The 57,671-nt window shown below is 35.6% G+C and carries 54 protein-coding genes, 1 tRNA gene and 1 pseudogene (1 of these 56 running past the window's edge); 22 read left to right on the forward strand and 34 right to left on the reverse strand.

What is annotated here, in order from left to right; translation table 11 throughout:
- From FUA24_RS03220 to FUA24_RS03230, 3 genes are all read right to left on the reverse strand, one after another.
- Nucleotides 1-1,604: LamG-like jellyroll fold domain-containing protein (locus tag FUA24_RS03220; protein ID WP_148540028.1), on the reverse strand; the 1,604-nt coding region annotated here is incomplete at its 3' end.
- A 158-nt stretch (nucleotides 1,605-1,762) separates the two neighbouring features.
- Nucleotides 1,763-2,821, reverse strand: a complete 1,059-nt coding sequence (locus FUA24_RS03225; protein WP_148540029.1) for a helix-turn-helix domain-containing protein — start codon at nucleotides 2,819-2,821, stop codon at nucleotides 1,763-1,765.
- An 81-nt stretch (nucleotides 2,822-2,902) separates the two neighbouring features.
- Nucleotides 2,903-3,325, reverse strand: a complete 423-nt coding sequence (locus tag FUA24_RS03230; RefSeq protein ID WP_148540030.1) for a secondary thiamine-phosphate synthase enzyme YjbQ — start codon at nucleotides 3,323-3,325, stop codon at nucleotides 2,903-2,905.
- A gap of 108 nt (nucleotides 3,326-3,433) precedes the next feature.
- On the opposite strand from FUA24_RS03230, the gene FUA24_RS03235 reads away from it, so the two are divergent.
- Nucleotides 3,434-3,886, forward strand: coding sequence for a hypothetical protein (locus FUA24_RS03235; protein ID WP_148540031.1), 453 nt, complete (start codon nucleotides 3,434-3,436; stop codon nucleotides 3,884-3,886).
- Between the two features lie 9 nt (nucleotides 3,887-3,895).
- On the opposite strand, the gene FUA24_RS03240 is transcribed toward FUA24_RS03235, so the two are convergent.
- The 6 genes from FUA24_RS03240 to tgt all read right to left on the reverse strand — a co-directional run bounded on the left by FUA24_RS03240 (nucleotide 3,896) and on the right by tgt (nucleotide 11,180).
- Nucleotides 3,896-5,083 (reverse strand): asparagine synthetase B, encoded by a 1,188-nt coding sequence (locus FUA24_RS03240; protein ID WP_148540124.1) that lies wholly within the window; start codon nucleotides 5,081-5,083, stop codon nucleotides 3,896-3,898.
- A gap of 216 nt (nucleotides 5,084-5,299) precedes the next feature.
- Nucleotides 5,300-6,841, reverse strand: coding sequence for a replicative DNA helicase (dnaB, locus tag FUA24_RS03245; protein ID WP_148540032.1), 1,542 nt, complete (start codon nucleotides 6,839-6,841; stop codon nucleotides 5,300-5,302).
- A 168-nt stretch (nucleotides 6,842-7,009) separates the two neighbouring features.
- The gene (locus FUA24_RS03250; RefSeq protein WP_148540033.1) at nucleotides 7,010-7,963 is read right to left on the reverse strand and encodes an acetyl-CoA carboxylase carboxyltransferase subunit alpha; all 954 of its coding nucleotides are present in this window, start codon (nucleotides 7,961-7,963) and stop codon (nucleotides 7,010-7,012) included.
- 61 nt (nucleotides 7,964-8,024) lie between these two features.
- The gene (locus tag FUA24_RS03255) at nucleotides 8,025-8,927 is read right to left on the reverse strand and encodes a DMT family transporter (protein ID WP_148540034.1); all 903 of its coding nucleotides are present in this window, start codon (nucleotides 8,925-8,927) and stop codon (nucleotides 8,025-8,027) included.
- Nucleotides 8,914-9,990: an LptF/LptG family permease gene (locus tag FUA24_RS03260; protein WP_148540035.1), complete on the reverse strand. Its 1,077-nt coding sequence runs from the start codon at nucleotides 9,988-9,990 to the stop codon at nucleotides 8,914-8,916. The genes FUA24_RS03255 and FUA24_RS03260 overlap by 14 nt, the downstream gene beginning before the upstream one ends.
- A 59-nt stretch (nucleotides 9,991-10,049) precedes the next feature.
- Nucleotides 10,050-11,180, reverse strand: a complete 1,131-nt coding sequence (gene tgt / locus FUA24_RS03265) for a tRNA guanosine(34) transglycosylase Tgt (RefSeq protein ID WP_148540036.1) — start codon at nucleotides 11,178-11,180, stop codon at nucleotides 10,050-10,052.
- Nucleotides 11,181-11,478: 298 nt separating this feature from the next.
- Between tgt and FUA24_RS03270 the strand changes: the two genes are divergently transcribed.
- Nucleotides 11,479-12,072 carry an outer membrane beta-barrel protein gene (locus tag FUA24_RS03270; protein WP_148540037.1) on the forward strand — a complete coding sequence of 198 codons (594 nt, stop codon included), beginning with the start codon at nucleotides 11,479-11,481 and terminating at the stop codon, nucleotides 12,070-12,072.
- A gap of 76 nt (nucleotides 12,073-12,148) precedes the next feature.
- Here the strand turns inward: FUA24_RS03270 and FUA24_RS03275 are convergent, their stop codons facing one another.
- The gene (locus FUA24_RS03275) at nucleotides 12,149-13,123 is read right to left on the reverse strand and encodes an FKBP-type peptidyl-prolyl cis-trans isomerase (protein WP_148540038.1); all 975 of its coding nucleotides are present in this window, start codon (nucleotides 13,121-13,123) and stop codon (nucleotides 12,149-12,151) included.
- A gap of 161 nt (nucleotides 13,124-13,284) precedes the next feature.
- On the opposite strand from FUA24_RS03275, the gene FUA24_RS03280 reads away from it, so the two are divergent.
- On the forward strand, nucleotides 13,285-13,656 hold the full coding sequence (locus FUA24_RS03280; protein WP_148540039.1) for an RNA-binding S4 domain-containing protein: 372 nt from the start codon (nucleotides 13,285-13,287) through the stop codon (nucleotides 13,654-13,656).
- A gap of 30 nt (nucleotides 13,657-13,686) precedes the next feature.
- Entirely contained in the window at nucleotides 13,687-14,190 is a 504-nt protein-coding gene (locus FUA24_RS03285) for a phosphoribosyltransferase family protein (RefSeq protein WP_148540040.1), read from the forward strand.
- On the opposite strand, the gene FUA24_RS03290 is transcribed toward FUA24_RS03285, so the two are convergent.
- Nucleotides 14,182-14,700: a shikimate kinase gene (locus FUA24_RS03290; RefSeq protein ID WP_148540041.1), complete on the reverse strand. Its 519-nt coding sequence runs from the start codon at nucleotides 14,698-14,700 to the stop codon at nucleotides 14,182-14,184. The two genes, FUA24_RS03285 and FUA24_RS03290, sit on opposite strands and share 9 nt — an antisense overlap.
- A gap of 143 nt (nucleotides 14,701-14,843) precedes the next feature.
- Between FUA24_RS03290 and FUA24_RS03295 the strand changes: the two genes are divergently transcribed.
- Both FUA24_RS03295 and FUA24_RS03300 read left to right on the forward strand, forming a co-directional pair.
- Nucleotides 14,844-14,916: transfer RNA gene (locus FUA24_RS03295), tRNA-Lys, on the forward strand.
- Between the two features lie 230 nt (nucleotides 14,917-15,146).
- Nucleotides 15,147-16,367, forward strand: a complete 1,221-nt coding sequence (locus tag FUA24_RS03300) for a site-specific integrase (RefSeq protein ID WP_148540042.1) — start codon at nucleotides 15,147-15,149, stop codon at nucleotides 16,365-16,367.
- Between the two features lie 36 nt (nucleotides 16,368-16,403).
- On the opposite strand, the gene FUA24_RS03305 is transcribed toward FUA24_RS03300, so the two are convergent.
- The 12 genes from FUA24_RS03305 to FUA24_RS03365 all read right to left on the reverse strand — a co-directional run bounded on the left by FUA24_RS03305 (nucleotide 16,404) and on the right by FUA24_RS03365 (nucleotide 28,621).
- Nucleotides 16,404-17,195 carry a DUF4138 domain-containing protein gene (locus tag FUA24_RS03305; RefSeq protein WP_148540043.1) on the reverse strand — a complete coding sequence of 264 codons (792 nt, stop codon included), beginning with the start codon at nucleotides 17,193-17,195 and terminating at the stop codon, nucleotides 16,404-16,406.
- Between the two features lie 18 nt (nucleotides 17,196-17,213).
- The gene (gene traM / locus FUA24_RS03310) at nucleotides 17,214-18,164 is read right to left on the reverse strand and encodes a conjugative transposon protein TraM (RefSeq protein ID WP_148540044.1); all 951 of its coding nucleotides are present in this window, start codon (nucleotides 18,162-18,164) and stop codon (nucleotides 17,214-17,216) included.
- Between the two features lie 12 nt (nucleotides 18,165-18,176).
- Nucleotides 18,177-18,797: a conjugal transfer protein TraK gene (locus FUA24_RS03315; protein ID WP_148540045.1), complete on the reverse strand. Its 621-nt coding sequence runs from the start codon at nucleotides 18,795-18,797 to the stop codon at nucleotides 18,177-18,179.
- A gap of 42 nt (nucleotides 18,798-18,839) precedes the next feature.
- Complete coding sequence (locus FUA24_RS03320) at nucleotides 18,840-19,658, reverse strand: hypothetical protein (protein ID WP_148540046.1); 819 nt, start codon at nucleotides 19,656-19,658, stop codon at nucleotides 18,840-18,842.
- Between the two features lie 24 nt (nucleotides 19,659-19,682).
- Nucleotides 19,683-20,270 carry a conjugal transfer protein gene (locus FUA24_RS03325; protein WP_148540047.1) on the reverse strand — a complete coding sequence of 196 codons (588 nt, stop codon included), beginning with the start codon at nucleotides 20,268-20,270 and terminating at the stop codon, nucleotides 19,683-19,685.
- 44 nt (nucleotides 20,271-20,314) lie between these two features.
- A complete protein-coding gene (locus tag FUA24_RS03330) occupies nucleotides 20,315-22,711 on the reverse strand; it encodes a TraG family conjugative transposon ATPase (protein ID WP_148540048.1) in 2,397 nt (798 codons plus the stop codon).
- A 309-nt stretch (nucleotides 22,712-23,020) separates the two neighbouring features.
- Nucleotides 23,021-23,308, reverse strand: a complete 288-nt coding sequence (locus FUA24_RS03340) for a hypothetical protein (RefSeq protein WP_148540050.1) — start codon at nucleotides 23,306-23,308, stop codon at nucleotides 23,021-23,023.
- Nucleotides 23,309-23,588: 280 nt separating this feature from the next.
- On the reverse strand, nucleotides 23,589-24,251 hold the full coding sequence (locus FUA24_RS03345; RefSeq protein WP_148540051.1) for an ATPase: 663 nt from the start codon (nucleotides 24,249-24,251) through the stop codon (nucleotides 23,589-23,591).
- Nucleotides 24,248-24,625 (reverse strand): hypothetical protein, encoded by a 378-nt coding sequence (locus FUA24_RS03350; RefSeq protein WP_317131925.1) that lies wholly within the window; start codon nucleotides 24,623-24,625, stop codon nucleotides 24,248-24,250. Before FUA24_RS03350 ends, FUA24_RS03345 begins: the two co-directional genes overlap by 4 nt.
- Before the next feature lie 169 nt (nucleotides 24,626-24,794).
- Entirely contained in the window at nucleotides 24,795-25,073 is a 279-nt protein-coding gene (locus tag FUA24_RS03355; RefSeq protein WP_148540053.1) for a helix-turn-helix domain-containing protein, read from the reverse strand.
- Between the two features lie 272 nt (nucleotides 25,074-25,345).
- On the reverse strand, nucleotides 25,346-26,071 hold the full coding sequence (locus FUA24_RS03360; protein WP_246146936.1) for an RteC domain-containing protein: 726 nt from the start codon (nucleotides 26,069-26,071) through the stop codon (nucleotides 25,346-25,348).
- Between the two features lie 153 nt (nucleotides 26,072-26,224).
- Nucleotides 26,225-28,621, reverse strand: coding sequence for an aminotransferase class I/II-fold pyridoxal phosphate-dependent enzyme (locus FUA24_RS03365; RefSeq protein WP_148540055.1), 2,397 nt, complete (start codon nucleotides 28,619-28,621; stop codon nucleotides 26,225-26,227).
- Between the two features lie 199 nt (nucleotides 28,622-28,820).
- Here FUA24_RS03365 and FUA24_RS03370 point away from each other — a divergent pair, with 199 nt between their 5' ends.
- From FUA24_RS03370 to FUA24_RS03385, 4 genes are all read left to right on the forward strand, one after another.
- Complete coding sequence (locus tag FUA24_RS03370) at nucleotides 28,821-29,195, forward strand: DUF7793 family protein (RefSeq protein WP_148540056.1); 375 nt, start codon at nucleotides 28,821-28,823, stop codon at nucleotides 29,193-29,195.
- Nucleotides 29,196-29,248: 53 nt separating this feature from the next.
- A complete protein-coding gene (locus FUA24_RS03375; protein ID WP_148540057.1) occupies nucleotides 29,249-30,205 on the forward strand; it encodes a helix-turn-helix domain-containing protein in 957 nt (318 codons plus the stop codon).
- A gap of 101 nt (nucleotides 30,206-30,306) precedes the next feature.
- Nucleotides 30,307-30,741, forward strand: coding sequence for a MauE/DoxX family redox-associated membrane protein (locus FUA24_RS03380; protein WP_148540058.1), 435 nt, complete (start codon nucleotides 30,307-30,309; stop codon nucleotides 30,739-30,741).
- 62 nt (nucleotides 30,742-30,803) lie between these two features.
- A complete protein-coding gene (locus tag FUA24_RS03385; protein ID WP_148540059.1) occupies nucleotides 30,804-31,052 on the forward strand; it encodes a DUF6520 family protein in 249 nt (82 codons plus the stop codon).
- 64 nt (nucleotides 31,053-31,116) lie between these two features.
- Here FUA24_RS03385 and FUA24_RS03390 read toward each other — a convergent pair whose 3' ends face one another.
- From FUA24_RS03390 to FUA24_RS26030, 4 genes are all read right to left on the reverse strand, one after another.
- Complete coding sequence (locus FUA24_RS03390; protein WP_148540060.1) at nucleotides 31,117-32,412, reverse strand: TlpA family protein disulfide reductase; 1,296 nt, start codon at nucleotides 32,410-32,412, stop codon at nucleotides 31,117-31,119.
- A gap of 17 nt (nucleotides 32,413-32,429) precedes the next feature.
- Nucleotides 32,430-33,818, reverse strand: a complete 1,389-nt coding sequence (locus FUA24_RS03395) for a RagB/SusD family nutrient uptake outer membrane protein (RefSeq protein WP_246146937.1) — start codon at nucleotides 33,816-33,818, stop codon at nucleotides 32,430-32,432.
- A gap of 16 nt (nucleotides 33,819-33,834) precedes the next feature.
- On the reverse strand, nucleotides 33,835-36,849 hold the full coding sequence (locus FUA24_RS03400; RefSeq protein ID WP_148540061.1) for a SusC/RagA family TonB-linked outer membrane protein: 3,015 nt from the start codon (nucleotides 36,847-36,849) through the stop codon (nucleotides 33,835-33,837).
- 337 nt (nucleotides 36,850-37,186) lie between these two features.
- Nucleotides 37,187-37,318, reverse strand: coding sequence for a hypothetical protein (locus FUA24_RS26030; RefSeq protein ID WP_262713600.1), 132 nt, complete (start codon nucleotides 37,316-37,318; stop codon nucleotides 37,187-37,189).
- Nucleotides 37,319-37,722: 404 nt separating this feature from the next.
- On the opposite strand from FUA24_RS26030, the gene FUA24_RS03405 reads away from it, so the two are divergent.
- On the forward strand, nucleotides 37,723-37,959 hold the full coding sequence (locus FUA24_RS03405; RefSeq protein WP_148540062.1) for a hypothetical protein: 237 nt from the start codon (nucleotides 37,723-37,725) through the stop codon (nucleotides 37,957-37,959).
- Between the two features lie 81 nt (nucleotides 37,960-38,040).
- Here FUA24_RS03405 and FUA24_RS24940 read toward each other — a convergent pair whose 3' ends face one another.
- Complete coding sequence (locus tag FUA24_RS24940) at nucleotides 38,041-38,187, reverse strand: hypothetical protein (RefSeq protein ID WP_187388143.1); 147 nt, start codon at nucleotides 38,185-38,187, stop codon at nucleotides 38,041-38,043.
- 231 nt (nucleotides 38,188-38,418) lie between these two features.
- On the opposite strand from FUA24_RS24940, the gene FUA24_RS03410 reads away from it, so the two are divergent.
- From FUA24_RS03410 to FUA24_RS03450, 9 genes are all read left to right on the forward strand, one after another.
- A complete protein-coding gene (locus FUA24_RS03410; RefSeq protein ID WP_148540063.1) occupies nucleotides 38,419-39,192 on the forward strand; it encodes a restriction endonuclease in 774 nt (257 codons plus the stop codon).
- 157 nt (nucleotides 39,193-39,349) lie between these two features.
- The gene (locus FUA24_RS03415) at nucleotides 39,350-40,438 is read left to right on the forward strand and encodes a PIN domain-containing protein (RefSeq protein WP_148540064.1); all 1,089 of its coding nucleotides are present in this window, start codon (nucleotides 39,350-39,352) and stop codon (nucleotides 40,436-40,438) included.
- 301 nt (nucleotides 40,439-40,739) lie between these two features.
- On the forward strand, nucleotides 40,740-41,066 hold the full coding sequence (locus tag FUA24_RS03420) for a helix-turn-helix domain-containing protein (protein WP_187388144.1): 327 nt from the start codon (nucleotides 40,740-40,742) through the stop codon (nucleotides 41,064-41,066).
- The gene (locus tag FUA24_RS03425) at nucleotides 41,067-44,162 is read left to right on the forward strand and encodes an Eco57I restriction-modification methylase domain-containing protein (RefSeq protein ID WP_148540066.1); all 3,096 of its coding nucleotides are present in this window, start codon (nucleotides 41,067-41,069) and stop codon (nucleotides 44,160-44,162) included.
- On the forward strand, nucleotides 44,159-46,051 hold the full coding sequence (locus FUA24_RS03430; RefSeq protein ID WP_222861308.1) for an Eco57I restriction-modification methylase domain-containing protein: 1,893 nt from the start codon (nucleotides 44,159-44,161) through the stop codon (nucleotides 46,049-46,051). The genes FUA24_RS03425 and FUA24_RS03430 overlap by 4 nt, the downstream gene beginning before the upstream one ends.
- A gap of 507 nt (nucleotides 46,052-46,558) precedes the next feature.
- Entirely contained in the window at nucleotides 46,559-48,025 is a 1,467-nt protein-coding gene (locus FUA24_RS03435) for a caspase family protein (RefSeq protein WP_148540067.1), read from the forward strand.
- 221 nt (nucleotides 48,026-48,246) lie between these two features.
- Nucleotides 48,247-48,645: an MPN domain-containing protein gene (locus FUA24_RS03440; RefSeq protein ID WP_148540068.1), complete on the forward strand. Its 399-nt coding sequence runs from the start codon at nucleotides 48,247-48,249 to the stop codon at nucleotides 48,643-48,645.
- The gene (locus FUA24_RS03445; protein ID WP_148540069.1) at nucleotides 48,642-49,157 is read left to right on the forward strand and encodes a hypothetical protein; all 516 of its coding nucleotides are present in this window, start codon (nucleotides 48,642-48,644) and stop codon (nucleotides 49,155-49,157) included. The genes FUA24_RS03440 and FUA24_RS03445 overlap by 4 nt, the downstream gene beginning before the upstream one ends.
- Nucleotides 49,158-49,266: 109 nt before the next feature.
- Nucleotides 49,267-49,755, forward strand: a complete 489-nt coding sequence (locus tag FUA24_RS03450; protein WP_148540070.1) for an AAA family ATPase — start codon at nucleotides 49,267-49,269, stop codon at nucleotides 49,753-49,755.
- Between the two features lie 105 nt (nucleotides 49,756-49,860).
- Here FUA24_RS03450 and FUA24_RS03455 read toward each other — a convergent pair.
- A pseudogene (locus tag FUA24_RS03455) lies at nucleotides 49,861-51,374 on the reverse strand (aminotransferase class V-fold PLP-dependent enzyme).
- 511 nt (nucleotides 51,375-51,885) lie between these two features.
- On the opposite strand from FUA24_RS03455, the gene FUA24_RS03460 reads away from it, so the two are divergent.
- The gene (locus FUA24_RS03460) at nucleotides 51,886-52,488 is read left to right on the forward strand and encodes a DUF6088 family protein (protein ID WP_148540071.1); all 603 of its coding nucleotides are present in this window, start codon (nucleotides 51,886-51,888) and stop codon (nucleotides 52,486-52,488) included.
- A 3-nt stretch (nucleotides 52,489-52,491) separates the two neighbouring features.
- Entirely contained in the window at nucleotides 52,492-53,490 is a 999-nt protein-coding gene (locus FUA24_RS03465; RefSeq protein ID WP_148540072.1) for a nucleotidyl transferase AbiEii/AbiGii toxin family protein, read from the forward strand.
- Nucleotides 53,491-53,492: 2 nt separating this feature from the next.
- Here FUA24_RS03465 and FUA24_RS03470 read toward each other — a convergent pair whose 3' ends face one another.
- From FUA24_RS03470 to FUA24_RS03490, 5 genes are all read right to left on the reverse strand, one after another.
- Nucleotides 53,493-53,741, reverse strand: a complete 249-nt coding sequence (locus FUA24_RS03470; protein ID WP_222861309.1) for a hypothetical protein — start codon at nucleotides 53,739-53,741, stop codon at nucleotides 53,493-53,495.
- Nucleotides 53,742-53,868: 127 nt separating this feature from the next.
- Nucleotides 53,869-55,452 (reverse strand): type IV secretory system conjugative DNA transfer family protein, encoded by a 1,584-nt coding sequence (locus tag FUA24_RS03475; RefSeq protein ID WP_148540074.1) that lies wholly within the window; start codon nucleotides 55,450-55,452, stop codon nucleotides 53,869-53,871.
- A gap of 10 nt (nucleotides 55,453-55,462) precedes the next feature.
- On the reverse strand, nucleotides 55,463-56,482 hold the full coding sequence (gene mobB / locus FUA24_RS03480; RefSeq protein ID WP_148540075.1) for a MobB family relaxase: 1,020 nt from the start codon (nucleotides 56,480-56,482) through the stop codon (nucleotides 55,463-55,465).
- A 3-nt stretch (nucleotides 56,483-56,485) separates the two neighbouring features.
- Nucleotides 56,486-57,121, reverse strand: coding sequence for a BfmA/BtgA family mobilization protein (locus tag FUA24_RS03485; RefSeq protein ID WP_222861310.1), 636 nt, complete (start codon nucleotides 57,119-57,121; stop codon nucleotides 56,486-56,488).
- Nucleotides 57,122-57,512: 391 nt separating this feature from the next.
- Nucleotides 57,513-57,671 carry the 3' portion of a hypothetical protein gene (locus FUA24_RS03490; RefSeq protein WP_148540077.1) on the reverse strand. The gene runs 39 nt beyond the window's last position, so the window shows 159 of its 198 coding nt (coding positions 40-198); the start codon falls outside the window, past its right edge; its stop codon occupies nucleotides 57,513-57,515.

The raw sequence follows: 57,671 nt of genomic DNA on the forward strand, positions 1-57,671 counted from the left end.
ACTGTTACCGTATATGTTCCTGAGGCTACTCCTGAGATACCAGCTGTAGTTGCGCCATTACTCCATACATAGGTATATGGAGCAGCTCCTCCTGAAGCTGTTACCGTTGCTCCTCCATCTGATAGACCGTTACAACTTACGTTTGTTTGAGAACTTATTGATGCGGCTAAACTAGCACATTGATTACTTACCCAATTTGAGGTATTACCTGTTAGAGTAAAATTTGTTAAAGTTCCATTATATGAGTTTTGTGCGAGATCATTTAATGTTACTTCACTTATATTATTGCCTCCAGGAATACCTTGATTAAAGTTATAATATGCCAAAAGCCCAGATTCACTTCCTAAAAGTCCAGTATTTTTACTGGTATTTATTTCGCTTTGCGTTCTAGCTACTGTCCAAATACGAACCTCGTCAATATCTCCGTCAAAATTCTCATTTATATTATTTCTACCCATAGTTACTGGGTTATTATTGGCTATTAAACCCGCCCCAATTACACCTGTAGTAGTATCTTTTAATGTACCATCTATATATATTCGCATTTCCGAACCATCCCAAACTCCTGCTACATGAGTCCAAGTACCTACCTGAGCTGCTTCAAAATCAACCTGTTTAAGTCCAGACCCGTCGTTTATTATAAAACTATACCTTTCTAAATCACGTCTTAAAACAAACTGCATGTTATTATTACCAGTGGCATAGTTTCCAACAACAACACCTAATCCACTAGTGGTTTCTGGTCTTACAAACGCTTCAACTGTAAACGTATTAATACCTTCAAGTAAGCTATTCATATTATTTCCTAAATTGACTTGATCATTAATTCCATCGAAGTTTAATGCATTAGTAATGTTTGGGACTGGAGAGCCTTCTAACCAATTTGAAGTTGTCCCCGTTAGAGCAAAATTGCCTAATGTACCATCATAATTATTAGAAGTAATATCATTCAATGTAGTCTCCGTACTGTTGTTGCCGCCAGCATTTCCTTGATTAAAGTTATAATATGCTAATAAGCCTGCTTCATTACCTAAAAGCTCAGAATCTTTATTGCTGTTAATTTCGCTTTGGGTTCTTGCAACTGTCCAAATACGGATTTCATCTATATCTCCATCAAAATTCTCATTTATATTATTTCTCCCTATGAGAATTGGATTTGTGTTATTAGGAAAGCCAGAGCCTGCTACTCCAATTGTTGTATCTTGTAAAACACCATCAATATAAATTCTTATTTCTGAACCATCTAATACCCCAGCTATATGAGTCCATTGGTTGACTTGAGCTGCTTCAAAATCTACCTGTATAAGTCCAGTTCCATCATCAATTAAAAAATTATATCTATTCAAATCTCTTCGCAAAAGAAATTGCATACCGCCACTTCCTGTATTGTAATTACCAACTATTACACCTAAACCTGAAATTGTTTCTGGTCTTACTACCGCCTCAATTGTAAATTCTGTAACACCAGAAAGAGCTGAATTCATACTGTTACCAATATTTACTTGATCATTTACTCCATCAAAATTTAAGTGTGAGCCTTCTTGTGAGAATCCTATGGAGGTTACCATCAAGAAAAAGTTAAAAATTAGTAGTGTTTTCTTCATAAAATTTGGTTTAAAATTATGAAGCGAAACTATTTAACCATCTAATTACAATAATATCCCGAAAAGAAAATAATAGCCCAATAAGACATTTTAAGACAAAAAAATTCTTTTAAAAGCCCTTAATAACAGATTAAATGTAAAAAAACTAATGTTTAAGCTTATTTTACATGTGAAGGAAGTACATTATGCCTCTTTTGAAATGCTTTAGTAAACTTACTTACATTTTCATAACCAAATTTCTGAGCCACATCTTTAATAAATAACTCATTGGTTTCAATATAACCATAAGCGGAATCCATTTGCTTATTTTGAAAGTACTTAAAGAGAGATATGCCATACATTTTTTTGAAATCTGCTTTAAGCTTAGTAGGCGAAATTTTAAATTTTTCCGAAATATGGTCTATTCCCGGAAACTTTCCATATAAACTTCCCATTAAAAAATGTTCTACCTTTTCTATGATAATGTGATCTTTAAGTTTTAAGTTATTAAACTTTAAGCCCTCGATATACCCTACTTTATTAAAAAAGGTATCTAAAATATTATATGTGAGTTTTTTTAAAACGAAAAAATCTGGTTTATGAGAATTGCTAAAAGTAAAATCGAAGTTTTGTATTATTTCCCCAAAGAAGTTGTCATTATACTTTAGGTTTATAAATTTTTTATTAGAATTGGTAAACAAATCGAGAGTTTCGGGTAATACATTTGGTGCATTAAGAATATTTTTATCTGCCCATTCCTCATTAAAGTAAATAATGTACATTCTCTCTTCTGAGCCTTTAAAATGACAATGTAAAAAGTCCCCTTTAGGCTGAATGAATGATAATGATTGATTTTCCACTTTGTATGAATTAGACTCAAAAAAATCCGAGTCATATTCGTTTTCTACAAAATTAAACGTTAAACAATAGTAATTAGATGGTAAAAACTCATCATATATAGGCCTATATGATACATTATTCTTGTAATACATCTTAGGATTAAGTATCCATAAACCTTCTTCTAATTCTGCAAAGAAGCAATTTCCGTTAACAAAAGGAGTGTCTAGATAAAGCATTTGCTTTTCCCTATCTACCTTCATAAAAGGCATTCTTTCAGAACTCCGAATTATTAGCTCTGGTGAATTAGATAAATATGATAAATTAAAGAATCCTTCCTTATAAACAAAAAAGTATTGTTTTGAAGTATTAAACCAATTAGTTAATCTTTTTAATAGCATTATTCCGACTTAGAGTTGACGAAAATAGGAAAATCCAACAATTTAATATTCTTTTTTGTACGCTTTATTGTTAACAATACATTAGACCCCAAAAGCCGTAACAACTAAATTTCTCTCTCCTCCGTAGTCTCGGTGTTCGCATAAATAAATACCCTGCCAAATGCCTAGGTTTAGTTTACCATTTGAAATAGGTATTTGTACAGATGCTCCCAATAAAGAGGATTTTATGTGCGCAGGCATATCATCTGATCCTTCGTAAGTATGCTGGTAATATGGTGCATTTTCGGGTACCATTTTATTGAAATGGCTTTCAAAATCGGTTCTAACCGTGTAGTCTGCGTTTTCATTTATGGTTAAACTTGCAGAAGTGTGTTTAATAAATACTTGTAGCTGACCAATTTCAATGTTTCTAATCTGAGGTAATGCACTTAAAACTTCATCTGATATTAAATGAAAACCTCTGGAGTAGGCTTTTAGCTTGATTTGTTCTTGAAAAAATTTCATGTTAACTTTATTGCTTAACGAAAATACAGAAGGTAACATTATTTTTAAAGTTTCACGCAACCTTTCTTAGCAATTGTTATCTAGATACTAAAGACTAAATTAAATACTATGAAAAGAAGCATTTTAATTATTGGCGTATTTTTTTTATTAATTTCCAGCTGTAGCTTGGAGAATGATAATAGTAATGAACCTACACAAATTACACTTAAACATTGGAACCTAATTAATGTAAGTGGCGGTGTTGCGGGTGTTGATGTTGATTTTAATGTGGGAGATATTATTTGGAATTATGACCAATTTAATAACTTATTGTATGTTGAAAACTCAAATACTGATGATACTTTAATTGATGGTCTGGATACGGGCACTTATGACTTTTACTTAATTGAATCGAATTCTAAAGTTTATACGATTTTAGATGTTAATGAATTTGGTGAGATTTATACCTCCGAAACCGATACTACCATTTTAACAATTAATCAAAATAACTTATCTACGGGATCTATTACAGACGGTTTTGTGTATACGTTTAAAATAACAACGAGTGTTGTTGAAATCTAAATTAGCCTTTTAAGTTTTTTGCTTCTTTTTTCTGGCTGCAGGAAATAATACATTGTTTAAAATAAGTCTATACCCCGGTGATGTTGGGTGCAAATCTAGTTCTGTTTTAGCATCCCCTACTCTATGTTGATAATCTTCGGGGTCATGTCCGCCGTAAAAGGTAAAAAAACCTTTTCCTTTAATTCCGTGGATGTATTTTGCTTCACCATTTATTTTAGTCTCGCCCATTACTAAAACATTAGATTTTATTTCTTCTCTAGTAAAAGAAGTTGTTTGCCCCATAAATCCTTTTACGAGTGCTGTATGATTTTGACATAACATAGTGGGAATTGGATCCCATTTAGCTGAGAATTCCATTAGGGTAAAATAATCGGTTGTTTTAGTAACTTCCCTACGTTTTCTTGTCATATCTATAGAAGAGAATTCATAGACAATAGGACTTCTCTCCAAAGTAAAATCCTTAAAGGCAAAGGTCTTATTGAAATCAATTTTATTTTGATATCCTGCATCGCTTCCATCTCCATCAAACATAGGCTCACAAATATCTATATCTTCTGCCGATAGGGCAATATCAAAACTATCTGTAGCGCTGCACATTGCAAACATAAATCCTCCTCCAACTACATAATCTCTAATTTTTAAGGCCACATCTCGTTTTTGGTCCGATACCTTATCATAGCCTAGTTTTTGAGCTAGTGCTTCTGCAGACTTTTTTGCTTCGATATACCAAGATGCCGCTCTATAAGCTCCATAAAACTTACCGTATTGCCCAGTAAAATCTTCATGATGCAAGTGTAACCAATCATAGAGCAATAAATTATCATTTAACACTTCTTCGTCATATATAGTTTCATAAGGTATTTCGGCATAGGTTAATACCATGGTAACGGCATCATCCCAAGGTTGTTTTCCTTTTGGAGTGTAAACTGCTATTTTGGGTGCTTTTTCCAAGACCACAGCTTCCATGTTTTTACTTGGACTGCTTATTTCTTGCAGAATTGATTCTGCCATTCCTGAAGAAATCAATTCAAAAGAAACACCTCTTATCTGACATTCTTTTTGAATTTCTTCTGTGTCTGGTAACAAGAAAGAGCCGCCTCTATAGTTAAGTAGCCATTTAACTTTTAAATCTTTGTTTAGTGTCCAATATGTTATACCATAAGCTTTCAAATGATTTTTTTGGCTTTCGGCATCCATTGGAATAAGTACATAGGATGCAAAGGCATTTATGGAAATCAAAAGAAATAGTATTGCAGAAAATATTTTTTTCAAAATTGGGACTATCTTTAATGAGATTTCTTGCGTTGCTCGAAACGACAATTAATTATTTGATGAAGATACTTAAAAAAATATCTAAATGAAATTGTTTAACTTTTTGTTTGGAGAAGACTAATCTACCTCAAAAACTAAAAATTAAAATGGCACATCATTGTCATCTTCTTCATTAAATGAGCTACCGAATGCCTGATCTGGAGTAGCGGTAAATCCATCTGGCTTAAACGTATCATCATTTGCTGCAGCATTCATTTTTGAGTGGAACTCAAATGGAGAATCAAAATCATCAAGGTTATCAAATTTACCAAGATGTCCTAAGAACTTCAATCTAATGTTCTCTAAACCACCATTTCTATGCTTTGCTATAATAAACTCCGCTTGACCTTCTGTTGGTGAACGCTCTTCATCATCCCATTCATCAATTTTATAGTACTCTGGTCTGTAAATGAAACTTACGATATCTGCATCCTGCTCAATTGCACCAGATTCACGTAAATCGGATAATAAAGGTCGTTTGCTTCCTCCACGAGTTTCCACAGCACGAGATAACTGCGATAACGCAATAACTGGAACATAAAGTTCCTTAGCTAAAGCTTTAAGGTTTCTAGAAATCATTGAGATTTCCTGCTCCCTGTTACCGCCATGGGCGCTACCACCTGTCATAAGCTGTAAGTAATCTATAATGATAAGTTTAATACCGTGTTGAGATGACAAACGACGGGCTTTCGCTCTTAAATCGAATATAGAAAGTGATGGTGTATCATCAATATAAAGCGGCGCTTTCTCTAACCCCTTTACCTTTACATTAAGTTGTTCCCATTCATGTTTTTCTAACTTACCAGTTCGTAATTTCTCTGAAGACAATCCTGTTTCACTGGAAATTAGACGTGTAATTAACTGTACTGAAGCCATCTCTAATGAGAAAAAAGCAACAGGAATATTTTGATCTACGGCAATATTTCTTGCCATAGATAGTGTTAAAGCTGTTTTACCCATACCAGGTCTTGCAGCTACAATAATTAAATCTGAAGGTTGCCAACCCGAAGTAAGCTTATCTAATTTAGTAAAGCCTGTTGGTATACCACTAAGCCCTTCTTTATTAGAAATCTCTTCTATTTTCTTTTTGGCCTGAATAACTAAGTCTTGAGCAGACTCACTGGATTTTTTAATATTTCCTTGAGTAACCTCGTAAAGTTTGGATTCTGCCTTATCCAGAAGATCAAAAACATCTTTTGTCTCATCGTATGAATCTTCAATAATTTCGTTCGAAATTTTAATCAAACTTCGTTGAATGAACTTCTGTAAAATTATTCTAGCATGAAACTCAATATGTGCCGAAGAAGCCACTTTCTGAGTTAAAGAAATAAGGTAAAAATCGCCACCAACCATTTCTAACTTTGCATTCTTCTTTAATTGCGTAGAAACGGTTAATAAGTCTATTGGTTCACTATTTTCAAACAGCTGAAAAATAGCCTCGAATATATGTTGATGCCCTTCTTTGTAGAATGCTTCCGCACTTAAAATGTCAATAACCTCATCTACACCTTTTTTATCTATCATCATAGCTCCTAACACAACCTCCTCTAAATCAATAGCTTGAGGCGGTATTTTCCCTTTTTCAAGGTTGATTAGGGTGCTCTTATCTACTTTATATCCTTTAACTTGGTTAGGTTGTTTCATGACTACTAAAGTAACTAAAAAGGTAACGTAATTAACAATTAGGTAACATTCGATTTTCCACTAACAGTTAACAATTCAACTGTTAATAACTTAAAAATATTGTGAATAAGCATAAAAAAAACCTGAAGATCGCACTTCAGATTTTTATATTTATAGGTTTTAAAAGGATTAGCCTTTAAACACTCCCATATTAGCATATTTATCCATACGCTCTGAAACCAAATCTTTTGGTGATAAGTTTTTTAAGGCTTCATATGTTTTAAGTATTTTGGCACTTACAGTAGAAAATGTCTTTTCTCTATCTCTATGTGCTCCTCCTAAAGGTTCCTTTATAATTTCGTCTACAACTTTTATTTTCTTGGCATCGGTTGCTGTAAGTTTAAGTGCTTCTGCAGCTTGTTCTTTATACTCCCAGCTACGCCACAAAATAGACGAGCAGTTTTCTGGAGAAATAACAGAATACCAGGCATTTTCTAACATTAGCACTTTGTCTCCAACACCAATTCCTAAAGCTCCACCAGAAGCTCCTTCACCTATAACAATAGCTATAATTGGTACTTTTAAACGCGACATTTCTAAAATGTTTCTTGCAATAGCTTCGCCTTGTCCACGTTCTTCTGCTTCAAGACCAGGATACGCACCAGGAGTATCAATAAACGTTACTACAGGAATCCCAAATTTTTCGGCCGATTTCATTAAACGTAACGCTTTTCTATAACCTTCTGGGTTAGCCATACCAAAGTTTCTATACTGTCTTGTCTTTGTATTGTAGCCTTTTTGCTGACCAATAAACATAAAACTTTGGTCTCCGATTTTACCTAAACCACCAACCATTGCTTTATCGTCTTTCACATTTCTATCGCCATGTAACTCTAAAAATGTATCACCACAGATAGCGTTGATATAATCTAAGGTATAAGGTCTGTTAGGATGACGTGATAACTGCACCCTTTGCCAAGGTGTTAAGTTTTTATAAATATCTTTTTGAGTATCTGTAAGCTTCTTTTCTATTTGAGAACAAGTTTCCGTAACGTCAACTTCACTTTCCTCTCCTATTACTTTACACTTTTGAAGTTGTTCTTCTAGTTCTTTTATTGGAAGCTCAAATTCTAAATATTCCATAAGAATTTTATTTATGCTATTATCTTTGGTTAGTCTGCAAATATAAAAACTTTATACTTGTTTAACCTCTAAGTTTTTTTCTTTTTAGTTTTCTTGAGTTTTTTAAAACAGCATTAAGTAATACGGTTGTAATAATAACAATAGCTCCGTAGTAAAAATAAGGACTCATCTTTTCCTTTTCCGGGAACAACAGGAGTGCAAGTAAAATACCATAAATAGGTTCTAAATTATAGGTTAAAACTACCGTATATGGGCTAATGAGTTTCATTACATACACTAATGCGATGAAAGCATATGCCGTACAAACTGATGCTAAAATGAACAAATACATATAGTCGTAAATTGGAATATTAAAGAATGCTGCATTAAAGCCTCCTTCGAATAAAATAATGTATATGGTTATAAAGAAAACTCCGCTCAAAAATTCATAAAATGATATTGTAGTTGCCGAGTGTTGTTTTAAAAAACTACCATTTAGAACTGCGAATAATGACGATAAAAATGCTGAAGAAATACCAAGTATAATGCCTGTGAGGTATTCCATTTCACTTTGAGTTATTATGAAAACACCCAATATCACAAGTATACCTAATAGCATTTCATACCAAATGATTTTTCTTTTGTAAACAATTGGTTCTATAATTGAAGCAAAAAATGCTCCCGTTGAAAACATGGACAGTGTAATAGAAACGTTAGATTCGTCTATAGCAGCAAAAAAGGTAATCCAATGTGCTGCTATAAGAATTCCGGCTATTGATAGTTTAACAATGGATTTGGGTCTAATACTGATTCTAACCTTAGCAACTTTAATGTAGATAAACATTAAAATTGTTGCTATAAGCATTCTGTACCATACTAAAGGAATTGCTTTAATGGTAATAAGCTCTCCTAAAATAGCGGTAAAACCTGCTATTACAACTAAAATATGAAGGTGTAAATAGTTCTTAAACTTAACGCTTGGCATTATACAAAAGGTAAGTCGCTAAAATACCAAAAATGAAATTTGGAAACCATACCGCAATTAAGGGTGGAAAATCTGATTGTTCTGCCATTACTCCAAAAACCTTATCAAAGAAAACAAATACCATTGCTATACAAATACCTAAGGCTAAATTTACCCCCATACCTCCTCTCCTTTTAATAGAAGAAACAGCCACAGCAATAATGGTTAGAATAAATACAGATACAGGTAAACTCCATTTGCGATACAGCACTAATTGAAATCTACCAACATGAGCTGAACCTTTAGCTTCTTCTGCCTCAATGAATCGTTTTAAGTCTCCGTAATCCTTAGTCTCGGCGGCATAAATAACTGGAATAAGGTCTTCAACTTTAAAATCGAAAAGTGTATCCTTTCGTCTAAGTGATTCAATTTTATCTTCGTGGTCTAATACATCTCTTTTCGTATATTCTATTAGCCTGTATATTGTATCTTCAGGCACATACTTAATGGTATTAGCTGTTATTTTGTATTTAAGCTTGTTACCTTCAAAATGTTCAAGTGTAAAATTACTTCCGTAATTATTTTTAGTATTGAAGCTACTTACATAAATAATTTCGTTATCATTTATTTGTCTAAAAACGTTAACATTATCTATAGCTTTTTTGCTCTTTTTTAAATGCTTATACGTAAAATCATTGAAGCCTTCACTGGCTTTTGGTGCTAAATACATTCCTAGTAAAAGAGAAAACAAACCAACAATTGTAGCGCCTATTAGATAAGGTCTTAGAAAACGAGTAAAAGATACTCCCGAACTTAAAAAAGCTACAATTTCAGTATTGTTTGCAAGTTTTGACGTAAACCAAATTACCGATAAGAATAAAAATAAAGGAAACAATAAATGGGCGAAGTAAATGGTAAAATCTAAAAAATACTGAAGTATCTCAGGCATAGACGCATCGCTATCTAATATTTTACCAATTTTTTCGGCTAAATGTACTGTAATTCCAATAGGAATAAACAGCAATAACATCATTGTAAATGTCATTAAATAGCGCTTAAGTATGTACCAATCTAGTATCTTCATCCTCTCCTAACCTCTCCTAAGGAGAGTAAATAATGGGTTTTTGTTTCTTATTAAATGGATTATAAACGTTTATCCATCTGTTTTACCATTGTATCTTTCCAGGTTCTAAAATCTCCTGCTAATATATGTTTTCTAGCTTCTCTAACCAACCATAAATAGAAGCCTAAATTATGTATCGTTGCTATTTGTTTTCCAAGTAACTCATTTACAGAAAACAAATGACGCAAATAAGCTTTACTATACTCTGTATCAACAAAAGTGATGCCCATTTCGTCTATAGGAGAAAAATCATCTTCCCATTTTTTATTTTTTATATTTATTGTTCCGTGGGCTGTAAATAACATACCATTTCTAGCATTACGTGTTGGCATTACACAATCAAACATGTCTACACCTAACGCAATATTTTCTAAAATATTGATTGGCGTACCAACTCCCATCAAATATCTTGGTTTATCCTCTGGTAAAACACCACAAACAATATCTGTCATGGCATACATTTCTTCAGCGGGTTCACCAACCGATAAACCACCTATAGCATTGCCAACAGCCCCTGAGTTCGCAATATATTCGGCAGATTGTAATCTTAGGTCTTTATACGTACTTCCTTGTACAATTGGAAAAAACGCTTGACTATAATCGTATTTTAATGGTGTTTTTTCTAAATGTGCTATACACCTATCTAACCACCGGTGCGTCATATGCATAGAGCGTTTAGCATAGTTATAATCACATGGATATGGCGTACATTCATCAAAAGCCATTATTATATCTGCCCCTATACTTCTTTGGATTTCCATAACATTCTCTGGAGTAAATGTATGGTAACTGCCATCTATATGACTTTTAAATTTTACACCTTCTTCTTTTATTTTTCTATTTGCTGATAAAGAATAAACTTGGTAGCCTCCTGAATCGGTTAAGATATTTCTATCCCAATTCATAAACTTATGCAAGCCCCCTGCCTTTTCAATAATATCGGTTTGCGGACGTAAATATAAATGGTAGGTATTACCCAAAATAATATCTGGATTAATATCTTGTTTTAACTCTCTTTGGTGCACCCCTTTTACTGTGGCTACAGTACCTACAGGCATAAAAATTGGCGTTTCTATAACACCGTGATCTGTAGTTATTTTTCCAGCTCTTGCTTTACTTTGAGCATCTTGCGCATTTAGTTGAAACTTCATTCCATTTATTTAATAAGTGCACAAAGATAATTAACTGAAAAATGATATCGTTTGTAATAAAAGAATTTCTTAAAACCAACTATCCCAAAGGCAAGACTCGGGGGTATTTTGCTGGTTTATTTTAGCCTCGGGGCCAAAAACCAAAATTCTATTATTTAGATTCTCGTTTTCACGGGAATGACAATTTAAATGGAAACCCAGATACAAGCATGCGGGGAATTCTTTTCGATTAAAAAGAAAATAATTTAGTTTTGGCAACGTTTTTGATAATGTTAAACAAATCTTAAAACGAACAGTTATGAAACTATTTAAAAATCATTTTTTCACTTTACTTACTATTGTGTTTATCTCTGCCACTTCAATGGGGCAAACAGCTAAAGGATTTGGTCTTAAAGGCGGTTTAAACTATAATGCTAATGGTAATTACTTTGATTCCGTTAACGAAAACTCTAAAAACCCAGATAGAAATATTGGATACCATATTGGTGTTTTTGGAAAAATTGGAGATAAAATCTATTTAAGACCAGAGGTCATTTACACTAGTACTAAAAGCGACTATTCTAATGATAGTTTTGATATGCAAAAGCTTGATGCTCCAATTCTTGTTGGTGCTAAAATTCTTGGACCTTTAAGCGTTTTTGGAGGACCTTCTTTTCAATACATTTTAGACTCCGAATTTGATGGTATTTCTATAGATAACATTGAAAACGATTTTTCGGTTGGTTTAAACTTTGGCATAGGATTTAACCTAAAAAAGGTTGGTATTGATTTAAGATATGAAAGAGGATTTAGCAATAACGAAGCTTCTTTTCTACAAAACAATAGTGTTAATGTAGATAGATTAGACACAAGACCAGATCAATTAATTTTGAGTTTATCACTTCTACTTTAATTCTTTAGTTTAAATAAATAAAAAACCTCGCTAGTTGCGAGGTTTTTTTATGGTTTTTTATTCTAATTCTCTACAATCAGGATTTAGATTCTTTATCATCTGGGTCCAAATAATTTGGTATACCATCACCATCTGTATCATCATTAGTCGGATCTCCATCATCATTTAAATCTTCGTTTATTGTTGCTACACCATCACCATCATCATCAGGATCAAAATAGTTATGTACACCATCTTCATCGGTATCATCTCCATCAAATAAACCTTCTTCAGTATTTAATGAGAAAAAATCATCTCCATTTAAATCTTCCATATATGATGGAATTCCATCACCATCATGATCATTTTGACGCATTTGTAACAAATCGAATTTAAAGATTAATGGAGAGTATTGAGGAATGCCCGTTGTCACTCCAGAAAAATATGCTAATCCAGAAGGAACAAACATTACCCCTGAACCATGATTGTTATATGTTATTGTTCCATCGCCATTTTCAACAAAACTTTCAGCAACATTAAAAGTTGGGAATACTTTTGTCCATCCTACTACTCCGCCCATAGTAGACACCAAGTCAATGGTAAACGGTGTAACTTTAGAATCGAAGGCATCTGTTAAATCATTTAAATCATCATCCATAGTATAACCTTCATAAAGCACGGTTATATTGTCAGCAAATGTTGGAGACGCAGCTCCTCCTCCTTGGTTTAATCTTAAAATATAAAACTCGTAATCTGTGTCTGCAAAATTAGTCTGATGGGTTTCAACGGCATTTATTAATAAAGAATCTGCATCCTCAGAAATGTTATCTTCAGCTCTTACCTCTTTGATAATTAAATCCTCAATTTTCGGATTTGGATTACTGTCAAAGGCACTTTTATTATAATAACGGTTTCTAAAATAGTCTAATAAAGAATCATTATCCTTCATCTGTTGTTCTCCTCTATCCCTAATTTCAACGACAACTTCATCATCACTGTCATCATCGTTATTACAGGATAAAAAACCTAATGTTAAACAAAATAATAGCAGACTAACTTTCTCTAATTTCATATGCAATCTAAATTTTAAACTCAATTATTGATTAGACTTAAGTTTTAATAAAGAAATCAATATTACCAATGAAGTTTAATTATGTGTATTTTTGATGGCGCAAGATACAATTTTAATATAATCTTGCATAATAACATTAACGTAGTTTTAGTAATAATTATATGCGTGTAGACAAGTATTTATGGTGTGTTAGATATTATAAAACTAGATCTTTGGCAACAACAGCTTGTAAAAAGGGACAAGTAAAAGTAAACCAAGATGTAGTAAAACCTAGTAGAGAAGTTTATCCTATGGATGTTATTGAGTTAAGAAAGAACCAAATTAATTACCAATTAAAGGTTAATGATATACCCGAACACAGGGTTGGCGCTAAATTGGTTGACATATACAGAACAGATACAACTCCTAAAGAGGCTTTTGAAGCACAAGAGTTATTAAAATATTCTAAAGACTATTACAGAAAAAAGGGTACTGGTAGACCGACTAAAAAAGATAGACGAGATATTGACGAATATAATAATGAAATTGACTAATTTTATATTTTGATTTTTTAATTCAGACATATGGAGGTTAAGGACAACGTTATTTTAAATCATACCGAGATTAAACATAAAATTAGACGCATAGCTTTTCAGATTTACGAAAGCAATGTTGACGAACAAGAGGTTATTCTAGCTGGTATTGATAAGAATGGTTACGTATTAGCCAAAAAATTAAAAACAGTACTTCAGAGTATTTCTGATATAGACCCTATACTATGTAAAGTAAGTATAGACAAAAAAAATCCGCAATCTGACATCTCCACATCTCTTACTGAAGATGATTATAAAAACAAATCCTTGGTATTAATAGATGATGTTCTTAATTCTGGTACCACTCTAATTTACGGAGTAAAACATTTTTTAAACGTGCCTCTAAAACAGTTTAAAACAGCTGTTTTAGTAAACAGAAACCATAAAAAATACCCTGTAAAAGCCGATTTTAAAGGTATTTCTTTGTCAACTTCTCTTCAAAGTAATGTTAATGTTATTTTAGAAGGAAAAACGTTCGAAGCTATTTTAGAGTAATTCTATTATCTCTTTGGCTACTTCCTTTTTAGTTTTATCATCAGTAACAACAATGTGTTCTGCTTTACTGTAATAATGGGTGCGTTCAAACAAATGTTTACCAATAAACTCCGTGAGTTCTTCTTTGGTCTCAATATGAGCTATTAATGGCCTTTTTGCCTTTTTCTCAATAAGCTTATCTGCCAATTTACCAATTGAAGCTTTTAAATAAATACTCTTTGCACTTTTAGCCTCTAATATGTGTTGCATATTGTTTCCAAAGCAAGGTGTGCCTCCTCCCAAAGATAAAATAACATCTTCTTCTAACTTTAAAAGTTCTAATAGGTACGCTTCTTCTTTTTTTCTAAAATAGATTTCTCCTTTGGTTTCAAAAATCTCTTTTACTGTAGCCTTTTCTTTATCTTCTATATAATCATCTAAATCTATTAGTTTATAATCTAACTTTTTGACTAATTTTCTACCAATTGAAGACTTTCCAGACCCCATATACCCAATTAAAACAAGAATCATTTTTACGTTATAAATTGATTATTAAAAACATACGTTTAAGCGGTGCAAAAAAACAAAAAAATATTTTAAAAAAGCATTGTTTAATTAAAAATAGGTGTTATATTTGCACCCGCAAACAGCAATATGCTAGAGCAGTTAAAAATGACCTGGTAGCTCAGTTGGTAGAGCATCTCCCTTTTAAGGAGAGGGTCCTGGGTTCGAGCCCCAGCCCGGTCACTAAATAGGATAACAACCACAACCAAAACCTTGCTAATTATATGATTAGCAAGGTTTTGTGGTTTTTAGACCATCATTTTATTTGATATGATTTGGTTATAAAAGTTCACAAATCGTCAACATTTTAATCACTTGAAAAGTGTTGACGATTATCGCTGTAACTTATTGATTATGTGAATTATAACTGTTTTGACTTTCGTCTAAATGTTTAACAATTAAAGACGAAAAACATGCGTACCTCATCAACATTTTCGGTCCTATTTTGGACCTATTCCAATCGAACCAAGAACAATGAAACCAACGTTTACGCCCGTATAACGGTAAATGGCAGGAGAGTTAACCTAAGTTTAAAACAGAAGGTTCACATTGAGTTTTGGGATCCCAAACGTCAAAAAGCCAAAGGAAACAACGGTACCTCAAGGGAATTAAACTTCTATCTAGACCAAACAAAATCCAATATTGTTCGATGTTATAGGGACCTTAAGGAACAAGGGAGGGTGGTCACGGCCCAGCTTGTAAAGGCCAGGTTTTTAGGAGAAGACAAAAAGAAATACTCCATGAGTGATATAATAGAATATCACAACGATACCATGGCATGTAAATTAAGTCCAAAAACCATGTGCCATTACCGCACAAGCCAGAAGTACATCATTGCCTATATTAACGATAAGTACAAATCATCCGATTACTATTTGCAGGATCTTAATTATGCCTTCGTTCTCGGTTTTGAAAGCTTTCTTAGAACCTATCAACCTAACCATTACCAAGGAAGAATAGGAAATAATGCGGTCATGAAACATATCCAAAGGCTACGTAGGATGATAACACTTTCCTATCATTTGGAATGGATCGACAGGGATCCTTTTGTAAAGTTTAAACCAACCCTAGAAAAAAAGGAACGTGAATTTCTGACTTCTGATGAACTAGTAAGTATTGTGAACCTAAACACCTCTATTGAAAGATTGGGAGTTGTCAGGGATTTGTTTTTGTTCAGCTGTTATACCGGCATATCCTATGGGGATATCATGAAGCTTTCGGAAGAAAGTATTGCGGTCGGGGTCGATGGAGATCAATGGATAATGTCCAAAAGGAACAAGACCAATATAACTTTCAAGATACCCATTTTACCGATGGCCGAAGATTTAATAAAAAAATATAAAAACCATCCAAGGACCCAAAATTCAAAAAAGTTAATGCCGGGCATATCGAACCAACGCCTGAACAGTTATTTAAAGGAAATTGCCGATTTGTGTAAAATCAAAAAGAACCTAACCTTCCATATGGCCAGGCACACATTTGCAACAACAGTCACCCTTAGTAAAGGCGTCCCAATAGAAACCGTCTCAAAGTTACTTGGGCATACTAAAATAGCAACGACACAGATTTATGCCCGTGTGGTTGAAAAGAAAATCAGTGAAGACATGAAAAGATTGAAAGAGCAATTAATTTGAAAAAATAGAAAGCCTGATTAACGTCAGGCTTTCACTTTAGCGATGCTTTAAAACTATTTTCCTATTCCCATTCAATTCGTTAAGTTCCACTAACATCTTTTCATTTTTACCTGGGACAAACTTAGGCAGCACATAAACGAATTGAACAGATGCCTTATCTTTTATCACTTTAGGCTTGTTATGTTCGTATTTCCCTTCCATATGAAGTTTTTGAAACGAAGATTTACTTTTCCTGTCTCCATTTACTCGAAAAACATTCAAATAATCCACCTCAAAATCTATCCCCGAATTATTATCTAGGTCAAAAACCATATAAACTTCGGCATTATCATAGACCAGCTCCAGTAATTGAAGTTTGATACCATACTTTCTTTTAGAAGCAATTCGTTTGGGATCATTTTTTAAAAGATAATCACTAAACTTTTGATAATATTTTATCCGACTATCAGATCTGTTTTTTTCCATTGGAACTTTTTTGGCAGGCTCCGGTTTTTCATTTCCTATGCTTTGCCTTTCAGAAACGAAATAATTGAGTTTTGAAATGGAATCCTTATATTTCAAAATATAGGAATACACTTGACCATCACCTGTTATGGTTAATAGATTGCTTTCTCCTCCAGGTTTCGCCTGTAGCAGTCCAAAATACTGCTCCTTTTCCCTATTATATGTAAATACGAAATTGGAAGCCCCTGTAATACCTTGTCGTATTGGACTGTTAAAAAACAGAGCCACATTTTTGGTGTCATTTGCGTAAATGGTATCTAAAGGTTTTTGAGCTTTAATGGCGTTCGATAATATGAGCAGAACTATAATAATATATGGTTTCATGGTTTTAGGTTTTATGTATTAATAGGGTTTGAGCAGTAATTGATAATCATCCTCAATGGTGACCTTCACTGCATTGTTATTTCTCCTGAATATCCTTTTGATACCGCTGACTTGTGGCACGCCAACAATATTAATATCATCGACCACATCACCCACTACTTCTCGCCTGGCCTCGGCCTGAAAGCTGTTTTCAATATAAATGCCCTCTGCTCCATCCTGTAGATCAAAAGCATTCAGTTTTACGGGCTGATGGTTAACATTTTCAATGGTCAATAAGGTCCTATTGGGTTTAAAACTTACAAAAGCATAAACCGGAGTGTTTCTTGGAACCATTTTATTATTTATCAGTGCTTCTTTGGTCAATCGCATTTGTAAACGATAACTCTGTTTTATCATCTGTGTACCATCCACCCGGGCGTAAATGATACTGTCGGTATGACTTATTTCTTCTTTTCCATTCTTGATTGGATCTGAAGCAAAAAACAATTGGTGTTCCAAGCCGAGTTCCTTCAGGTCTATTTTAGGTTCAATAGGTATTGAATCTTTCGCTTGGAGATAGCTTTTAGCTTTTTCTATCTCTCGCTTTTCCAATGGCTTTTCTTTATAATCATTCTCATATTGGTCATCATCAATCGAATTAATAAACCGGATATCATTGTATATACTGTCCACAATGCGTTTCTTTTCTTTTTCCAAAAGATTTGCATCATACACACCCATGGAATCCAACAAGTACTCCTCATAAATACTCGGAGCATTTGTCTGTTTTACTTCTTTTAAATTATCCAGTGCTTCCAGCTTGGATTTGTATTCCTTTTGCTCATCAGTGAGTTCCGGAACAGGCAAGGTATTATGATCCAATCCCGATTCTGGTTCCTCACCAAAAGTTAATGCTGCATAAGCCCCTATAAAGAGAACCACGCTCATTACAACCAGGGCAAAGACTATTTTGTTCTTTTCTAATGTCATCTTTTAATATTTTTAATTTGAATTGTTGGCCTCTAGCTTTCTTAACTTGTTTTCAAAAAAATCGGTAATCAATAGGCCGTGGGTATTATTTGGAAAGTGTCTATCCACGTGTATCAAATGACCTGTAGTAGTCAACTCATAAGTATCGATTATGGCCCCTCGGTTTATTTCAAAAACGGTCACAGTTTCAAACTCATAAGGTTCAATATCTTTGTTTACCCTTGATTTTATGCTTACAATACGTTGGACCAAAGAATACTGCAGCAACCTATTGTAGACGCCATCCGCTTTCTTCTGCCCATAAACAGCGTCTACAGAACTATTTCCTAGCCATAAAGCCTTCTCCAAATGCTTTTCGTAGTTACTGGCATCAATTCCATAGAAATAGGAATGAAACAATTCCAAGTGTGCCAGTATTTCAACTTCAAGGTTCTCTTTTTGGGAAACCATCTTCAATGGTATCACGTGCCCCTCTGAGTTTACTACAAAAGCATTTTCTACGCTTTCTTTATGTAGTTTTACAACCATGAGGACAGAACAAATACAGGTCAGTATGGCTCCGGTGACCACTGTCAAAACCACAAATCGGTTTAACTTTAATACGCTATAAATATTTTTATAGGGTGTTTTCATACTAGATTTTATTTTTTTCTATTTTCTTTTGACTAATCAACCTTAGGCCGTGAAGAGTTTAAATACAAATGAGGTGGCTTTTTTGTAGAGTTTGAATTTTAGCAGTACGATAAATCCAATGGATCCAAATTGTAACAGCGGCGCAAAAAAATTGCTTCCCCAATCGGTCCCGAATAAATTCCCCCAGAAATTGATGTTGATCTGGGTATAGAGATTGTTCACAAATACATTCACCAGAAAAAATGCCGGTACCAACATATATACACCTGCATAAAGTTTAAAGAAATTATAGGCCAAGCCCCTAAACTTTTCAAAAACTGACAGACTTATAACCAATGGAAAAAAGGCCTGCATAATTCCCAATAGAAAAAACCGTTCTGCCAGAAACAAGGGATAAATGAACAGGTCTAAAAGCCATAGAAACATACCTCCAATGAAGGCTAAGGTCTTTAATCCATACAATGGTGTAACCAAGGCTTCATACAACATGGCCATGGCCTTTTTGGCGGCTTCCAAAGCACCCACATCCTGTTCCAGGTCGATATCCTGCATCTGTAACGGGAGGAGCGCTGGAGCCGTGTCCCTATATTGGTTCTCAATAGCAACAAGAATACCGTCAAATACATCTAATACCTGAGTTGAAAAAATTACGATAATCACCACCGCAAAATTTTTGGCCAAATCTGAAGGTGTCAGCCCCCAGGTATATCCATCCTTGTTTGCTACGCCCTCATTGTATTTCTTTAGAATGTTGATCAGGAAAAACAATATGGCAAGCGTCTTCATCCCTGTTATGGTATACTGGGCGAAGTCACTATCTTTTATCGTAGTGAAAACAGCATCTACATATTCTAATCCCATGACTATAACTGCTATCGGTGTTGATTAATGCTCTGCTTCCCTGTTATTGATAATATCCTGCATTTTTCTGAATGCTATAATCTCACGGTAACGCTTCGTCTTGGATTCAATCTCTACCACCATTTCTTTTGATTTAATCTCCATGTCCTTTAAAACTTCCGCGCGTTCTGCATCGGTCATTTTTAGGGCATTGCTCGAAAGTATCTTCTCGATATATTCCAGTCCTGAGAGGGAGTTATCAATAATAGAATTAAACGATCCCGATACCCTACTTACCTCCTCGGATTTTATATATGGGGAATTCAATATCTCCCTTAAATCCCTTTGAACAATTTCAAAAAGTCGTTGGTTGTTTCGTGTCAATTCCCTAACTGCTTTCAGCTGTTTTATAACATTGTTTACTTGCTCAATGTTTTCCTTTTGCTGTTTCATGAACTCCACGGTCTTCAACAGTTGTGAAGTCTGCTTTGCAGATTCTATCAGGGATTTTGTAAAACTGATAAAATTGGTATTATCATATACAGGCATCCCCTGGGCCACAATGTGGCCTGATGTTAAAAGGGCAAGGATTAGTGCCAGCCCTAAGGTTCTAATTTTGATGTTGTTCTTCATGTTCTTATTGTTTAAATGTTAATATTAAATACTGTTTAAAATTCTTATCCTATAAATATTTTGATGGCTTCTTCCATATCATTCGTTTTTCCATAAATGTCCATGATGGCCTGGTTTTCTTTTCCATCAGTGAGATAAGCTGCGTAAACTTCCTTAGGGACTTCCAACCTAAAAATGTTGCTCTCATTACCGATCTTGATAAACATTTCCGTGTACTTTCGATTCCCGGTCAAGTTGTTTCTGATGGATTTTAACTGGTTCAGATCATGGCTTGACAGATTGAGCCGCTTTGCTAATTCTTTATAGCCCTTTTCATTCCGCAAGCTGTAAATCACTTGAGTATTCTCCAAGATACTGGCCGATGTTGAATTATTAGGCAATTGGTTAATGGACTGTAGAATGATTCCAATAGCACCGTTCTGCTTTCTAATGGCCTGATAATAGAATTCCACACTTTCCAGAACATTGTCAAACTTGAGCTGTTTGGCAAACTCATCAAAAAGTATAATCCCCCTTTCGGACCGATTTCTCCAAATGGTCCTTTGAATGGCCGACTTGATAAGCTTTAGCATAACAGATAGGATTTCCTTATTGTCCTTGACTTCATCCAGTTCAAAGACAATCATACGTTTGTCCTCGATCTTATAGGTTTGATCCTCTTCGACATTAAAAAGGAAACTGTAAAGTCCATTATCTACGTATTCGGAAAGGATGTGCAAAAAGTTATAGACGCTAAAATGTTCCTCCTTTATTTTAAGATGTTGAATGAGGCCATCTTTCTCATCATCAACAAACCGATATAATGAGGCCAATGAATGCTTTGTTCTTACTTGGTTGTAATAATAAAGCAGCACCTTTTTTACGGCTACCTGTTTTGCTTTGGAAACCTTGGTGCCTTCTGCTAGCAGTTCCAATAAAAAAACAGCCAAATCTTCCAGTCGCTCCGGTGTCAGATCGCTCTCATGAGAAATAAAGAATGGATTGATCCCGAGGTTCTTTCCTTGCTCGTAACGAAGGATGATGTGGTTATTGGGATACAGTTTAGCGAACTTGGAATACGAACCTCCCAAATCAATTATCACCAACCTTACCCGGTCTTCAAAATACTGCCTCAGGATATTATTGGCCAAAAAGGATTTACCTTCACCCGTAGGCGCAAAAATGGCAAAGTTCCGAGCCTTGATCCGTTTTTTTCCTTCATCCCAAACATCCTTTAATACCGGGACATTATGTTGCCTATCATTAAAGATGATTCCGGTGGTATCCGACAAATAATTTGTGTTATTTATAAATAGGCATAGCGCATGCTTTAGATCCGTAACATATAGGTCTTCATTTGAAAAATTGGAAGAAAAACAGCAAAAGGAATTAAGAAAATAGTTCTTCCGCTCCTCTCCTTGTGGATAATAGGGCACAATATCCAGTTCCTTAAATTCTCCTTTTATTCTAGACGCTATATTGTCTAACTCTTGGGCTTCCGAAGACCAAAAGATGATATTTAAGTGCCCCCGAATGATTCTAGAGGCATCATCTTCATTGATCTTTTCAACAATGGCTTCAATCTTTTTTAGGACCACTTTGTTTTGGGTTCCGAAATTGGAACTTTTACTGAGTTCCTCTATCTTCTTTTCAAGTAACTTTCTCCATTTATGTTTGTCATCCAGATAAATAATCTGGTTGACTATATGGTTTTCATTTAGGTTTAGCCCCAATCCATCTATAAAACCTTGATGGAATACAAAGTCATCCGAAGTAAACCTGTCATTGGTTTTACTACTCTGTATGGTTTCACCAAAACAGAGTTCACTGTTGACGGCCAATACATCAAAAAAGTTATTACCTATTTCTATGTCATTTTTCTTAAGCTGAATACTTGTATCAAATCCTTCATTGAAGCCATTGAAATAGGTTTGGCCTAGCTCCAATATTTCATTCTCCCCCAATTGGCTTAGGGATATCCTGCTACCATTATTGATATAAGAAACAGCGTCGTTAACAGCGTTTACAAATTCTTTCAGATTATGATCCATCTTTTTATGGATGCCCTTTTCAATTTTCCGAAAGGGATTGACAAACTTTGAATTGTTCAAAGCTTTGTTTAACGGCAGTATAAAAAACAGATAGCTCCTATGCTTTAGGTAATCGCGTCCCTTGAAATGATCGTGTGTCGCTTTTTGAAGGAAAGTACCATTCGGTAATCTGTCCGCCTCATAATGCCCTTTTTTATAAATATCCTGCTTGTGGATTACCGTCCCTATAGGCAATGATTTGAAGGCCTGAAACCAAGTACCATGCATGGTGTCAAAATCCGATTCAGATTGTGAATAGATCTCTGGTAAATCAGCTTTATAACAAAGCACCACATTTCCATTATTGGCAAAAACCATATGACCTTGGATTTCTATAATGGGATGATAATTGGAAAGGTTAATACTATTCATAATACAAGTGGCTTTGTTTTTTGTTGCTTATGGTCTTTGGAAAAACTTTTTTAAAATGAAGTAAAGCGGGGTTTTTCGATAACTCCGTTAGAGCTACGAACAGCATAACATTCCATATCACTACGCTTATGACAACCATAAAACTGAATGAAAAGATGACAAACAGTAAGGAGCCAATCACTGACATCATCATCAGGGCAAACAGTGATATGGGTAAACCCATAATCACTGCCCGTTTTCTGATGTTCTTATAAACTTCGAATCGTTTCATTATCGTATCTGATAAAATGGTAAAAGTCGCTTAGCGACCTAGACTACGATTCCTATTAGGTAGGTGAAGATGCCTACTACCGCTCCAGCTATCAGGACGAACACCAATACCCGGGTTATCCCTTTTTTGAGGTCCGCGTTTTCACCAAAAAAATGGCCGGCATTAAAGAGGAAGCCAATTAAAAAGATAACGCCCAACAAAATTGGGAAAATGGCACGAATGGTATCGGAAACATCATTAACGGAATCTTCAATGCCTCCTATTTGGGCGAAAATGGTATTGGAGATTAAGAGTAAAAAAACGGTTGGAAATAGTGATTTTTTCATATTGAAATCGATTTAAAAATTGCTTGATTTTGATATATGAAAATTACGCCCTATTTCAATTCATTTTACTGATTTACAGTTATTTGTTAGCAAAATAAAAATTGATTTCATCCATTCCAATTTGATAAGAATTGACATCAATTTATATTGAGCATTGATTGGTTCATGTTGATAACAAAAAAAACTTTGAACTATTATAAGTCTTAAAAGGTCAATTTTTAATTACTCACTCCTGAATTTTGGATTTATTCGCATTACTTTTTACTGTACGCCTAGCTAATTAACTTCTCTTATCCCTACTCCCATTATCAAAAGCAACTAGGTTAAATAGTTCCCTCATTCTGCTGCGAACTCTACTTCCGTAACGGTCTTCCAATTCATGGGCATTCAGATTGGTTGTTCCATGGGTTTTAAGCCTATATTTTAAAAAGAGCTCATGCCGGGAGAGCAAAACCTCCCCCAAGACATTGCAATCTTTTCCAAAATGGCGGCCAATCGGCTCGATTCCCAAATCATCAAAACAGTAAAAACTGTGGTCTCCGTATTGTTTTATAATTCTATAGCCAATGTGATTGAAGGCAAAGGTTATGTTACGCGTGGGGATGACATCATAGGGCGTGTAATGGGGCGTTATATGACGGATAAGTTTCATCAAACTGGTCTTTCCACAACCGACCGGCCCAGATAATAAAATTCCTTTTCTTAGATCAATATCCAGTTTTTTACAGGTAGCCCAATCCCGTATTTGATAATTGCAAAGCTTATATATTATTGCTCTATCAGATTTATGAATCTTAAAATGCGCACCAAACAACAGCTTACCTTTGGCTTCCAAGTAAATTAGTATTTGGTCAAAGTCATATAAAATCTCATTTCCCTTTAATGTTCCCAGCTTATATTTTGTGCCTCCTTCGGTAATTATATGCGGGGTTATCAATTTCATAAGGGCTCATTGTAATTTTTATCCGAAGTTGTCTTTAGGTTGTCCCCTATTGGGACAGTTGCTTCCTGTTTGCTTCCGTTTTCAGAATTGGAACCTTTTAAATTTTTAAAATTTTGCTGTTTGTTATTGTTTTTATTGTTTTCTATAGTTTGTATATGTTTTAATATAGGTACCAATGCTTGTCCATCACTTGTTTCAATTTTGGTACGGCCTAGGTACAGAGCTTGTTCATCACTTGTCCCGAAATTGAACATCTTTATCCGGCTCCCTTTATACGGATTATGCGAAGGCATATAAATAATATAACTCCAATGGCTAAGCTCCTTGATACACCGATGGTAAGTTGACTTAGAGCCAATTTTTGAAAACTCCATGACATCCTCCCTGCTGATATAGAATTCCTCCCTAAAAAAGTTATAATTCCATAATTGAAACAGGGCCACGTACAAACTAATATGGGTCGGGTTCAGTCTTGAATCTTTTGAGAACTGTTCAAACACGGCATTTAAGTGCTTGATATAATTGATTTCCTGCAAAGCACTTTTAAAATTTATTATGAATCCTGTTTTTTTCCAAAACCTCCAAGATCTCCTGATAGTCGTAATACAGTATACCTCCTATTTTTGTATACGGTAAGGTCCCATTTATCCTTAGGTTTTGTAGGGTCCCTGGTGAAACCCCCAGAAGTTCCCTGACCTCTGGCGACTTCAACCATTTCTTTGCTGGTTGGCCATGTTGATTGTTCAATAATTGTTTGATTTCATCCAATAGTTCAATTTTAAAATCATAAAGATCTTCTGTAGTAATAATTGTTGCTCCCATTCATTTTGGTTTTAAAAAGTAAAGCCGCCGGCAAACCAATAATAGTTTTTGGACGACTTTACCCTGATTTGACTTTCGCATTACAAATCTGCGAGCCTATTTTCAATTATTATCAATAGCAGCCCCCAAGGTGGGGGATTTTCTTCTTCATTATTTTTGATAGCCTTTGACCTAGTCTAAAACACGACACTTGACAACCTAGGTACAATCCTAACTTAAACCAAACAATTAAAACGGTCGAATAATTTTCCCAACTTGGGGCCATCTATGGATTATTCATCCAATTCTTCAAACCGCCTGTTTAGTGCTTCGATCAGTTTATCCAAGAATTTGGTTTTGCTACATTTCCTTGCCCTTATTTCGATAAAGGTGTGGTAATAATTCCCAAGTTCAACATTAAAGACCTGTTCAAACAAGGTTGCCATTTCCTTAATATCAGCTGTACCGCTATTAATGGCCCCACTGCTATGGAGGGCGTATATCAGTTCAATTAATTCTGTTTTGCTTCCGGTCCAGAAAAGCTTTGATGATTGCTTCATCGGATTTGATTTAAAATTCTCTGTATTGCTTTCTAATTTCTCAATTTCCTGTTGCAGGTAAACTATGAGCATATCGTAAGCCATTATTATGGCCACCGTACAATCCTGGCAAGTTGAAAACTCTTCATCAATAAAGAAATGAAAAGACTCGGTGGGTGAACGTAAATCCGATTGACCCCTAACAAAATATTGTTCATCCAAAGTAGTCGCTCCTCTGCGATAGTAGTGATAAAACTCTAAATTGTCATTAAAATAAAGTTGAAGCTTATTGATCTGGTTATTTAAGTATTTTACCTGGAACTTTGAACTGCTCCGAGGTCTTTTACTTTCAATATTATACAACTTAACATAATAGATTAACTTACTAAAGATTTGTGGCTTTATATGTTTGAAAAACCATACCTCATCCTGGATGGTTTTAAATCCTTTCTCTACAACATTTTTACGCAGTTGTTTCATGCACCTTTCGGTGTGGGCGATTCCCTTTTCCGCGGTGTACAACACATCATTGTTAGAGGACTCCAAAGTCTCCAACCTGGCCTCAAATTCAGATACTAAATCTTGGTACATCGTCTCCACACAGCCCTTATTTCCCTATTGCCCGTATTCCCCTTACTCCATCACTCCGATTAGTTCCAAAGTATAATTATCTGAAGTTTGAATGTAGGCACATTTTTCCTCAACAACTGCTCCTAATTTCCTTTTCTCAAAAGAAGCGGTCATGCCTAGATCAATATGCCGGTATTTCATATTTATGGCCCGTTTTATAGTCTGATATAAAAGTTGTCTGTAGGTATGGAATTCTTTTAGACACTCGTAATCCATTCCTATAAAAGCTGGGACATAGCTATAATTACAATTATTATAGCACAACATCACGCCTATCATCTTTTCGGGGTTATCCTTTAAGCTGACTGCAATAAACTCCCAATTGGGGTGATTGGACATATTTTTAAATAACTTTTCAGGAAAGGTAAATGTATTTAACCCCAGGTTGTTTTTGTGGACTTGATTGTACAACTCCTGGACCTGCTGTAGTTGCTCCTCGTTACAACTATTTAAAACCTCAATATTCAAAAGCGATTCCTTGGCCAATATCTCTTTTCTTAAATGTCTTCTATTTCTTGAGGACAGTCCTGAAACATGGCTTTCAATGGATGCCGTCCCTATTAGGTCGATGGTACAGGAGGCGGGCATTTTTATCCTAATAAATCCTTGTCCTTGAAAATAGGGATTCAGACTTTCCCTTTCTGAAAAATCCCTTAGGACAACCATTTTCACCTCTAAACTATGCTCCAGGCCCTCCAAGGATTTCATTAACCTGTTCAATGCTTGTTTTTTCAACGGATGGATCTTATCAATATAAAGATGCTCTCCTTCCGTGAAAAGAGACCCCATACTTAACACTTTAGATGTCAAATAATAAGGATTCTTTTGTCTTTCCTGCTCAATAGATTTTGAGGCATTCACACTTGCTAACATATCGTCCTTCCATAGACCCAAGGTCAAGAAAGTTACCAAAACCGGATTATTATCCTCATCATAAATGACCACATAATAAAAGTTCCAATTATGTTCTTCCAAAGGATTGTCACTAAATGTTTCCTCCAGGAATTTTAGCCCCTCCCAGTCAAAGGCCCCATGTTTTCCGACATATTTGTTCCAAAGCTTTTTATCGATTTTCAAAATGGAATCTTCTAATTGTACTTTTAAACTGTCTTCGGTTTTATCCTTTTCAATTGATTTCGCCTTCAATTTAAAGGCCTGGTAAACCCTCCCAAGATTTGTATGGGTTTCCTCCAATGCCTTTGGCAGATGATAGGTCATGGCCTCTACCAAACCTTTGATTTCTTGTTTTTCATTATGCCGTGATATGGTGATACGTACACCTGTATTCTTAACAGGGACGGCCGGAAAGATGCCCAAGTTTACATAATAGCCTTCTTTCATCAAACGATTCACAAAATTATACCCCGTTTTGGGCATCCCTGTACCAATGTAAAACACGGGTGAATTGTTCTTATCGATTAAGGGAAGATCGGTTTGCTCCAACAGCCCATTGAAATATTGGGCTCTTTCTTTAAGGTCATTCTGTAATTCATATATCTCAGGAGATAAATGGATCTCTGCAGATGCTGTTGCAGCAGCCACGGAAGCCGGTTCCAATTGTGCAGAAAATGTCAAAGGCCCTCCAAAAGTCTTTATTTCGTGGTACATCTTTTTGTTGGAACAGGCCAACACGGCCCCACTGGCTCCAAAGGTCTTGCTCAGGGTTCCAAACACTAAAACATTTTCCGGAAGTTCCCCGAGCTCACTGAGCGCATAGCCCGTGCCGTTTTTACCTATCCAGCTCATACCATGGACATCATCAATGTAAAGATGTAGTTGGGGATACTTTAAGCAAAGGGCTTTTAGGTCTTGGATAGGCGCATAATCACCATACATGGAATAGATACCATCGGCCATATACCAAATCTTTTTGCGCTTATCGGAAAGCGATTTGATCTTATCCTCCAACATATTGAGGTTGTTATGCCGTATCATATCTATGGGTACACTCCTGTTCTTTAAAACCTTGGCGGCACTTTGCACGCTCCAATGTACCTGATGATCCAGAATAATGGCATCTTGGTCCTTCACCGCACTAGGAATAACTCCCAGATGCCCCAAGGTACTGTTCTTGGTTATTATAATCGGGGTTTCGAACATTTGGGTCACCTTGTCTTCCAATTGCCTATATAGCGGATTGGATATATAAGATTTAGACAATGGAAACTGGGTCCCATAATTTTGAATGGCCTCAATGGCCGCTGTCTTCAATCGGCTATCCTGTTCCAGTCCCAGATACCCTGTGGTTCCAAAATGAAAGAGTGTCCTGTCCTTAATTCCTATTTTCCTTCCGGAGAACTGGTTGCCCTCGGCATATAAATGTAAAACGCCTTCTTGTTTTGCATCTGTAAACACCTCATTTACGGTGTCCAGAAAGTTGTTGTGCTTAATCTTTGCCATCTTATCGTAGGTTTATGACATAAAATTTAAAGCCATTTGTAGGAAATTAAGAAACTGACCTCCTGTTTAATCCCTTATGGATAACTGTTAATCCTTTCAAGACAAGAAAAACCCCATTTTAACTACTGATAAATAGACAGTTACCGAAATTCTGTTGATATTTTTGTAAGTTTATATTAAAAACCAGTTTTCTAAAACCATGTTGACTTATTTCAGAAATGATTATGCAGAATATAGTCTGGATAAAGGCATCCTATTTATAACATACCTTAATGGTGTTAGCATAGACCTAAATGCCTCCATCCAAATTGTAAAAGATAGGCTTTCATTGCATGAAAGTCAGTTTTTACCGGTGCTGTGTGACATTCGTGGGGTAAAAGAAGTCAACAAATCCGCCAGGGCCTATCTGGCCATGGAAGGCTCCACATTAATCAAGGCCGTTGCCTTTATTGTTGAACCGCCCGTATCTGAAGTACTTTCGGAGTTTTACATCCAAACCAGTAAGCCACCAGTACCGACCAAGGCATTTATTGATATCGAAGAGGCCTTGGCTTTTTTAAACTCGTTTAAATAACTTAAACCAACTAAAATCATTACTAAATAAAACACCATGGCAAAAACAAAAGAATGCGTCAGATCAACCAAATGCTTTTGGAAATGGCATCTGGCAACTTTTTTTATCGCCTGGAACGAACCTCTAAAAATGATAACGTTGAAGCACTTATCATAACACTTAATATGCTGGCTGAGGAAATACAGGAAAGCCTGCTCCATCAAGGTTACGTAAATACCAATGAAACGTTTAGCCAAGTAGTGCAAATGACCTTCCTTCTGGATGAGCACGGCCATATCATCATGACCAACAAAGAAGTCTGTAACATATTGTCCATGCTCTGTGCGGACATCATTAACAAACCTTTTGAAAGCTTACTCGTTAAGGAGTCCCAAACAAAATGGAAGCAATGTTGGAAATCCCTTGTTCAAAAAAGCCTTCATGATACTTCATTGGAATTGACATTTAAAACTAAAAGTAGCCTGGTCATTCCCAAGGTATGTTATATAACCACTTGTAAAAACAAAAAGGACGAACAGGGAAAGGTCATTGTAACGGTTATCCATCAATCGACCGATCAGGCCGAAATTGAAAAAAAGCTCAAGGACAGGATTTTTAAGGCTGCCAATACTGAACCCTTATTGGATACAAAAGAAACCACATCCAAAACTCCCAAAATCAGATTGAGCCATGACGATATTAGAAAAATACGCAAAGGGCACGATATCATTATTAATAATCTGGATAAGGAACTGCCCTCACTTAGGGATTTTGCCCTGCAATTGGGAACCAATGAATTCAAATTAAAATATGGCTTTAAGGAACTATACGGAACCACTGTGTATCGCTTCCTATTGTTGGAACGCCTTCGAAAATCAAAGATGATGATCCAGTATACCGACCTTCAATTAAAATCCATTGCCCATATGGTAGGCTTTAAAAGTTTCCCCCATTTTTCCAGGGCTTTTAAAAAGCACTATGAATATACGCCTAGCGAACTTCGAAAAAAGGCCCTCAATGAGGAAATCTAACTGAAATTTTAAGCGATTTTACCATAAATCCTTAACGGTCAAAAACATATCCCTGACAAACAAATAATACTGGGGAACTTTATCATATCAAATCAAAAGGTATGAGACGTTCTAACAAGGGATATCAAATTACAGCAAATAGTATATGTTTTTTATTCATCATACTGTTTGTTTATGCGGCCACAAGTAAACTAATGGATTTTAACCATTTTAAATCGCAACTGGGCCGTTCTCCTTATATCTCCCCCTATGCCAATTGGATGGTTTGGGCTATCCCTTCAGTTGAATTGCTAATTACCGGATTATTCCTTTTTCCAAAACAAAGGGTACTGGCCTTGTATTCCAGCCTATCACTAATGACCATATTCACCACCTACCTCATTGTGGTTTTAAACTTTAGCGATTCTATACCCTGTTCATGTGGAGGCATCCTAGCTACACTGGGATGGAAAGAGCATATCATATTCAATGGGGCATTTATAGTGCTTGCCCTAATCGGGATTTTATCAAAAAAAAAAACAAAACATACTACGTAGTGTCAGGGGTAAGGCCGAAAACCTGTAAAAAAGAGTAGGCCATTAATTTAAAACAGAATATTATGAAATCTAAATTTTTAAAAATGGTTATACCTGCATTTGCTATTTTATTGGCCATAGGTATGTCTTTTGCCACCGAATCCATTAATTCCAGCCAAATTGGCTATTATGATGATCCATTTGAACCTGGCATCGAGGAAGTCAGTACAAATTGTATCAAAAATGGATCGGGCAGCCTTTGTCAAGAAGAAGGTTATCAACTTTATGATACGCCTGCCTTAAATGCTGGCGACGAGTTAAGACAGCCTTAAATTCATTTAAAAAGGTGCCCTAAACGGGCACCTTTTCTTTGACTAACTCAAACTACCTGAGGAATTACTTTCTCAGGTATTCTTTTAATAATGAATCCAGCCGTTTTCCCCTGGCCTTCTTATCTACAATTTGCCCGTTTCTATCCAAAAGCCACACTTCTGGCAATGCATTGATATTATATAAATTGTGATAACTTATTTTAGATTTATTGCCTTTATCCATATGCTGTAACCAACTGGCACATTGTTTATCGGTTATCTCTAAAACACGTTCCTTGGCCTCATCGCCTTCTGCTACGATGCCCACGACTTCAAAACCTTCATCCTTGTATTTTTCATATAATGAAGCCACATGTGGCATTTCCCTAATACAAGGTGCACATCTAATGGACCAAAAATCAACCAATACCAGTTTACCCCTTAATTGGGACAGCTTCACCTCTGTCCCATCAAGACCGACTAGATCCATCTCAATGGACACAGAAACTTCTTCTTCCGTTAATGCTTCCCTGGCCTTCTTCTGGGACATTAATTTCTCATTCAATAGTTTTACAGCATCACCGCTTGCCAACATCTTTTGATTTGATGACATTTCAATAAATGATTTGGTATAGGACTCCGCTAACTTGGGTGACCGTATTTTCAAGGGTTCCTCCAATAAGCTCAAGATATATTCTGCCAAAGGCTCATAGTCAGGGTACTTCTCCAAAAGTTCAAAAAGCCTTAAGTAAATGGAACCCCAGTACTGTTTATCAAAATGTGCCCAATAATCATCCTCCCTGTCCATTTTTGGTAGGGCATCGTACCAGCGTTTGGCCAGGTTAAAATCCCTACCAAGCAAACGTACCTCAACTTCCGCCTTACGCTCATCGGAGGCATCTGAGTTCAATACACGTTCTACCAACGCATTTCCTTTCTCTACCCATTTATCCATAGCCTTATCATCCACTGGTAGGGCACGATAAAAATCGGTGACTTTTGGCCCATAACGTACCGGCCCAGTGAAGCTGGACAAGAATGCTACCCTGTCCGCATCCATATCCTTCGAAATGAATTTAGGCTCAAAATACAGGTGCAAAAACCAATTGAGCATTTCATCATAATGCTCACTTTCAGGATATTTATCCATAAAATCCTCGGCCATTTTGGATCGCTTGGTATACACGGCATCAATTAATTTGGAATATTCCAGCAGGTTTGAGCTATCTAAGTAATCACATTGTTCTTTGGTTTCACACAACCTAGATTTATTGGCCTGAAAATAGGCCCAATCCTTTTCCTCTTGGGGATTCATATTTTGGGATTGTGAACAGCTTAGAACGTTTAAACTGATAATAATTAAAATAATAATACGTCTCATAATCTATAATTTTAAAATCAGTAGCCGGCATTCTGTGGTTTCAAATTGGGATTGAGCTCCAATTCCGACTCGGGAATTGGCAATACAATATCCGTATTGCGCCACCCTGCCTTGATTGGGGACAATACTTCTTCTGCTTTTCCCATCCGTTTTAAATCAAACCAGCGATGTCCCTGTTCGGTAAACAATTCCAAACGGCGTTCGTGAAGTATGACATCCAATAGTGACGCTTTATCATTGGCCGTGGTATTACCTAAACCAGCCCGGTTTCTAATGACATTGATATCGGCCTGTGATCCCGATATGTCTCCTAATTGCACCCTGGCCTCGGCACGTATCAAGTACTGCTCTGCCAACCTAAAAAGAATGGAGTATTCTTCGGATTGTGTAGTGGTATTATGGGTGGCCTTGTATTTATGGGCATAGTATAAGGTGGTCTGGCCATCATCGCTTGTTATACTGTTTGTCCAATGCGTATACCGCAAATCACCAGCCTCGAATGCCCCAACTAGATCATCCATTAGGGCCATCCCTTGTGTTGGTATACCGGTTATTATCAATTGCAGGGCATCATAGGTATTGACTGGGTTGTCTCCTAGCATTAACTGCCAGATGGTTTCATTGGAACCTTTTAAAAATACCTTATCGATATCCTCCAGACCATAATTCCCTATCAGATTGGAGGCCATGGTCTCTGCCATGGCCCAATCTCCAGAATATAGATAAATCCTCGCCAATAAAGCATAGACCACCTGTAAGTTTGGTAAGATATTTTCATTTGCCTGATTATTATTATCCAATAAGTTTACAGCCTCATTAAGATCTCCGATCAGCTTTTCAAATACCTCTGGTTCGGGAGTCCTAATGGCTCTATTGTTCTCAATATAATCTGTGGTCATGATATAAGGCACTTCTCCAAAAAGGGATAGCAATAGGCTATGCAAATAGGCACGAACAAACAGCGCCTGCCCTGTAAATCGGTCTTTATCTTCTTCGCTCAAAGTCTGTGAAGCGGCTACCCCTTCAATAATATCGTTGGCAGCGTATATCAAATTAAAGGCATGGTTCCACCAGAGCGACACCTGACCATCCGACGCCAGTACATTATGGCTATATAACTTTAATATATCTGGGGAGCTTCCAAAATAATCCAATTCGTCTGCATAGATTCCCAAGGAGGTACTTATCGAAAAATTTCCGGATACCAATCCCTGTTGGCGCATCTTGACAAAGATATTGGCCATGGCCGATTCCACCGTAGCCGCATCTTCAAAGACCGTTTTGGTCACCAAACTATTTTTAGGTGGATCCACTTCCACAAAGGAATCACAACTTATGGTTGTTATGATCAACATGGCAAGTATGGTATACATCCATACCCTTGTTTTATTTATATATAATTTCATAATTATCTTTTTTATGTTAAAAATTCAACTGAAGCCCCAAGGTTACCTGCCTTAATGGAGGAAGAATCTCAAATGAGGCCTGCTCAGGGTCCGGGCCTTCATAATTCGTTATAACAAACAGGTTCTGCCCTTGTAGATATAAGTTCATATCAAACCCTTTGCTCAGGCTTTTAGGCACCTTATAGGTCAGGGAAACATTCCGCAAGCGGATAAAAGAAGCATCCGAAACCGCCGCATTGCTCTCCCGTTGAAAACCTTCGGCTTCCGACACACCGGGATAACGTGCCAAACCACTGGCACGTTGGATAGGGTTACTATCTCCGGGATTTTGCCAACGGTCGAAAAGCTGTATGGGCGCATTTTGCCTAAAACCTACCATGGCACCGGCATTTAAATAATTAAAGGCCTTTTGCTTCTTAAACTGAAAGAACAGATCCAAGGACAGATTTTTATAACTTAGGGTATTGCCCAGACCACCATAAAACTCAGGGGCCAAGTCTTCGAACCATTGCTTGTCATCCAAGGCGCTTATGTTTCCATCATTGTTATAATCCTCGAATTGGTAGAGGCCTGTATCGGGATCCACTCCCAAAGATTGGTATAAGGGTACACTGGTAAGGGCCTCCCCTATGCGATACCTATTGGCAAAGGCCGAATTTTCCAAATCGGGAAAACGTACCAACTTATTTTTGGGTACGGTAAGATTAAAAGTGCTGCTCCAATTAAAATGCTTGCTTTGGATATTGGTGGTACGGAAATCGATTTCCAGACCAGTGTTCTCCACCGTGGCATCAAAATTGGCCACTAGACTGTTAAAGCCTGTGGTTCCTGCCAAGGGCATACCAATAAGCTGATTGGAAGACCTGTTTTGGTACCAAGCCGTATTGAGCCTTATGGCATCATTAAAAAACCCAAGTTCCAAAGCCACCTCCAGTTTTTTATTGGATTCCCAGCCAAAGTTTGGGTTAAATACCCCTGTAGGTTCTAATGCCGAAACCCCATTATAATCAAACCCTGTAATACTATAGGTACTTAAAAACCGATAATCACCGATGTTATCGCTACCGGTAATCCCGTAGCTGCCCCTTAATTTCCCAAAACTCAAAAAGGCGCTGTTTTGGAACAACCCTTCTTCTGAAAACAACCATGCCAATCCAACGGCACCAAAGTTCCCAAATTGTTTTCCGGGGCCAAAACGGGAGGAGCCATCCCGTCTTCCGGTTAGATTCAGGATATACTTATCCCTGTAATTTAGGTTGACACGCCCAAACACCGCCTGATAATTATAATCGCTATTATTATCCCTAAAGACCTCTATGGTCCTAGCGGCCGAAAGATTGAACAACAGACTATTACTGGAAAATCCTCTGGCCGTTTGTACCAGGTTTTGTTCGCTCTGTTTTTGAAAGGTACTGCCCAGCAACACATTAATGGCCAATGCGCCGTACTGCTGCTTCCAATTCAATTGGGGTTCTATGATCCAGGAATCCCGGCTACTTGTATTGATATCAAAGGAGGAACTACTGGCATCCAAGTTCAGATTGGGCCGTCTTGCCTTACTGGGAAACACCCTATAGGACTCCATTTGGTTATTGGTATAGCCAAAATTGGATCGTAATTCCAAATTATTAGTCAAACTATAGGACAGGTTCATTTGGGCAATAAACGTATTGCTCTGTGCCCTGTATTTTTGTTCCAAGGATGCCAAGGGATTATCCCAAGTGCTGTCCTCCCAATTAAGGTCGCCATTTTCATGGTATAAGGCCGGTGCATTGGGCTGCAATCGATAAGCCAAAACGGTAAAATCCTGTCGGGGCAATTTATTATCCTCTATACTGTAGTTTGTGGACAAACTGATCGTAAAACGTTCGTCCTTGGAATGATGGGTCAAATGGCTTCTCCCGGACATCCTTTGGTAATTCCCATCCCCGGGAAACACCGTAGTTTCTTTTTGGTAATTACCGCTTACCAAAAACTGGGTTTGGACAGTCCCTCCGGAAACTGACACCTGTACTTTGTTCCGGCAGGCCGTGCCACCAATGAGTTCCTTTTGCCAATCGGTATAACGGTTTTGGTCCCATGTCTTTAAACTGGGCCAAATAAAATCAAATGCCGGGTTTTCCAGAAAGGCACCAAAGCCGTCATTGACCACGCCTTCACGTGCCACTTCCAGATATTGCTGGGTGTTCATGAGCTCCATAAATCGGGGCACCTGTCCTATGGTGGTACTAAGGCTGGCCGACACTTTGGTCTTTCCGGCCCTTCCCTTTTTAGTGGTAATCAGCACCACCCCATTGGCCCCACGGGAACCATAGATGGCCGTGGCATCGGCGTCCTTGAGTACCTCGATACGTTCTATATCCAAGGGATCAATGGCATTTAAAGGGCTAACGTTCCCCCTATTGATGCCCGAGGACACCAAAGTAGACTCCAAGGACTGGCCTCCATAAGGCACACCATCTACAATAAACAGGGGATCTGTTCCACCGTTTATAAAATTCTTGCCCCTGATGTCTATCTGGTAACCACCACCAGGGACGCCAGTGGTCTGTACAATATTGACGCCCGCTAAATGCCCCTGCATGGCCGCCATGGGGTTATTAACCGGCTGTTGTTCAATGGTCTTGGCCGCTATCTTGGCAATACTGCCCGTGCGTTCCCTGTCCTTAACGGTATAATACCCGGCATTAAGGGTTACGGTATCCAGTTGGGTAATATCTTCTTCCAGCTGCACATTGACGGCCGTACCATTTTTGATAGTCACGGTCTGCCTTACAAAGCCCAAGGCCGAAAACACCAAGGTATCCCCTGTGGATGCCGTTATACTATAGGAACCATCAAAGTTGGAGACCACACCTTTTTTGGTAGCTTCTACCATCACATGCACCCCGGCCAATGGATGGCCCGAAGTATCGGTGATAAGCCCATGGATTTGAAGCTCTTGAACGGCATGGGTAAAGAGGGGCAGCAGGCAGGAAAAAACCATAGAGAATAACAGGCTCCTACCCTTAGTTGTATAATTATTTTTCATAATTTTGAATTAGAAGTTGAACATTTATTGTTTAATCCATAAAGACCTCCTAAGAACCCTGCAAAAGTTTACTAGGAGGCTTTATTTTTTAGTGTCTATCCATAGGCGGTTTGGTTTAAAGGTTAAACATGGGCGCTTTTACCTTAGATGCCTTCTTGTATGACAGTTTCCCATCATAACAAGGCACATCTAAGGCCGTAAAAAGCACCGCTACTTGAGCTATTAATTATACTTTGGCTCGGATACCATTAAAAAAGTGAATCGTGAGGTTATGGGATACAAGGGGTGTCGTGATCCGAGAAAAAAAAAGTGTATCGTCCATCCCATAACAAATTGCCTATATAGGGCATTTGGGCTTTTTTACAAACAGGAGCTCATAATTGGTTTTACCAGATTGATAACTGATACCAACCCCATGTTTAGGGTCATTGGCAGCAGTTACTTTTAAGTATGGACGTTTAGTCTCCAAATAATAGAACCTTTGGTTTGTAAATGGCCTTATCAATACTTGCAAGACTTCTAATAATTAAAAAGTACCGCTTAGAAAAAGTTAAGTTTAAGCCATTATGTAAGGAAACAGAAAGCGTGAAACTCAACTTACCTGTTAGTGGTACTGGTATACCTTGCACCGATAAGAGAGCCCACGCCTAGGTCGTGAGCCAATCTACTTATCATCTCAGGTGCAAAAATTACCAGTTTTCTAACAGAGATTCAAAGCGACAGCTTCTAATATTTTCTATACGAAGAATCGCAAAAATAAAAATTACTATTCAATTCATGATGAATAGAATTAATCTATAGCAAATATAAAAATAAATACCACATTGACAAATTTGACAATTATTATTTTAAATAAAAACACAACTTCACCAAGTGAAGAAGAAAAATCAGTTATATTATAAAGCTTTCGGAAAGAATCTGGAATTCTTAATTGAAAAGTACAATACAGATGTGATGACCGTTGCTTCTTTAGGTAAAATTGAACCTAAACAAGTTTATCGAACCCTTAAAGGAGAACATGGGATTTCTATGAAAACAATATTATCCCTAGCCGAAGGGTTAGAAATTCATCCGAAAGAATTATTTGATTTCGACCTTGAAAACAACTAATTAGATACTTATCCTCAATCCCCTGAAATTCTGGCTTAAGCCATTTACTATATTTAAAAACCTACCCTTATTCTGATAGTATTATAGTATATTAGGATGCCAAAAACAGGTTACTGCATCAGGAGCGGTATTGAAATACCCTTTAACCCCAAACAACCCATGACCAAAATGTCCTGGAAAGTCTGGAACCAGTTTGCCAATAAGGATTATCCTGAAAAGTATTGCCATAATACTGCTAAGGAATCTGATGGAAAGACTTCCATACGGCCTATTTTGAGGGAATAGGGTCTATGTCCATTTCTTTGAAGAATCACCTTTTTGATTAAATTTCTATAAATACATTTAATTCTGCTAAAAACACATTGAATTTGTAAGAATATTATTTATTTTTAACTTAATAGATATAAACGCAATTGTGTTTATGTAACCGTTGGGCAAAATTTAAACCAAGCACTATTAATGACAATTGACAACAAACCGCAAAATTGGAAAGAACTTCAAATAAAAGTTGGAAAAATTTTAACTCAATGTGGTTTTGTTGTTTCAGTAGAAAAAAAGGTTCAATCAATTAGGAGTCAAATTGAAATTGATGTTTACGCGGAGGAATCAATAGATGATAGGCCTTATAAAATTCTAATAGAATGTAAAATGTGGAAATCAAATATTCCACAGCTTTATGTACACGGACTAAGAACAGTAGTAAGTGACGTTGGAGCAAATATTGGATATATTATAACTACAAGTGACTTTCAAAAAGGTGCGGTTGAGTCTATTAAAAACACGAATGTTGAATTGATAACTTGGAGTGAATTTCAGAAAAAATTCTTTAAGAGTTGGTATCTAAATTTTTTCTCTAAAAAACTACATTTCGACATTCTAAAAAATAACTATGACCCCACTTCAATTCAATTTTATGATGATTACGATAAAATCAAAAGGCAGGATTTTAATACACTTATTGAAAAATATAATTTGTTAAACTTAATTTCTGACCATTTTCCTCATCACATTATGAAAGAGTTTGTTGGTCAGCTTACAGATATTGAAAATAAACTACCATTAGAAGAAAAATTAATCACAGAAGAATGGGAATACAATCTTGACTTATTACCAAAAGAATTATTAAGGGTTGAAAACTATTCTCAATTTCTGAGTTTATTGAGAATATTTGCTCAACCTGTATATTCTGAAATGGACAAATTAGATTTGGATTCTAATTTAGATTATGAATAAAGAAAAAACTATGCCCAACACAGTATATGAAAAATTGCTGATTTTAGGCTTAAACAAAGGTTGTTGTACGTTTGCTACATCTGATTTTCATCCGGAAAATCCTCGCATACAAACACGCAACATTTCATATACATAAACGTTAGCTATAATTTGAGAAATGCTAAAAACAAGAAACATTTTTATTGATACAGAAACCTTCGTAGCAAACAATTTTTTCCAAAATAAAAATTTATCGAGATTGGCCGAATTTGGGAAGATGGATACTGTTAATCTATACTTGACTGAAATTACTATTAAAGAAATTCAATCAAATATTCGTGAAGAATTACAATATGCTCAAGACGAAATCAATCGATTCAAAAAAAATATAGCAAATAAAGGCAGGATTTTAAAAAATGTAGAAGAATACAGCAAATATATTTCTCTTCCTAAACTTGACATTAATGTTGATTATGACAAAATCAACGAAGAACTTGATAAATTTATTGAAACAGGAAAAATAACAATCATCCCTTTTACAACTGCGGATTTAAGAGATATTATCTATAGATATTTTAATCGAGAAAAACCGTTTGGCTTGGGTAAAAAAAAATATGAATTTCCAGATGCGATTGTATTGTCTGCAATTGAAAAATGGTGTGAGGAATATTCCTGTCAAATCTATGTTGTTAGCCAAGACAAAGACTTAAAAGATTATACTTCTAAAAACATCATTCCAATTCCTAATTTGAGAACAATATTAAATAAAATAAATACTCAGTTTAATAATGATAGACTGGAATGGATTAATAAAATATTCTTAGATTCGGAAGAGATTATTAAAGAAAAAATAATAGAAAAATTTAGTTTCAAAATCAAGGATGAAATCTGGTATGATGTAAGTATTGAAAATGTAGAAGTAGATGAAATTAAACTTTTTGAGCCATCAATTGTTCAGGACAATCAAGATATTGGAGAAACTATATTTCAATTCGATTTTGACATAAGTTTTAGTATGGATGTTTATTATAGTGACCATTCATTAAGCTCTTATGATAAAGAAGATGACAAATGGTATTTTCCAGAGCCGAGAACCGTAAATATAGCCTTAGCAACAACACAAACAGCAGAAATTTCAATTGAGGCTATTTATGAAGATAGACTTTTAAACAAAAATAATGATATTAGCATTTTTTGTTCGTATTGTAGCATTCCTGATTCTGAAAAAATAACTGACGAACTTGATGGATATCAATTACAATTATAAAAAACTGTGGCTAACAAAGATGTATAACCGCAATTACGGCGGATTCGACTGCGTTCGAATCCACTCGGAATTGCTAATGCCAGCACTAAGCCGAAAATTAATGCATATTAACATGTAACAGAGGTTATACGAACCGTTGTAAACAAGCTCTGAAAAGCCATCATACGGTCAAGTACATTTCATTTTACTCGTACCTCACAAAATAAAAAGAACTTACCTTTTCCCAACGTCACTCGAATTGAATATCATGAAATATTTACTATATTTGTCAAATACTGACAAGTCCAAAAATTCAAGTCAAATGAAACAATATTTCGGAGAATACATCAGGCAATTACGGACGAAGAGCGAACTTACTTTAACTCAACTCGGAGCAAAGCTTGATTTGGATTCTGCAAATTTGAGCAAAATTGAAAATGGAAAAAGGGAATTTGATGAAAAACGCCTTGAATTATTAGCTTCTGTTTTCGATCTTGATATTGAAAACTTAAAAACTGAATTTTTTAGTGAACTCTTTGCTAAGAAAATATACGAAACTAATTGTTCCACGGAAGTTCTCAAGGTCGCAGAAGAAAAGGTAAAATACTACAGAGAACAAAATGTTAAACAAGGAAGACTTAAATTATAGATGCCTGAAAGAAAAGAACAATTAACTGAATTGGTTAAAAGATACCAAGCCTTCAAGGAAGATGGACGCCTAGATTTGAGTTCTGAGGAAACTATAAGAACTTGGATTAATGAGTTTCTTTCAATCTTCGATTGGGATGTAATGGACACATCACAAGTACTTCAAGAGAAAGTTTTATCAAGAGAAGAAAAAGAGAGATTAGAAGAAATTGACTCAACTTCTACTCGACCAGATTACACTTTTAAAATAGGAAATCAAAAACTTACTTTTCTTGACGCTAAAGCAGTTTCGGTTAATATTGAAACAAGTACCTCTTCTGCTTTTCAAATAAAATCTTATGGTTGGTCAATTTCTGGTTCTTGTACATTCTTGACAAATTTCGAAGAATTTGCAATTTATGATTGTACTTATATCCCCTCCCAAGAACAACCAGCGAACTTAGGCAGAACCTATCTGAAAATAGAAGATTATGTTGACAACTTTGATGTTTTAGAAACACATCTTCTTAAATCTAATATTCTAAACGGAACTCTTGAAAAACTTTATTCTGATACTCTTAAAAATGTAAGTAGTGTTCAAAAATTATCGCCTGACTTAGTTTTTGCAGAAGAGCTTTCAAAATTTAGATTATCTCTGGCTAAGAATATAGTAGAAAATAATAGCGACCTAATAAGTAATAATGCAGAATTACTAGCTTATTTAACACAAGTAATTATCAATCGTATAATATTTATTAGAATTTGTGAGGCTAGAAGAATTGAAAGAGATGGGTTGTTACTAACCTTTCTAGAAACAGATTTTTGGTCTGAGTTCAAAAACTCATCTTACAATGATTTCTTCGAACATTATGATGGACCTCTTTTTGATAGAATAAGTGATATCCAAGAACTAGAAGTAGATAACGAAATCATCAAAGAATTATTAGATAAACTTTATTATCCTTCACCGTATAGATTTGAAGTTATTCCAACAAAACTTTTGAGTGACATTTATGAGATTTTCTTGTCAAAAAAACTAATAATTGAAGATGGAGAAGTTTCAGAGAAACTTAAACTCGAATACATTAAAACTAATGGTGCAATTAGTACACCTCAATATTTAGTTCAAGATTTACTCAAGAGAACCATCATTAAAGAAAGTCTATTAGAAAGAGGACTTGAAAGTATTTCAGAAACTAAAATTTTAGATTTTGCTTGTGGTAGTGGAATTTTTCTAATTGAAACTTTCGATTATTTACAAGAAATTTTCATCGATTATTACAAAGAAAATCCATCTGAAGCCTTTAGTGATTTCTTTTTTCAGAACTCTGATTTAACTACCTTAACTATTTCTGGAAAAAGACATCTAATCTCAAATTGTATTTTTGGAGTTGACATTGACCCAGAAGCAGTTGAAGTTGCAAGAATGTCATTATCACTTAAGGTGGTTGATAGTTCGGAATTTTATGAAAACTACCAAGAAATTGGGATTTATGGTAATCAAATTTTAAATAACGTTGGAAATAATATTAAATGTGGGAACACACTCGTTTCAAATGACATAACTGTCAAATATCCATTAATAATTTCGGACGAACCACAACTTTATAGAACAAATAGTTTTGACTATAATAGTGAGAATGGCTTTTCCGAAATCTTTGATACTAAATGTGGTTTTGATTACATAGTTGGTAATCCACCTTATGTTGAAGTCAAAAATTATAATGTGGAATATCCTTTTATGCATCAATATATAAAAGACGAATATGTAACTACAAAAAATGGAAAAATTGATTTGGCAGTAGCATTTGTAGAACGAGCATTTTCAATTTTAAATGACAATGGAAAACTTGGGTTAATTGTTCAAAGGAGATTTTTCAAGACTGATTACGGAAAAAAAATTCGTGAATATATAAGTTCTAGAAACTTGCTTTCGCAAGTTATAGAATTTGAAAATTCGAATATATTTCCAAATCGGATAACCTATATAGCAACTCTTATTTTAGATAAAGCAAGACCAGAAAATATTTCATTCTTGAAAATAGATTCTGATTTAGAAGAAATCCCGTCTACTTTGAGGAGTATCCAACCTTTTGAAAATGATGACACGCAGTTTTCCATAATACCTTCTAGTGGGTTAAATCAAAACCCTTGGAATTTCGAAGATGCTGATTTGCTTGCAATAAAAACTTCACTTCTAGAAAATCACGGAAAATTTGGCGATTTTGCAAAAGTCAAAGTTGGTATCCAAGTTCTTTGGGATAGAGCCTATCATATCAAAGTAACATCAATAAATGATGATGGAACACTCACAGGAAACACTCATCTTGAAGAAGGTATTACTATTGAGATAGATGCTTGTCGTCCTTTAATGGTCAATGAAAAGTTTTATCCTTTTTGTAATGACGAAACATCTACTTATGTGATTTTCCCTTATGATACGTCATTAGATGAAAACACACCTATTCCATTTTCAGAATTTAACGAGCGATTCAGATTAGCTGGTCAATATCTTACTAGACATAGGGATGAAATAGCTAGTAATGTGGCAACTTGTGATGGAGAGGAAAATTGGCATCAATTTACAAGAGTTCAAAATCATAAGGCAGTTTATTCTAAAGTTTTACTGCCTATGACGGCTAATGACACATACGCTACAGTAACGCAGAACCCCTTAAATTACTGTGATAACGCTAATATGTTCTTCATTGATATTCCAGAAAAAAGTGAAAACAATTTATTTGCAGTTTCTGGCATAGTTAATTCGACTTTATTTTCCGTTTTAGCAAGGTCAATCGCATTAAGTCAACAGAATGGATATTTTAAATTTAACAAGCAATTTATTGAGCCAATTCCGTTTCCTAGAGAAAATTTCAATACTAATACTGCCTTAGTAAACGAAATTTCGACAATAGCAATTAGTATTAAACAAACACAGGAACAATATAGAAGTTCTTCACCAAGACAAAAGACCATTTTAAAGAATTTGCTTAATGCTTATTGGTCCAATCTTGATAATAAAGTCTACGAGTTATACGAATTGACCAATGACCAAATTTCCTTTTTCAATGAAAGAGGTAGAAATATTAATAGAATAGAAATACTTGATAGATTATGATTAATAAAGAGATATCAAAATTTCTAAATGAGCTATCTGACAACTTATCAATTGTCAATAAGCTAATTATTGGTGCTTACCTTCAATTTAATAACATCAAAATAAAAAACAATAAATTAATTCTTTCTTGTATACAAGGCAATGACAAGCAAACCGTTGACACCTTTATTAATTTAATAAAACTAAAGAATGGAAAATTTGATTTTGAAGATGTTATTCATTTATTTGAAACAAGTATACCTACACATGATATTTCAGTAAATGGTGCTGTTTACACACCAGATTATATCAAAGATTATATAGTTAAAGAAACACTTAACAAAATTAGAAATTTCGATTTACCTGATTTAAAAGTAGCTGATATTGCTTGCGGAACAGGAGCTTTCCTATACACTGTAGCACAAGAAATAAAGATTAAGTCAAACAAAAGTTATTTTGAAATTTTCAAAGAAAACATATACGGTCTTGATATTTCTGACTACACAATTACTAGAGCAAAAATTTTACTATCACTCTTAGCGCTTTCCAATGGAGAAGATAAAGAAGAATTTGAGTTTAATTTAATGGTTGGAAATGCTCTAAATTATAATTGGAATAAAAAAATAAAAGAGTTCAAAGGTTTCGATATTGTTGTAGGTAATCCACCTTATGTTCGAGCGAAAAATTTAAGTGAAGAAACTAAATCACTTCTAACAAATTGGGAAGTCACAAAGACTGGAAATCCAGATTTGTACATTCCTTTTTTTGAAATTGGTCTTAAGTATTTAAAACCAAGTGGTATTCTTGGTTATATAACAGTAAATACTTTTAAGAGAAGTGTTAACGCTCGAAACCTTAGAGAGTATTTTAAAACTAATCTATTTGACTTAAAAATTATAGATTTTGGTAGTTCACAAATATTTGCAAACAAATCTACTTATACCTGCATTGTATTTATTGAAAAACAAAAATCAAATGAAGTTAAATACCAAAAAATAACGGCAAAAGACTTTCTAAATAAAAACCTAAAAGACTTTACTCGAATCAATTATAATCTATTAAACACAAAAAAGGGTTGGATTTTGAATAAACCAGATGTTTTAGAGAATATTAACAAAATTGAAAGTATTGGTATTCCATTAGGAGACAAATATCCAATAAGAAATGGTTTAGCAACATTAAGTAATGATATTTTTATTTTTAAGCCGGTTGACGAAGATGAAAATTATTACTATCATCAAAACGGAAAACTTCATAAAATAGAAAAAGGAATTTGTCGAGATGTTATAAAACCTAATAGGCTAAAGACAGAATTAGAAATTCCTGTATTAAAAGAACAAATAATCTTTCCTTACTATCAAGATAATTTTCAAGCAAATAATTTCGACTATAAACCAAATAAGAAAATAGTATTTGAAGAAAATTACTTCAAAGAAAATTTCCCTGAGGCATACAAATATTTAAAAGAAAACAAAGTTCAGTTATTAAATAGAGATAAAGGGAAAAAAACTAAGTATAAATGGTACGAATTTGGAAGAACACAGGCATTAAATGATTCTGGCAAAAAGTTGTTATTTCCATATATGGCAGGACAACCTTATTTTGTTTATACTGACCAAGAAGACTTACTACTTTATGCTGGATATGCAGTATATTTTGACTCGGAACGTGAACTAAAAGTACTAAAGCGAATTTTGGAATCTAAAGTGTTTTGGTATTATATTAAAAAAACTAGTAAACCATATTCAGGCAATTATTTTGCATTAGCCAAAAACTATGTTAAGGATTTTGGAGTTTGTAATTTGAATGAAAATGAGAAGACTTTTTTACTAAACACCGAATCGGATGAAGAAAGAAATGAATTCCTTTTGGAAAAATATAAAATAAATCGGAAAACATTAGCGGAATAAGTCAACGCTTAAAGCCATACACATTTACAGTCGCATCATCCGTGCTTAACCAAAACTGTAAAAGAGTATGTTTTGCTAACGCTAGCAAGTTTGCGTAAAGAAAGGCCAGTGTACAACAATGCATCCTATGAAGGGTACTAGCCAAGTTCTTCAAAGTTTTTATTTAAATCTTACATTTTTTTGAATACCTTTTAACCCCAAACAGCCCATTACCAAAATGTCGTGGAAAGTCTGGTACCAGTTTGCCAATTTGGACTACCCTAAAAAATATTACCATAAAACGGGTAAGGAATCTGATGGTAAGACTTCTATGCGGCCTATTTTGAGGGAATAGGGTCTATATCCATTTCTTTGAAGAATCGCCTTTTTGATTAAATTTCTATAAATACATTTAATTCTGCTAAAAACACATTGAATTTGTAAGAATATTATTTATTTTTAACTTAATAAATATAATAGATATAAACGCAATTGTGTTTATGTAACCGTTATGCATAATTAGAGAAGATGAAAGCAAAAGCATTAGTCATAGGAAATGCAAAATATGGAATCAAACCACTTGATAATGCAGTAAATGATGCTGAAGATATTGCTGAAGTATTATTAAGATTAGGGTTTGATACAACGAAAATAATTGATTCTACTGCTGTTGAACAAGATAAACAAATTACAGATTTTGCTACAAATTTGGATGATTATGATATCGGCTTATTTTATTTTGCAGGTCACGGTTTCCAAAAAAAAAATGAAAATTTTTTAGGTGCAATAGATACTGATTTCCAAGATGAAGACCACGCTAAATACACTTCATTCCCAATAAATATGTTATTATCTTATTTTGATAAAGCAAAGAACAATACTAACATTATTATACTAGATGCTTGTAGAGAAATTTTAGATAAAAAATCTTGGTCTCGCTCCGTTCAAAATGAAGGATTAGCGCCTATATTTGCGCCGAAAGGAACATTGATAGCCTATGCTACATCTCCTGGACAAACAGCGTCAGATGGAACAGGAAATAGAAATGGTCTATATACAAATGCTTTATTGCAGCATATTACAGTTGAAAACATACCCATTGAAGAAATGTTTAAAAGGGTACGAAACTCTGTTTATGCCTTTTCTAAAGGAAATCAAATAAGCTGGGAGCACACATCTCTAACAGGAACTTTTTATTTCAATTCTGGCCAATTAACTCATAGCAAAGATATTGAATACTCAAGTGAAGCTATTAATGACAATCTTTATAGTGAAAATACAAATACACTAACGGATTCTATAATTAAAGATTTAAAACAATATAATTGGTATGTTCAAAATCCTGCAATCGATAAAATACATTTAATAGACCCTTTGAGTATTGATAAGAACAAACTATTTATACTTGGACGAAATATTTTACAATCGGCTTGTGGTTCTTCCGCTTCTGCCATAGAATTCATGGAAAACCTTCAAAATTCTATTGAGAAATTTAATGTCGAAAATAAAAATCACGTATTAAATGGAATGATTTATGAGACTTTCTTTAATTCTTATGGAAGCTTTAGACAAGACAGGTTAAAAGACTGCTATCTGGAAGAGATTTATTCTTTACTTGAAAATAATGATTATTCAGAGAGTTCAAAGTTCTTATCTCAAGTTTTATTACCTTATAAAGATTTGGTTTTTTACATTCCTTCTCTAAACACTAATGGCATTTCAATTGATTTACAATTTTCAAAAAATCAAGAAAACAAAAAACTTGAATTAAAGAATATGAAATATGAAGGAAATGAAATATTAGTAAAGAAAGATGATATGTGGGGAGGAACTCCTGAAAAAACAGTTTACAGAAGTATTGAATTTCAAAATTTACATAAAATGATATCAAGAGAAATTGGAGTTCCAGAAAACAAACTAACGTTAAACTCTAATATGAAGATTGTTGCGGATAGAATTATAGACTATCCAGAATATCATAGTATAATGAAATAACTATGCACAACAACGTGTCCTATAAAACATGGCTAGTAATTGTTAAACAGAAAGGCTTGAGTGTACTTTCAAAATCCGCCAAATTTTTAATTTGGCTTTTAAATGAGAAAAAATTAAAACAAAATATAAAAATTCGGCTCTGTGTTAATCCAAAAAGTTAGTGTCTTTTTGCACGCTGCGTTTCATACACTAGACCGTTGTGGGTAATCTAAAAAAAACGAATGTCTGAAGAAGAAATTGAGTTATTTAATAGAATAAAATCATCAGGTGGTCCTGGGAGAAATAGAGGAAATATAATTGGATTTTATCCATCAGATGAATTTTTGAGAACTTTGACTATAGAATATAAAGCTGAATTTGCGTCAATATTCACTATGGGAATTAATACTCATTATTTATGGGTTGGAACTATTGATTCAATATTACTTCCAGCAACATTAAATGATAATCACGAAATTTTAATAAAACATACTCATCCAAAAGGAACGCCACAACCAAGTCACTTTGACATCAATTGGTTAATCCAAGCACAAGAAAATGGGTCGCCACAAATAAAATCAATGATATTACCAATTGGAATAGATAGAATCTCATTTGACATAAATACACCTTGCATATGAATTATAAAGAAATAATTTCTGCTGTTAACAAAAGATATATTTTACTAAAAAAGGAAAATAAAAAGTATGAAATTTATGATAAATTACAGGGTGCTTTTTTATATATCAACGACCCAATAATTAATTATGATGAATTAATTAAAGAATTAAAAAGAAGAAGTTCAAAAATATATAAATCAATTGAAGAGCTTCCTGAACCTGTTCAAAAACCAATTGATTGGAGAACTTCATCCGAAGAAATTAATAAACAGAATAATATCTTAATAAAAAGAATGTATGACAATAATCAACAACTAACTGGAGTTGTGGTAACATATTTTTCTCAAAAAATTATTAAAAATTTGAAAGAAAAAGAAATAATTGAAAATAGGCTTATAGATTTTATACACGACAATATCTTCAGAAATGAAGGAATAAGTACTTTTAAAAATAGCTATAGAGATACAGCTTCAGTTATTGCCATAAATAATATTAATGAATTACCAGAAGATTGGGAATTTTTGAATATGTAGAAAAGGCCACCCACAACAAAGACGTATAAATTTTATTACTAACTTTTAGCTTGAAAACAACGCAACAAACTTTATACAGAGACGTTACCACACCTCAACAAAACACTAAATGATTCACCTAATAGTTGGAAATACAGGTTCAGGAAAAACCACATATTCAAATACATTGAAAACAAAGACCAACGGCGTTGTGTTTTCAATAGATCAATGGAACCATACCTTATTTCTTGCCGACAAAAAACCAACAGATGGGCTAGACTGGTTTCTTGAAAGAATAGAACGCGCCGAGAGGATGATCATGGATTTGGTCAAACAGTTGGAGCACTCAAAAACCAATTCGATTCTGGATCTAGGGCTTTCAAAATTTGAACATCGTGAAAAGTTCAGAAAATTTGCGGAGTTACATAATTTTGAATTGACAACCCATTTTTTGGATATAGAAAAAGAAACCCGACTGAAAAGAGTCATGAAAAGGAATTTAGAGAAAGGAGAAACTTTTGCATTCGAGGTGAGTAAAGAGCACTTTGATTTCATGGAAACCTGGTTCGAAGTGCCAACCGCCAAAGAAATGACTGGTGGGATAATTATTAAAGAATAAAAAAGGTTTGACAACGATGTATCCTATAAAAAGTACTAGGCAAGTATTGCCAAGTTATTGTTTAAATGTTACATTTTTTTGGAATACCCAGAAAGCTCCTTACACCTAAATCTCAAACCAGCACTCAGTAACGACTCCTTCTGCCTGCATCCCACCAACATGCCTATATTCATTCTTAGCGGAATCATAGCTATAATCCTTCCCCCACTCCTTAAAGTTCATGGCCACATGTTCAATGGCATCACAAATAAAGAGAATCTCCTCATTGGTCATGGTAGGATGAATGGACATACGGATCCAGCCCGGCCTATCGATTAAGCAGCCCTCTAAAATCTTTTGTTCAATGACCTTGGAAGTTGGCTCATCAACGTTCAAAAGATAGTGGCCATAAGTACCGGCACAAGAACAGCCTCCCCGGGTCTGTATTCCAAATCGGTCGTTTAATAGTTTTACCACCAAATTATAGTGTACATCATCAATATAAAACGAAAACACTCCCAACCTATCTCGATGCCTGGGTGCCAGGATTTGAAGATTCTCAATTTGGAAAAGCCTGTCAAAAATAATAGTGTTCAATTCATGTTCCCGGTCCAGAATATTTTGAACGCCCATCTGTTCTTTTAGCTTAATGGATAGCGCAATCCTAATGGCTTGTAAAAAGCCGGGGGTACCACCGTCTTCACGGGTTTCAATATCATCAATATAATCATGGTCGCCCCAAGGGTTGGTATAGGATACGGTACCACCACCAGGGTTATCCGGCACCAAATTGTTGTACAGTTTTTTATTAAAAATCAAGACTCCGGAGGATCCCGGTCCGCCCAGGAATTTGTGAGGTGAAAAGGTGATGGCATCCAAGTATTCGTCTTCATTATCTGGATGCATATTGATATTTACGTATGGCGCTGAACATGCAAAATCAACAAAACAAAGTCCATTGTTCCTGTGCATGATACCGGCAACCTCATGATAATCGGTTCGAATACCGGTGACGTTGGAACAGCCCGTAATGGCCGCAATTTTAATTGGGCAGTCTTTATATTTTTTAATAAGGCGCTTTAGGTTTTCGGCACAAGGTAGGCCTGCTTCATTGGAAGGGATAACCTCTACCCTAGCAATGGTTTCCAACCAAGAGGTTTGGTTGGAGTGATGTTCCATATGGGAGACAAAAATAATGGGGCGCTTTTCTTCGGGTACTTGGGTATGCTCCTTTAGGTTTTCATTGAGCTTGATACCTAGAATACGCTGAAATTTATTGATGGCCCCGGTCATTCCGGTACCAACGGTAATGAGCACATCATCCTCTGAGGCATTGACGTGCCTTTTAATGATATTTCTGGCATTGTGGTAGGCCAAGTCATGGCAGAGCCCGTAATGGACGTTTCGGTATGGGTATTGGCCACAAAGGGGCCTATGTCGTTTAGCAGTTTTTCCTCGATGGGTTTGTAGAGCCTTCCGCTGGCAGTCCAATCGGCATAAACGATTTTTTTCCTTCCGTAAGGGGAATCAAAGTATTGTTGATTTCCTATGGTGTATTCCCTAAAAGGCCTGAAGTATTCCTCGAGATTTGAAATTTCCTGAGGTTTAGAACTCAATAGTTTTCTTGTATTTTGTTCCATACTGTTTATGGTTTCTGTTTTTGAAGAGGCGTTACCTTGGCTATCTATGTAACCAAGGCTAAAACTGTACTAAAGTAATGAACTTAATGTTTATGGCATGGGCTTTTAACATCTGTTAACCTATTGCTAAAAAACTGATTCAAAATATTCAAAATGGTTTAGGGGTTTTAATGACTAAGTACAGTTAATACCATTATCTCCTATAAAGGGATGAATACACTTTATTCATTTTAAAAATGCATTAAAACCTTAGTTATTATGAACTAAAGCCTCTGTCAAAACAGATTTTTATTAAAGCCCTAAAGGTTCTGTACACCCCTTGAAACATGGAGTTTTATATATGCCTCTTTACGAAATTCAAAATACACGAAGCCCATTCAAAAAACTAAAACCTAGGGTCATGTTTTTTTTGATATAATGATTTATTATAACAGTACAAACTTTCAACATTCACCAAGACTATTTTTGTCACAATTATTTACTATATTTGTGACAGATTTACAAATAAAAAATGCCCGTATCTGTTGAAAATAAAGTAAAGAAGGCGATTTCCAATTATAAAACGGGAAAAATATTTTTCCCGTCCAATTTCTCTAAATTTGGAACATCTACAGCAGTAAGGCAAGCGCTGAACAGGTTAGAAGACAACGCGTTTCTTTTGAGATTGGCCCATGGGATTTACCTATACCCTAAAAAACATCCCAAATTTGGAATTCTATACCCCAGTATTGAAGAGATAGCCATAGCCATCTCTAAAAGGGACAAAGCCAGGATCATCCCTACCGGGATCCAGGCCCTTAATAAATTGGGGTTATCAACTCAAGTTCCAATGAACCTTGTATACCTAACAGATGGTTCTTCAAGGTCCATAAAGGTTAACAATGGTAGCATCAAGTTCAAGAAAGCCTCTCCAAAACTACTTTCCGTAAAAAGCGATAGTATTATACTTATTATCCAAGCTTTAAAGGAATTGGGAAAAGACAATATTAGCGCAAAGGACAAAGAGCGGATAAAGCAAGTATTGTCTACAGTTGACAAAGAAACCCTCTCACATGATGTCAAGCTTGCCCCGCAGTGGATAGCGGACATAATAAAAGAATTGATTGAACTATAGATTATGGAAGCATGGTTTAACCTATCAGAAGGTGATAGAAAAATTATAATCAACCAAACGAGTATCAAAACCGGTTTACTTCCGGTAGCAGTTGAAAAAGACCTATGGGTCATGATAGCGCTACAGGCTATATTTTCAACAGAAATAGCGGAGCATATAGTATTCAAGGGCGGAACCTCATTAAGCAAGGCCTGGGGCATTATAGAGCGATTTTCGGAAGACATTGATCTGGCCATAGACCGATCCTTTTTTGGTTTTGAGGGGGACCTCACCAGAACGCAGGTTAAAAACCTTAGGAAAGCTTCCTGTAACTATATAGACCAAGAGTTCCACAAGCTTCTTGAAGAAGCCCTTATAAATAATGGCGTAAAGGAGTTTGAATTAGAGGTGACCGATTTTGAGGAATCGGACACGGACCCCTTGGCCTTGGAACTAAGGTACAAGTCATTGGTGGAGGAACAGGAATATCTCCAACCGAGAATACTCATTGAAATAAGTTCAAGATCCCTTATTGAACCCTATGAAAATAAAAGCCTATCATCATTAATAAGTCAAGTTTATCCAGAACAGGATTTTATTGATGAAGCCATCATGGTACCAACTGTCATGCCAACAAGGACTTTAATTGAAAAAATGTTCTTATTGCATGAAGAATTCCAAAAGCCAAAGGGCCGGAAAATTAGAAGCGAACGGATGACCAGGCACCTTTATGATATTTCCAGACTTATGGATACCGAATATCTAGAAAGCGCCATCCATGACAAGGAGCTTTATAATACTATTATAGAACACCGGAGTAAATTGACCAAGATTTCTTGGGTGGACTATGCATTGCATGAATATAAAACCTTAAACTTTATTCCTCCTGAAGATGTTATAAAGGATTACGAAAAAGATTATGCTGCTATGCAAGAAAGTATGTTCTATGGAGCAACGGAGTCATTCGAAAATTTAATGGAAAAGTTGAGAACACTGAACGATTTAATTAACAGCTTGGAATAAGCCTACAGATATTGAACAAGGGCCTGCATCTTTTTACAAAGGTTGCTATACAGTTCAAAATAGGTGGTTTCATCTATGGTGATATGTTCATCCCATTCCGGAAGCTCCTCCTCTACTTGCTTCCATTGGGTAAACCTGAAAGCCATAAAATCATAATTATTGGAATTCATCAGGGTTTCCTTGGATTGCTTAAACAAGTCCATTGCCGTTTTGTTTGCTGCTAGGATACAGGTAAATTGAGGCATACTCATATATGATGATTTTTCTTATAAACTTAAACCATCCTTATTAGTAAATAAAATGTTATGCCCTGTTTTATCATAACCAATTGGCCTTAATCCTTAACGGACAACCTTTAATCCTTTTAGGGCAAATCCCTCATTTGAATATGGATTTGATATCGGCGTGGATCTGTATAAAGTTCCTTTCCATATCAGCTTGGGTTACATTCGTAGGTGAGGGCAAGCCTCTTTTTATTTGTGGTTGTTTAAAGCGGACCTTTCTATCTTTGCCATCGGCAAACACGATAAATTCCCCTTGCCTTAATTTAAAGAACACCTCTGCCCTACGTTTGGGGACTTCACGTTCCCCTTTAGTGACACGGGCTTCCCATGAAAGTCCGGTACCTTTACTAATACTCCGGGTGGGGTTTTTAATGATTTCGAAGAAGCGCTCATAATATTTTGCCGTTTCCGGGTCATTGGCCTTTCCGAAAAACTGATAGGACAGATTACTTAGAATGGCCTTACTGGCCTTATCCCCGTACATCATATCATTTTGGATTTTGTCCTGAAGTACATAAAGACAAACGATATTATAACTTCTCAAAGTGGCCGGGATACGGTGCATGTTAGGCAACCTAATGGTACTAGCTTCTTCCAGTAACATGAAGGACGGTTGTCTATTCCGTTCGCTCATCTGTTTGGAAACGGTATGTATTACCGTCGCAATTACTGGTGACAAGGACGCATCCTTTTTAGGGTTGTTTACTACACATATGACCGATGGATTATCTGGGTTATTTATATCAAGGGGGATATCATCCGAAGACAATGCCATAAATATTTTTTTGGTACTGATTTTTTTAAAGGCGTTGGCCAGGGTACTCTTTACCCCGGCTGTCTGCCGCTCGGACCCCACGCCACTGATAAAGGCATCCGCCATAGCTCTGGAGGTCAAATTGCCCTTGAGGAATTTAATAAGCCCTTTGGTATTGATCTGTTGATACAGGGCAATAAGGTGTGGTATGGTACAGAAGTCTTCATAATCTGTCTTTAATCGCCAAATCAGACCGCTTATGAGCCCTTCCACGGCATCCTTAAAAAACTTGGAGGTACTGTTCTCGTTGGATTCCTTTACTTCCAATAGATTCTCCAAAAGCACTCTTGAAACCTCGTAGACACTTTCTTCATCTGGCAGGTACTTGGGAGCTATTGGATTGACCCGGTCATAAATTGGGTCAAAGGAGATGATGTAGAATTTGTTCCCGCTGTTTTGAAACAAAGGATAGGCCATTTCGGTTATCTCAAAATCCTTATAGTCGTGGATGACCCCACAGAAGTTGTGTGTTTTGAAATGTTCCATAAAACTATGGATGACACTTTCCGTCTTCCCACTTCCAGCGGATGCAATAACGGAAACCCCTCTTCTAATGTTTTCCAGCACCAGATTTGAGCCCCTTGTTTTCATAACCACCTTAAATTCCTTCTTCAATGTTTGGTTTATGGAATTCCTATCGAGGAACACAAAACATAAAATGTTTATAAACAGCACGGGCAGGGCTACCAAAAGTATGGCTCTCAATAGGGATTGAAATTCAACTGTCAATCCAATAATGGTCAAGACCAAAACCCAGCATAGGATTGCCAAAGCAAAACCATTGGGAGCATATTTGCCAACGGTATAATTGATCAATCCACCAAAAATCCAAATGACTATAAGCAACGCTATTTCAATTTCCATTGTCATAGCATTACACCCCTATGGAGCCAGAATTAATAGCAGTTTCAACTCCCCGTTTAAGTTTCATGAAGGCTTTGTAGGCCAATTGTGCCTTATTGGTTGGAATATTGGGAACATGGACACCCAACTTATATAACATCTTAAAGGCTGCTTGTTTTTCGGTAGTAGGGAGTCCGGCCAAAAGGATAAAGAAGTCCTTGGGATTCTTATCCAATAGGTTCCGGGCCTTATAGGTTTCCACAAAGTTGCGTTTGTAACCAAAGGTGGTATCGAAAGTCTTTTCGGCGGCCCTATAGAATTTATCCCGGTTAAAGCCCTGCTTCTGCTTTTCACCGTTAAGGATGGTCTCGGCTTCCTTATGCTGGGATAAGGGAGACAGTTTAAAGCTATTGGTTTTGTCCTTATGGCTCACGATGATATGGACGTGGTTCTGCATGCCAGGTTTTTTCATATCCCTAACGATACGTTTTCCATTGATCTTATGAGGTGCATCCTTTTCCAAACGATCGATTTCTTTTTGTATTCTTTTAATGTTTCCTATTGACTTGCCCTCCTCAATCTTCCCAATGTCATTTTTCAATTTTAATATTTTGGTGGCATAGGGCTGGTTTTCCCTTATCTCTTTATCGCCTCCCTTAAAGGTCCGCTCCCGTTCAATCTTGGCATAGTATTTAATATCATCTACGCTGATATTTTTATCCCTATAAAATGAGGCAGCGTAATCCTTCATCAGTTCCCGTACATACTGTCTCAATTTCCCAGGGTCATTATTGATTGCCAGTAGTTCCCTTTGTGACGGACTTACCACGACGGAATAGAATTTAGGGTCTTTCTTGCTTAGTTTGGACGTATTATTATCAATTTCAGAAATGACATCTTCCACGGATATCTGATCATTGTTCTGATCAAAAAAATGGTCTTGCTCTTCTGGGGTCTTACCTTCATTCTCCTTTAGGAGATAGTTGACAAAATCCTTTACGCTTCCTTTAAAATTCTCCCCATGATGTTGTTTGGTTATAGCTATATACATAAATCATAAATTGTTTAGCGTTCTTTTATATTTTTCCAGTTCGTCTAAGCTGAGTTCCAATTTCAGATAGTCCTTTCCAAAATGGCTCTTAACTTCTTTGACGTTACCTAGCACGTATTTAAAATCAGTCTTCAGCTGTTCCATTTTTTCCTCCAGTCTTAGGTATCGGATTTTTGGAACGGTAGTTTCCTCCATCAAGTCTTCATTATTATCCAGTGAATCAAATTTCTTTTCGATGAATTCAAAATCCTCATCCAGAAACCCGTCATTGGCTTCCTCTTCCAATTGTTGCTCAAACAAAGATTGCAACATGGCAACAGTTGGCAGGGTCTGACTTTTTTCAATGTCCTTGATTATGGCAATGGCAGCATTAATCCTTCTTTTGATTCGGATTTCAATAGAGGTCAAATTTCCATCAATAGTATCCCTTGGAGATAGCTGGTGTATCTCAAAAAAATCAAGTATAGCTTCTAAAGCTTGGGTATGGTTACGGGCCACTTGTTTAGAGAACTTTCTGAACCTATTGGCAACCTTAATTTTAAATCTTATGGTAGAAAAGGTGTCCATAAATTTTATTACTTGGCTCTTTTTGACGCAAAAAAGAACGGTTTTATTGGGCTTTCGAACCTTTTGCGTCAAATCACCGTTTTTTACTTTTTCATGAATCTTTATAAACCCTTATAAACTGGGCTTTGCGAAGCAAATGGAATACGTAGCGTTGCGATAGCACGCTACCCTCTTGCTTCTCAATTTTGTCGCGCACGTGCGTGAAAAAATCCGAACAACATGACCTTAGGGTCAGTTGCGTTATACAGGGTGTCCGCCCTTTACAAAAGTTACTGGTAAATCCTTTGAAAAGGAAATGGGTTTTGGTTTCAAATGATGTGTTTTGATAAAGGATTGTATGTTTTTTATCCAAGGCTTAAAATTGGACGTCAGATATCTTAAAGTTTCGCAAGAAATTGACAAGAAACCGCACAAAAAAACCTTAGATTTCTCTAAGGTCTTCTTTGGTTATATTTTCTATTTCTTAAATATTGAACTTGTATTTGTAATTATACAGGTTCTTCACGGCTTCCTCATACAGCACTTCTTCAAAATCCAATTGATGTTGTTCTGAAAAGGCTTTGAGGTCTTCACCAAATTTGGACTTGATATCATCTTTGGATTTGGTCAACAGGCGTTCCTG

The organism is Seonamhaeicola marinus (genome assembly GCF_008085455.1).

Coding starts and splice junctions, on each gene's coding strand:
- FUA24_RS03465 (WP_148540072.1), top strand. CDS start 52,492: ATGGAAGCATGGTTTAACCTATCAGAAGGTGATAGAAAAATTATAATC.
- FUA24_RS03235 (WP_148540031.1), top strand. CDS start 3,434: ATGAAAAGAAGCATTTTAATTATTGGCGTATTTTTTTTATTAATTTCC.
- FUA24_RS03350 (WP_317131925.1), bottom strand. CDS start 24,625: ATGGAGTTTTCAAAAATTGGCTCTAAGTCAACTTACCATCGGTGTATC.
- FUA24_RS03260 (WP_148540035.1), bottom strand. CDS start 9,990: ATGAAGATACTAGATTGGTACATACTTAAGCGCTATTTAATGACATTT.
- FUA24_RS03325 (WP_148540047.1), bottom strand. CDS start 20,270: ATGAAGAACAACATCAAAATTAGAACCTTAGGGCTGGCACTAATCCTT.
- FUA24_RS03305 (WP_148540043.1), bottom strand. CDS start 17,195: ATGAAACCATATATTATTATAGTTCTGCTCATATTATCGAACGCCATT.
- FUA24_RS03330 (WP_148540048.1), bottom strand. CDS start 22,711: ATGAATAGTATTAACCTTTCCAATTATCATCCCATTATAGAAATCCAA.
- FUA24_RS03400 (WP_148540061.1), bottom strand. CDS start 36,849: ATGAAAAATAATTATACAACTAAGGGTAGGAGCCTGTTATTCTCTATG.
- FUA24_RS03315 (WP_148540045.1), bottom strand. CDS start 18,797: ATGAAAACACCCTATAAAAATATTTATAGCGTATTAAAGTTAAACCGA.
- FUA24_RS03290 (WP_148540041.1), bottom strand. CDS start 14,700: ATGATTCTTGTTTTAATTGGGTATATGGGGTCTGGAAAGTCTTCAATT.
- FUA24_RS03255 (WP_148540034.1), bottom strand. CDS start 8,927: ATGCCAAGCGTTAAGTTTAAGAACTATTTACACCTTCATATTTTAGTT.
- FUA24_RS03460 (WP_148540071.1), top strand. CDS start 51,886: ATGCCCGTATCTGTTGAAAATAAAGTAAAGAAGGCGATTTCCAATTAT.
- FUA24_RS03240 (WP_148540124.1), bottom strand. CDS start 5,083: ATGGATGCCGAAAGCCAAAAAAATCATTTGAAAGCTTATGGTATAACA.
- FUA24_RS03470 (WP_222861309.1), bottom strand. CDS start 53,741: ATGAGTATGCCTCAATTTACCTGTATCCTAGCAGCAAACAAAACGGCA.
- mobB (WP_148540075.1), bottom strand. CDS start 56,482: ATGTATATAGCTATAACCAAACAACATCATGGGGAGAATTTTAAAGGA.
- FUA24_RS03230 (WP_148540030.1), bottom strand. CDS start 3,325: ATGAAATTTTTTCAAGAACAAATCAAGCTAAAAGCCTACTCCAGAGGT.
- dnaB (WP_148540032.1), bottom strand. CDS start 6,841: ATGAAACAACCTAACCAAGTTAAAGGATATAAAGTAGATAAGAGCACC.
- FUA24_RS03375 (WP_148540057.1), top strand. CDS start 29,249: ATGCGTCAGATCAACCAAATGCTTTTGGAAATGGCATCTGGCAACTTT.
- FUA24_RS03225 (WP_148540029.1), bottom strand. CDS start 2,821: ATGCTATTAAAAAGATTAACTAATTGGTTTAATACTTCAAAACAATAC.
- FUA24_RS24940 (WP_187388143.1), bottom strand. CDS start 38,187: ATGGCAATACTTTTCAGGATAATCCTTATTGGCAAACTGGTTCCAGAC.
- FUA24_RS03435 (WP_148540067.1), top strand. CDS start 46,559: ATGAAAGCAAAAGCATTAGTCATAGGAAATGCAAAATATGGAATCAAA.
- FUA24_RS03275 (WP_148540038.1), bottom strand. CDS start 13,123: ATGAAATTAGAGAAAGTTAGTCTGCTATTATTTTGTTTAACATTAGGT.
- FUA24_RS03340 (WP_148540050.1), bottom strand. CDS start 23,308: ATGAAAAAATCACTATTTCCAACCGTTTTTTTACTCTTAATCTCCAAT.
- FUA24_RS03360 (WP_246146936.1), bottom strand. CDS start 26,071: ATGAAACAACTGCGTAAAAATGTTGTAGAGAAAGGATTTAAAACCATC.
- FUA24_RS03355 (WP_148540053.1), bottom strand. CDS start 25,073: ATGGGAGCAACAATTATTACTACAGAAGATCTTTATGATTTTAAAATT.
- FUA24_RS03250 (WP_148540033.1), bottom strand. CDS start 7,963: ATGGAATATTTAGAATTTGAGCTTCCAATAAAAGAACTAGAAGAACAA.
- FUA24_RS03445 (WP_148540069.1), top strand. CDS start 48,642: ATGAATTATAAAGAAATAATTTCTGCTGTTAACAAAAGATATATTTTA.
- FUA24_RS03425 (WP_148540066.1), top strand. CDS start 41,067: ATGCCTGAAAGAAAAGAACAATTAACTGAATTGGTTAAAAGATACCAA.
- FUA24_RS03395 (WP_246146937.1), bottom strand. CDS start 33,818: ATGAAATTATATATAAATAAAACAAGGGTATGGATGTATACCATACTT.
- FUA24_RS03285 (WP_148540040.1), top strand. CDS start 13,687: ATGGAGGTTAAGGACAACGTTATTTTAAATCATACCGAGATTAAACAT.
- FUA24_RS03270 (WP_148540037.1), top strand. CDS start 11,479: ATGAAACTATTTAAAAATCATTTTTTCACTTTACTTACTATTGTGTTT.
- tgt (WP_148540036.1), bottom strand. CDS start 11,180: ATGAAGTTTCAACTAAATGCGCAAGATGCTCAAAGTAAAGCAAGAGCT.
- FUA24_RS03450 (WP_148540070.1), top strand. CDS start 49,267: ATGATTCACCTAATAGTTGGAAATACAGGTTCAGGAAAAACCACATAT.
- FUA24_RS03370 (WP_148540056.1), top strand. CDS start 28,821: ATGTTGACTTATTTCAGAAATGATTATGCAGAATATAGTCTGGATAAA.
- FUA24_RS03430 (WP_222861308.1), top strand. CDS start 44,159: ATGATTAATAAAGAGATATCAAAATTTCTAAATGAGCTATCTGACAAC.
- FUA24_RS03365 (WP_148540055.1), bottom strand. CDS start 28,621: ATGGCAAAGATTAAGCACAACAACTTTCTGGACACCGTAAATGAGGTG.
- FUA24_RS03385 (WP_148540059.1), top strand. CDS start 30,804: ATGAAATCTAAATTTTTAAAAATGGTTATACCTGCATTTGCTATTTTA.
- FUA24_RS03280 (WP_148540039.1), top strand. CDS start 13,285: ATGCGTGTAGACAAGTATTTATGGTGTGTTAGATATTATAAAACTAGA.
- FUA24_RS03440 (WP_148540068.1), top strand. CDS start 48,247: ATGTCTGAAGAAGAAATTGAGTTATTTAATAGAATAAAATCATCAGGT.
- FUA24_RS03415 (WP_148540064.1), top strand. CDS start 39,350: ATGCTAAAAACAAGAAACATTTTTATTGATACAGAAACCTTCGTAGCA.
- FUA24_RS03320 (WP_148540046.1), bottom strand. CDS start 19,658: ATGGGATTAGAATATGTAGATGCTGTTTTCACTACGATAAAAGATAGT.
- FUA24_RS03345 (WP_148540051.1), bottom strand. CDS start 24,251: ATGAAATTGATAACCCCGCATATAATTACCGAAGGAGGCACAAAATAT.
- FUA24_RS03380 (WP_148540058.1), top strand. CDS start 30,307: ATGAGACGTTCTAACAAGGGATATCAAATTACAGCAAATAGTATATGT.
- FUA24_RS03390 (WP_148540060.1), bottom strand. CDS start 32,412: ATGAGACGTATTATTATTTTAATTATTATCAGTTTAAACGTTCTAAGC.
- FUA24_RS03410 (WP_148540063.1), top strand. CDS start 38,419: ATGACAATTGACAACAAACCGCAAAATTGGAAAGAACTTCAAATAAAA.
- FUA24_RS03475 (WP_148540074.1), bottom strand. CDS start 55,452: ATGGAAATTGAAATAGCGTTGCTTATAGTCATTTGGATTTTTGGTGGA.
- FUA24_RS03420 (WP_187388144.1), top strand. CDS start 40,740: ATGAAACAATATTTCGGAGAATACATCAGGCAATTACGGACGAAGAGC.
- traM (WP_148540044.1), bottom strand. CDS start 18,164: ATGACATTAGAAAAGAACAAAATAGTCTTTGCCCTGGTTGTAATGAGC.
- FUA24_RS03300 (WP_148540042.1), top strand. CDS start 15,147: ATGCGTACCTCATCAACATTTTCGGTCCTATTTTGGACCTATTCCAAT.